Here is a 56,859-nt window from a genome sequence, read left to right on the forward strand (position 1 = left end):
ATTGCTCGAGGCGGCGATGAATTGCGTTACCTGGGCGAACTGCGCGTCACTGAAGGCGCGCTGGAAGGTCGCGAAGCCGTACAGTTGCGTGCGTTTGGACAGCGCGTAGTTGACGATGGCGTTGTACTGCAGGTAGCGCGGATCGGCATTGTTGGCATCGACCTGGCCGTCCGTGTAGGTCAAGCCCAGACCGGCGGACAAGGCCGGCGTGAAGTTGTAAAGCGCATTGACCTCGTAATTCATGAAGTGGACGTTCTGGCCTTCGAAACCCTGCTTGTAGCTCGCGCTAGTGATGTCGGCGCTGATCTTTGCCGGGCCGATCGTGTACGAGCCGCCGCCGCCGACCGTCAGGAATGAATGAGCGGCCAGCGCATACGAGCCGACCGCCGAGTTGGTCGATTTCCAGAATGTGCCCGGCGACAGATCACCTGGCTGCCTTGCATAGGTCATGCCGAAGCCGAGATACACGGGGCCGTTCGCATAGCTGCCGCCAAGGCTCCACATGCTGTCTTCGCCGAAACTGCCGGGCTGGCCGCCGAAGCTGTACATCACACTGCCGGTGAAGCCGCCGAAGCTGTTGCCGTAGCGCACCGAGTTGTTGACGCGCACGCCGCGGTTGGTCAGGTCCATGTCGCCGGGGTGTTCCATGTACACGGACCAGTCGGCGGCGGTCAGCTGCGCGACGTAATCGACCATCGACTCATACTGCCGGCCGAGCGTCAGCCGCCCATAGCGGTCGTTCTCGATGCCGACGTAGGCCTGTCGCCCGAACATCAGCCCGCCCTGGCCCAAGGAGCCGTCCGTAATGTCGAAGCCGTTCTCCAGGCGGAAGATCGCCCGCGTGCCGCCGCCGAGATCTTCCGAGCCGACGAAGCCGACCCGGCTTCCGCGCGTGGCGCCGCTGCCCATGGCCCACGTTTTTCCGCCGCCCTGGTTGGTCGTATAGGCGACCGATCCGTCGATAAGACCATATAGCGTGACGCTGCCTTGAGCGTGAGCGGTGACCGAGAGGGAGGCAAGCGCGGCGGCAGTGCAGATACTCTTTTTCATCAAAGTCGTTCCTGTTATGGGCTCTCGCCGTTCCCGGGCGAGGGCGAAGCGTTGCACGAGGGGTGTGAATCCAACAGCAGTATGCTGTATACAAAAATACGAAATACTTTTTTGCGGTGGAATTTTGTCGTCTTTTTAATCGGGGTGGTTCAGAGGACGCGAATGGCTGCTGTGGCGTGCCGGCGCCCTGCTACAACAGCGCAGACCGGACCGGTCCGCGGTACTGAATGCCGGCTTGGCGCCGGCAATTAAATCCAGGGGTGAGCGGCGCCCATAGGGCGCCTAATCGATGGCGTGCTCAGCCCGGGCGTTTCTGCGCCGCGCGCGCGGCTTCGGGTTCACTAGCGAGCTCGCGTTCGATGTCCGCGCCCACATCGTCCAATGCGACGCCGTTCGTTTCGGGCAGTAACCACGCCGTTGCGATCACGCAGCAATAGCCGACGCCCGCGACGGCCGGAATCGCCAGTCCTAGCGACAGGCGCCCGGTGCTCAGCCAGCCGGCCGCGAACGGAAAAAGCGAGCCGATCACCCGGCCGACGTTGTAGGCCACGCCATAACCTGTCGCGCGGATCGCATTCGGGTAGGTCTCCGAGATGGTCGCGGCGACACCCGAGAACATGCCTTGCATCAGCACCCCGAGCAGAAAGCCGAGCAGTAGCATGACGGTGTTCGAGGCCGGAATCACCATATAGGCGAGGCTCATCGTAAAGGCGCCGGCCGCGAAGATGATGTACGTCATGCGACGGCCGATGCGGTCCGACGAAAAAGCGCCGAGCACATAGCCGACGAAGGAGCCGAGGATCATCACCGTCAGGTAGGCGCCGGTGCCGAAGATCGAGAGGCCGCGCTCCGCTTTTAGCCACGTCGGCATCCAGGTGGCGATCGCGTAGTAGCCGCCCAGCATGCCGCCGGACAGCAGACTGCACAGGATGGTTTTACCCAGCAGTGGCCGGCTGCATACCTGGCGCAGCGCGCTGGTGGCGTGCGCCGCGCCGCGGCTTTCAAGCGAGCGCGAGAACAGTTCGGGTTCCTGCAGATTTCGGCGCAGATAAATGACGAGCAACGCCGGCAGAACACCGATGAAAAAGCAGATGCGCCACGCCCATTGCGCGGGCACCAGCGTGAAAAGCGTGCTGTAGACGATCGCCGCGGCGGCCCAGCCGAATGAATAGCTGCTCGCGGTAAATCCTGAATATTTGCCGCGATGCGCCGGATTTTTGATCATCTCGGTGACAAGCACCATGCATAGCGACGATTCGCCACCGAAGCCGAGTCCCTGCACCATCCGCAGTATCGTGAGCTGCGTCGGCGAATTGGCCAGCCCGCACGCGAAACATGAGAAGGCAAACAGGACGATGGTCCAACGCAGGATGCGTACGCGTCCATAGCGGTCCGCCAACAGTCCCGCGCCGATCGCGCCGACCAGCGAAGCGATCAGCGTCCACGTGACGATGCTGCCCGCTGTCGCCTTGCTCATGTGCCAGGTCTGGACCAGTACCGGAATCAGAAACGAATAGATCATGAAGTCGTACACGTCGACGGCGTGACCGGTGAATGCCCCGGCAAACGCCTTCTTTTCGTTTCTTGACAGTGACTCGAACCAGACCATGATGCATGTTCCCCCGTGGCGAAAAATCGCGTTGATTGCGTGAGCCGTGTTGCAGCGTGACTGATGGCTAGGCTGGCAGATGAGTGGGCAGATCAGCCGACTGAGCAGCCGGCAGATGAGCGGCCGGCGGCACGAAGCGATAGCCGGCCTCTTCGAGCAGCCGGGCGACCCGCAACGAGCGCAAATCGTGGTAAAGCGGTGCGACGATCTGCACGCCGACCGGCAGGCCGGCCGCCGTGGTGCCGGCTGGCGCCACCGTCGACGGCAAACCGCAGAGTCCCGAATGGCCCGCCCAGAAGAGCTGGGTGGTCAGCGGCTGTTGCCTGCCGTTTACGGTCAGCGTGCGTTGCCACGGCGCGCCGGTTTCGTCGAGCGGGAACGCCGCGGTTGCCGCGACGGGGCAGAGCAGCACATCGATATCCTCGAACAGTCGGCGCCATGCCGCGCAAAACATCTCGCGCAGAGTTTGCAGATTCAGCCAGTCGCGATGACGCAATGCGGTCCCGACGTATTGAAGGCCGGCGTAGCTGTGGTCTCCGGGAGTCACCGATTCGCTCGCGGCAAGCGCGGCCGCGAAGGCGTTGTCGTCCAGGTAGTGCGAGGTCGAAGCACGCAGAAGCAACGTGTAAGTACGCAGCAATTGCGCCGCGTCGAGCGCGGGGCGCGCGTTCCATACCACGTGTGCGCCTTCGCGTTCCAGCCATTTCGCCATCTCGACGATGCAGTGTTCGACTTCGCCGTCCACCTCCGCGAGTGGGTGATTGGGCAGCACGCCGAAGCGGAACGCACGCAGGTCCTTTTGTTCACACGGCGGCAGAACGAGACGCATCGGAGCGTATGGGTCGGGGGGGCCCGCGATCACATTCAGCACCGCTTCGAGGTCACGCGCTGATCGCGCAAGCGGACCGGCCACGTTGATATCGGGCACCGCAACCCCGCCCGGCAGCCCATGTCCCTTGAGCGAGACGATGCCGTGCGTGCTCTTGTGCGAAAAGATGCCGCAATAATGCGCGGGATTGCGTATCGACGAGCCGACGTCCGAACCGACGTCGAAGAACGACATGCCGGCGCACACCGCGGCCGCGCTGCCGCCTGATGAACCGCCCGGGGTCCTCGCAAGGTCGCGTGGATTGCGAGTGGTGCCGTAAATGTCGTTGTAGCTTTGCCAGTCGCGCAGATAGATTGGCACGTTGGTTTTGCCGAGCAGCACGGCGCCGGCGTTGATCAATCGCTGCACCACGTCGGCGTGCGCGGTTGCGTAGTTGTTGCGATGAAGCGGATCGCCGAGCGTGGTCGGCCAGCCGCTGACGTCGAACGATTCCTTGATGGTAAAAGGAATGCCATGCAGCGGTCCGCGTGTTTTGCCGGCGTGCCGTTCATCGTCGAGCGTTCGCGCGGCGGCGTGCGCGGCGTCGAAGTCCGTTACAACGAGTGCGTTTAAACGAGGGTTGCTGGCAAGAAACGCCGTTTCGCATTCGGACACGAGCATCGCGGCGTCCACGTTGCCGGTCCGCATGGCGTCGGCCGCCTGGCCAATCGTTGCGTAGCGGTAGCCGGATGAAGTGAGCGCCTGAGCGGTCGGATCGGCAGGGGGGACCTGCGTCGACAGGGGGTCGGTCATAGAGGCGGTGACTTACGGTTGGGAAGTATTCTGTATACCGTCATCCGCCAAATTTCCTTTGTCAAGCGATAAGAGGCGATCAAGGCCGCGAGTTTCGGTTCGCGGAGTCCGCATTTCGAATGTTTCCTCGACTCATTCGGTTAAAGATCGCACGAAACCGACCGTTATAAAGGTCAGCGCGAGATGAGCGCGTGGGTGCATGCCAGCAGCGTATTCCTGCCGACCCCGGCGAGGCCCGACAAAAAACGCCCTGCGTAGCGCTATCATCGATACGCTGCGTGCAAGCCGCGCAGGGCAAGCGATATCTGTCTGAACAAAGTCATCGAGTACCGCGCTCGCGGGTAAGCGCCGCGCGCCTGTCTGCGCTCGTCGTAGCAGCCTTCTGCTAAGTGGTGTTATATGCACGTGATTTTTACAGCAGATGAAATGCGCGGTTTCAATTCGCCGTTCCGGTGCCGCGTCGCAACCGCTGCGGTTCGCGGAAATTCGCCACGCCGTGGCGGCTTTTTGACGTTACTGATAAGCGCCGTTTTCTGCTGTAGCCTTTTATCGTCCGTGCCGGTTGCGGCCGCCGAAAGAATCCTGCGTGTACTGGCGTGGCCTGGTTATGCGGACGCCGACGTCGTGAAGACTTTCGAAGCACGCTATAACGCGAAGGTCGAAGTCACGCTGGTCGATTCCGACGAGGCCCTGTGGGCGCAGATGCATACCCAGGGTACGCCGCCGTTCGATGTGCTCGCCGCCAATACCGCTGAAATCCAGCGCTATACCCGCGCGAATCTGCTGGCGCCGCTCGATCCCGCCAGTCTGCCGAATACCAAAAGGCAGATGCCGCGTTTTCGGGCAGTGTCGTCGATCGAAGGGTTGACCTCGGCGGGCAAGGTGTACGCCATTCCGTTCACGTATTCGTCGATGGGGCTGATCTATGACCGTAAGCAGATCGCCGTTGCGCCGCGCTCGATGCGCGAGTTGTGGAACCCGCGCTACCGCGGCAAAGTGCTCGACTTCAACAGCGCCCAACATAATTTCTCGTTCGCCGCACTGGCGCTGGGCTACCCGCATCCGTTCCAGCTGGACGCCGCGCAGATGCGCGTGATCGCTCAAAAGCTCGTCGATTTGCGCCGCAACCTGCTGACCTATTACACGTTGCCGGAAGAAGCGACCGCGTTTTTCATCCAGCATAAAGTGGCCTTGATGTTCGGTAACTATGGCACCCAGCAGGTCGAATCGCTGCGCCGCGCCGGTGCGGATGTGGGCTACGTGATTCCCGATGAAGGTGCGCTCGCGTGGCTGGACTGCTGGTCGATGACGCGCTCGGCAACAGATCGCCCGCTCGCGCTTGCGTGGATCAACTACATGCTTGAACCGGACGTCAGTGCGTTGTTGACGCAACGTCAGGGGCTTGCCAATACGTTGACGGCGCCTGCCGAAAGCCGCGACAACGCGCACATCGTCTGGATCGGACCGGTGGAAGACATTCAGCGGCGCGAGGACCTGTGGCGCAGAATCGTATCCGGCGACCGCTCGGAGCGTTTCTGAAGATGCGCCCCGGCCTGACAATCAAGTTATCGATCCTGCTTGCGTGCATCGGCGTGCTCGCGTCCGGCGCGACCGGTTATTACGCGTACCGTGCGAACCGCACGATGCTCGTGAGCGAAGCCGAACGCAGCCTGCTGACGTCAACTGAATTGCTGGGCCAGCGTTTTTCCGTCGCGATCGACGACGTCGCCGCGGACGCGCTGGTGCTCGCGAGCTTGCCTTCTTCGGCGCGCGTCGCGCAGACCGACGACGGCTCTGGCGCGAATGCGTCGCGCGAACGGCTGGCGCAGGTGTATGCCAGCTTCATGGTTCACCACCCCGAGTACCTGCAAATCCGTTTGATTACCCGTCAGCACCACGGCCTCGAGCTGATTCGTTTCGACCGCGACGCGGACGGCCTTGTGCGGGTCGAAGGAAAGAATTTGCAGGAAAAAGGCCAGTTCGCGTATGTGTTCGACACGCTGGCGTTCTCGCCCGGCCGAATTTATTCGTCGCCGATTCTGGTCAATCACGAGTACGGTGCGCATGCGGCCGAGGGCAAACCGACGCTGCGGCTCGGCACGCCGGTGGCGAGCGCGAGTGGCGCGGTGGTGGGCGTGATCGTTATCGACGTCGATCTGGCCGGTTTGTTCAAACGTTTGCAGAGCGATTTGCCAAGCGACTATCAGGTCTATCTGGCCAACGAATGGGGTGACTTTCTGGTCCATCCGGATGCCTCGAAAACATTCGGCTTCGACAGGGGTCGACGCTTCCTGATGCAGGACAGCTTCTCTGTCACCAAGCCGCTCTTTGAGCAATCGCAAAGCGAAGAGCTGGTGAACGGTCTTGCATACCCGCGGCAGGCGGCCGGTCAGGTGCTCGCTTTCGTACGCAGACCGTTCGGCGCGTCCGAGGGCAACCGCTTTGTCGTGCTCGGCCTCGCCAAGCCGCTCGCTCATGTATTGTCCGGCGCCCACCTGCTGGGTGACAGCATTATTCGCATGGTGATGGTTTTCAGCGTGTTGGCGCTGTTCCTGGCGGTTCTGTTCGCCCGTGCGCTGACAAAGCCTTTGCACAGCCTCGCGCACGCGGCCACGCATCTGTTCGCCGAGCACGCGATGGAAACGCTGCCGCTCAAACGTACCGACGAGATCGGCGTGCTGGCGCGCTGTTTCGATCGTCTGCGCCGGGAAATCAAATCGCAAATGGACGTGCTGCACAACAAGCAGCGCGAGCTCGTGCATCTTGCCACGCACGACGGGCTGACCGGCCTGCCGAACCGCATGTTGTTCATGCAGAAACTCGAGGCGGCGATCGAGGAAGCGACGCGGCGTAAGGAGCGGCTCGCCGTCCTGTTCGTCGACCTCGACCGCTTCAAGCAGATCAACGACCAGTTCGGTCATTCGATTGGCGACAAGGTGCTGGCCATCGTGGCGCAACGGCTCAAGCGCGTGCTTTGCACGGCGGATCTCGCGGCGCGCCTCGGCGGTGACGAGTTCATCGTGTTGATCGAAGGACCGCGTTCCGCGGAAGCCGCACCGGGGATTGCCGCGCGGATCATGGGCACGTTGAATGAAGAACTGCGGATCGACGGACAAAGCATGACGGTGGGCGCGAGCATTGGCATCAGTCAGTTTCCGGACGACAGCGCCACGGCGGAGGAACTGCTGTTCCACGCCGACGCTGCGATGTATGCGGCCAAATCCGGCGGGCGGTGTGCGTATCTGCGCTACCGGGATGTGATCGAGGCGCGGGAGCTGAAACAGTCGCAGGCGGGCGAAGGGGCAACGCACGGCCGCGAGGCGGAGCCGACTGCGTGACTTCCCCAACGCGCGGATTCATTGCGACGCGTCTATGGCTCCCCGCGCACGCTCTGCCTGAAGGGTGCGCGAAGGGCGCTTCATTCGCGAAGCGATCGAGACGGCGGTAGTGCGCAAGGCCGCCGTGTCGATCACCGACGAGCAATTGCAGGCCCTCGCCGACAATCTTCGCGACCAGAAGCTTGCGGCGAAATCGAACGACACCGCGGCTTTCCTCGCGCTCGACGAGGCATTTCATTACGCGATTGCCCAGGCGATCGACTGCACGGCGGCATGGGAAACGATTCAGGACATCAAGGCGCAGATGGATCGGGTGCGCTATTTGAGTTTGCCTGACGTATCGCCGCTCGATCTGCTGATCAAGCAGCACGCGAAAATTCTCGCGGGTCTTCGCGCGCACGACCCGAGCGGCGCCGAAGAGGCGATGCGCAGCCACTTACGCGAGATTCTGATGTCGCTCGGTCCGATTGCCGAGCGCAATCCAGCGTGGTTTGAAGCGGATGAACCGGAGCGCGTGCCGCTATCCACCTGACGTGGTGCGCTTTTGAATTGCAATCGATATGCTGCGGTGCAGCACGTTACGTGCTTTTCGGCTATAGTCGGGTTACGGCATATGTCCAGAGAGGTACAGAATGTACGACGCCGAAATCGCCGCCACCCTCCTGAATCGTTGGGCCACCCGTTCCTCTACGACTGACTTCGCCGCCTATCTCGAGTTACTGCGCGAAGGCAACCTCAGTTTCACCTTTCAATCCGGACACGTGCGCGAGGTCGGCATTGAAGCGGGCCTCGAAGCGGGCATTGAAGCCGGCGTCGAAGCGGGTACTGAAGCGGGGAGCGCATTCAATATCGAATCGCTGGTCTTTGGCGACGGCTCGCGCACGCTGCGCGTCGAAGCGCCCGACCAGACGCCTCGCTGGACGCGCTGGGCCGCGGTGGAACCGCTGCTGCCCGCACCCAGCGAGACATGAACACCTAAACGTCAGACGATCCGCACGCCGCCGCGATACGTCGCGCGCGGCACCGGCAGTGTGTCGAGCATCGTGACGCGCACGAAGTCCGCCCGCAAACCCGTTTCGATCGCCCCGCGGTCATGCAGGCCCGCCGTGCGAGCCGGCTCGGCCGAGACGGTTGCCATAGCGCGCGGCAGGGTCCAGCCGGCTTTACCGACCAGCTCGAACACGGCCGTCATCAAACTGGACGGCACGTAATCCGACGACAAAATATCGAGCAAATCGGCCTTCGCCAGTTCGAGCGCCGAGACGTTGCCCGAATGCGAGCCGCCGCGCACGATATTCGGCGCGCCCATGATGGTCGAAATACCGTGCTCGCGGGCTGCTTCGGCGGCGATGCGCGTGGTCGGGAATTCGGCCAGCACGATGCCTTCGGCCTTGGCCTGTTCGATGTGCTCGATCAACGTGTCGTCATGGCTCGCCACCGGAATGCCAAGCCGCTTGCAGCGCGCCACGATCTCGCGGCGGTGCGCATCGGCATAGCGTTCCTGCTCGACCGACAGCTCCACCAGCGCGGTCGCGACGTGTTCGTCAGTCAATTTGCCGTTGCGTTCCTGAAAGCGCCGCCATTGTTCGCGATCGTGCCATTGACGCTGGCCGGGCGTGTGATCCATCACCGACGCAAGCCGCAGCAACGGATGCGCGCACAACGAATCGAACACCTCGACCACGTCGGCGGTAGCGATTTCACAACGCAGATGCAGAAAGTGTTCGGCACGCAGCAGCTTGCGCTCGGAGAAGCGCGCGAGGGATTCGGCGCATTGCGTTTGCTGATCGCGCCCACGCAGCCCTACTTTCGAGCGTGAACCAATCGCGAGGGCGTCGAACACCGTGGTGATGCCGGCCGCCGCCACTTGCGCGTCGTGGATCACAAAAGCGGCATCGGTATTCCATTGGACGCCCGGACGCGGCGCCAGATGCTTCTCGAGGTTGTCCGTGTGCAATTCGATCAGACCCGGCAACAGATAGTCGCCGTCCCAATCTTCCGCTTCGAGCGCCGAGGTCGTGCCACGCTCGACGTCGCGAATCACGCCGTCTTCAATGCGTACCACGCCGGTAAATACTTCATCTCGCGTCACGATGCGAGCGTTCCTGATCAACATCGACTTGCTCCGTAGTCTGTCCCGGGCGTTACAGCGCAGTGCTTCGACCCGGTGTTTCAGCTCAGTGGTTCAGCTCACTGGTTCAGTTTAGTGCCGTTCCGTGCCGGTTAGTGACGCAGCGGCGGCTGAAGTTCGAGGCGGCGCGTGGCCACCTTGTTGCGAGTATCTTCGTCGTGAAAGATGCCGACGATCGCCGCGCCACGTTCGCGTGCCTCGACGATCAGATCGGCGACCACGTCGCGGTTCTCCGCGTCGAGCGAGGCCGTGGGCTCGTCGAGCAGCAGCAGCGGATGCCCGGCGATCAAGCCACGGGCGATGTTCACGCGCTGCTGTTCGCCGCCGGAGAAGGTGGCGGGCGCGAGCGACCACAGCCGCTCGGGCACGTTTAACCGCGCGAGCAGCGCAGCGGCGCGGGCACGGGCTTCGTCTTCCGCCACGCCGCGCGACAGCAGCGGTTCGGCGACGAGCGTCAGCGTCGGCACGCGCGGAATCACGCGCAGAAACTGGCTGACGTAGCCGACCACGCCGCGGCGCAGACGCAGCACGTCGTGCGGCTCGGCGCCGGTGAGCGACACCGGCTGTCCGTCATCCGCCGCCGCGTCGCGAATCGCAATGGAGCCTGTACTGGCCAGATAGTTGCCGTACAAACAGCGCAGCAGCGTACTCTTGCCGGCGCCTGACGGCCCGACCAGCACGACACACTCGCCACGTTCGACATTGAGCGACACACCCGCGAGTGCTTCGATCTGGACGCCGCCCTGGCCGTGCAACGTGAAGGTCTTGCCGATGCCGACCGCGCGCAGCATCAGTGCATTGTTTTCGATGAACGCGCGTTCAGCGGCGTGTGATTCCTTGCTTGTTTCAATGGATCGCATTGTGAGCCTCATACCGGCAGAACCGAGGAAACCAGCGTTTGCGTGTACGGATGTTGCGGATCGTCGAGTACCTGGTCGGTCAGACCGGCCTCGACCACTTCACCGCCTTGCATGACCATCAGGCGATGGGCCAGCAGGCGCGCCACGCCGATATCGTGCGTCACGATCAGCACCGACAGATGCAGTGTGGACGTCAACGTGCGCAGCAGATCGAGCAGGCGTGCCTGCACCGAGACGTCGAGACCGGCGGTCGGTTCGTCCATGAAGACGAGGCGCGGACCGGTGACGAGATTGCGCGCGATCTGCAAACGCTGCTGCATGCCGCCGGAAAACGCGGCCGGAAATTCGTCGATGCGAGTGGCGTCGAGTTCGACGCGCTCCATCCACTGGGTCGCCGTGTGGCGGATATCGCCATAGTGGCGGGCACCGACGGCCATCAAGGGCTCGCCGATATTCGCGCCGGCGGACACGCCGCTGCGCAGGCCGTCGCGCGGATTCTGCTGCACGAAACCCCACTCGGTGCGCATCAACAGACGCCGGCGCGGTTCGGACAAGGCGAGCAGGTCGAGCTTTTCGCCATGCGTGGCCGTGTAGTGGAGCGCACCGCTATCGGCTGCGGTTTTCAGGGCAAGCGTATTCAGCAGCGTGGTCTTGCCCGAGCCGGATTCGCCGACGATGCACAGCACTTCGCCCGGATACAGATCGAAGCTGACGTTCCTGCAGCCGTTGCGGCCGCCAAATTGTTTGGTGAGCGAGCGGGCGCTCAGCAGCGGTGTCATGCGGTTTCTCCTTTGCGCGCTTCGTATGACGGCAGCTCGAGGTCCTGATCGCCGCGGCGTTCATGACAGTAGTCGCTATCCGAGCACACGAACATGCGCTTGCCGGCGTCGTCGACGATCATCTCGTCGAGGAAGCTTTCCGTCGATCCGCACAGGGCGCACGCGTGCTGCCACTTCTGTACTTCGAACGGATGATCGTCGAAGTCGAGACTGCGCACCGGCGTGTACGGCGGAATGGCGTGAATGCGTCGTTCGCGGCCGGCGCCGAACAGTTGCAGCGCGGGGTTCATGTGCATCTTCGGATTGTCGAATTTCGGAATCGGCGACGGCGAAGTCAGATAGCGGTGGTTGACGATCACCGGGTAGTCGTACGTGGTGGCGATGCTGCCGTGATGCACGATATCCTCGTACAGCTTCACACTGATCAGCCCGTAGTCGGCCAGTGCGTGCAACTTCTTGCATTCGGCGACGCGCGGTTCCAGCCGGAACAAGGGTTCGGGCATCGGCACCTGGTAGACCAGAATCTGCTTGTCGGTGAGCGGCGCTTCGGGAATCCGGTGGCGAGTCTGGATGATCGTTGCTTCGGTCGTGCGGCGCGTGGTCGCCACGCCCGTGGTGCGCGCGAAGAAGCGGCGGATGTTGACCGCGTTGGTGGTTTCGTCGGAGCCCTGATCGATGACCTTCAGCGTATCGCTCTTGCCGATGATCGCCGCCGTCACCTGAATGCCGCCCGTGCCCCAGCCGTACGGCAAGGGCATTTCGCGCGAGGCGAACGGCACCTGATAGCCCGGCACGGCGACCGCTTTGAGCACCGCGCGGCGCAGCATGCGCTTGGTCTGCTCGTCGAGGTAGGCGAAGTTGTAGCCGTCCGCGGCGCTGTCGTACGAAGCGGTGGCGAGAGAGGTGTCCGGTGCGTTCATGCGGCTTGCTCCTGCTGATCCTGATCCTTGCCTTGATGTTTACCCGCTGCGCCGTGTTGTGTCCGCAAGCGCCGCACGAGTTCGAGTTCGGACTGGAAGTCGACGTAGTGGGGCAATTTCAGATGCTGAACAAAGCCGGACGCTTCGACGTTATCGCTATGCGAGAGCATGAATTCGATGTCCTGAGTCGGCGAGGCGAGCGTTTCGCCCAGCTCCTCGGCGCGCAACGCGCGATCCACCAGCGCCATTGCCATCGCTTTGCGTTCCGAGTGGCCGAACGCGAGGCCATAGCCTTGCGTGAAAGCAGGGGGCACCTCGCCGTTGCCGGCGAACTGGTTGATCATCTGGCATTCAGTGATGTCGATGTCGCCGATTTCGACCGCCTCGCCCAATTCGTCGAGTTCCATTTCGACGGCGATCGTGCCAAAGCGGATCTCGCCGGCGAACGGATGCGTATGCGCGTAGCCACGTTGGGTGGCGTAGCCCATGGCGAGCAGGAAGCCTTCGTCGCCGCGAGCCAGATTCTGCAAGCGCGTGGCGCGGCTCGCGGGAAAGGCGAGCGGCTCGCGCGAGAGGTCGCCGGGTTCCGGCGCGTTCGGCGTGGGGCGTTCCTGTTCGATCAGGCCTTCCTTGTCGAGCAGCGTGACCACGCGCGGCATGGCTTCTGCCGCAGCCTCACCGTTCTGAATGGAAGAGGTCGTTGCGGCCACATCGGTTCCGGCATCGCCATCGCCTTCGGCGAGCAACGCGAAATCCAGCAGACGTTGCGTGTAATCGTAAGTCGCACCGAGCAATTGGCCGCCGGGCACGTCCTTGAACGTCGCCGAAATGCGGCGCTCCACTTGCATGTCTTCCGTGTCGATCGCCTGCGTGTAACCGAAGCGCGGCAATGTGGTGCGATACGCACGCAGCAGAAAGATCGCCTCGACCAGATCGCCCGCGGCCTGTTTGATCGCGAGCGCGGCGAGTTCTTCGTCGTAGACCGAACCTTCGGTCATCACTCGCGCGACGGCGAGGCGCAATTGCTCGCGAATCTGCGCGACGCTGAGTTCGGCCAGCCGCGTGTCGCCGCGGCGCGCCTTGTCGAGCAAACGCCACGACGCTTCGATCGCCCGTTCTCCACCTTTGACGGCAACGTACATCAGTTCACCTTCGCTTGAGTTGTGCGCGGCAGGCCGATCAACGTATTGCCGCAGACGAGATAACAATCGACGCCGCACGGAAAGAGCGGCGCGAGGGCGGCGCGCTCACGCCAGAAATGCTCGGGCAGGCCGACCGGCGCGATCGTCTCCGTGTGCTGGATGCCGGGGCCGCTCAGTACGACCGGCGCGCCACCCGTCAGCGCTTCGACACGGATCAGCAGGGTCACCGATTGCTCAGGCGATTCCGCGGCGCCGAGCGCAAAGCTTTCCAACGCCGGCATCGCGCTTGCATCGTGGATGTAGGCGAAAGCGGCTTGCTCGGGTTCGCTGACGAGCGGCGCACCGGTATGAAAGCGCAGCGCCGTACTCAATGCCGTATCGGGTTGCGCGAGCCAGACGGGCGTGGCGTAGTCGCACAGCGTCAGCAGCGCGGCGAAGGCGGCGAGCTCGGCCCGCGTGGCCCGAACCTCCGGCAAACCATGTTCGACCACGCCCACCGTGCCTGGACGTGACAGCGCGTCGAGCAGGATCCGGAACACTGCCTGGGTGTCGTGCACCGGGTCTGCGAAACCCGGTGTCAGCGTGGACAATGAAGAAGCCAATGCAATCTGCGAGTTTTCCATCAGTCGCCCCTGACCATCGTGAAGAATTCAACGCGTGTCGCCGCGACGTCCTGCCTGCGTTCGACGCGTTGCGCGGCTTGCTGTGCGGCAAACGGCTCGATCAATTGCCGGTGTAAGCCGGCGTGATGCTCGGGCATTTGCAGCAGCGCGTCTGCCAGAGCGGCCAGTTCGGCGCGACGACGGTCGCGGCCCAGATGGCACGCAACGCCGACGGCGGCGGCAGTGCCTGCGCTTGTGTTACCCGTGACGCGCAAACGCAACGTGGCGCGCGTGACGGTGGCTTCGCCGAGATTGAACGGGTCGCCGCTGCCGCCGACCCGGCCGCGCACCATCGCGAGGCCGATTTCGGGTGGCCGCAGCCAGTCGTAGGCGGGCGCCGGGACGCCTTGCAGCGCGTGTTCCAGCGCGGCTTCGAGATCGGCGCGCGGCATGCGGGCCAGCACGGCCATCCATGCGCGCCGCATGGCGGAGGAAGGCGAGGCGGAAGTGACACTCATCGAATTTCCTGTTGATCCAGCGAGTGGAGATTTGACCATCTATTCATCTAAACGTCTAGACGTTTAAAGGTATGCTTGCGGGGCGTTGTCGCGCATGGCCGGCGTTTCACATTTCCATCACGGCTCGCGCACTACAATGCATGGCACAGCGGATATTTGAACCCAGGGGAATGACAGCACCATGACATCGAACGACAACGCGAACCCGGGCACCTTGCTCGAACGCGGCGCGGGCGTTGCGGTCTGGCGGCAGATCGAACAGATTCTGGCGACGGAAATCGCCGCAAGCGGCTTCGGCGAAGAAGGCCGTTTGCCGAGCGAGGGCGAACTGGCCAAACGCTTTGACGTGAACCGGCATACCGTGCGCCGGGCCATGCTCGGTCTTGCCGCATTGGGCCTCGTCAGCGTCGAACAGGGACGTGGCACGTTCGTGCAACCCGGCGCGATCGACTATACGATCGGCCGCCGCACGCGGTTTACAGAAAACTTGCGGCAACAGAATCACGCGGCGGCGGGCACGATGTTGTCGGCGGCGCGCGTGAAGGCCGAGCCGAATGTTGCGAAGGCGCTCGGCCTGCGGGCGAGCGCCTCGGTCTACCGGATCGAGACGCTGCACGAGTCGGACGGCGTGCCGCTCACGTTCGCGCGCAACTGGTATCCGGCCGCGCGCTTTGCGGACTTGCCGGACGTGCTGGAACGCACCGGCAGCATCACCAGGTCGCTGGCTGAACTCGGCGTGAGCGACTATCTGCGCAAGTGGAGCCGTATCGGCAGCGTGTTGCCTGAACCGGAAGTGGCGCGGCGTTTGAATATCAACCGGCAGCAGCCGGTGTTGTGGGTCGAAAACGTCGACGTCGATCTGCAGGGCACGCCGATCAAATACGGTTTTACGCATTTTGCGGCCGACCGCGTGCAATTGCTGGTGGAGCATGATGTATGAGCGGCGCGGCATGGAGCACCGCGGCGCGTTTTGCGCTGTATTACGCACCGTCGCGCGAGTCGGCATGGTGGCAGGCGGGGTCGGCGTGGTTGGGGCGTGACGCGGAAAGCGGTGAACGATGCGTGTCGCCGCAACCGCAAGCCTTGGGGCGTCCTCTGGCCGATCTGACCGAGGCGCCGCGCCGCTATGGTTGGCACGGCACATTGGTCGCGCCGTTTCGTCTTGCAGAAGGCGTCACGCAGCAACAGGTTCTCGACGCGGCGCGTGACTGGGCTGGCACGCAAAGTCCATTCGCATTGCCTGTCGAAGCCGCGACGCTCGGCGATTTCGTGGCGCTCCGTCCTGCCGATCCAGATGGCGAAGCGAATCTTCGTCACGTCGCAGCCAGTGCGCTGCGAACGCTTCACCCATTGCGCGCGCGGCCTTCCCCAGCCGACCTCGCGCGCCGTCTCGCCGCGCCGTTGAGCGAACGGCAACGCGCATTGCTGATCGAATGGGGATATCCGTATGTCTTCGACGAGTTCCGTTTTCATATGACGCTCTCCAGTTCGCTCGCGGATGCGGATGAGCGCGCGCTGCTCGTCTCGTGGTGGCAGGCGCAAACGCCCGCGCTCGGGCCACTCGCCATCGATCACGCGGCGCTCTTTGTTGAACCCGCGCCCGGCGAGCCGTTCGTTTTGTGGCAACGTGTGCCCTTTCAGACCCGTGAGGTGAAGTAACAATGTCAGGCCGTTTGATCTACGTAATGGGGCCGTCCGGCGCGGGCAAGGATTCCTTGCTGAGTTTTGCGCGAAGCCGCCTGGCGGGCGAGCCGATTCTGTTTGCGCATCGCTACATCACGCGGCCGAGCGGCCACGGTGAAGAGCATGTTGCGTTGAGCGTCGAAGAATTCGCGGCGCGTTCGGTGCTCGGTCTGTTCGCGCTCGAATGGTCGAGTCACTCGCTGCGCTATGGCATTGGTATCGAACTGGACGCGTGGCTTAAACGCGGTTGCACGGTTGTGGTCAACGGATCGCGTCAACATTTGCAGCATACGTTGGCGCGTTATCCGCACACGGAGGTCGTTCATGTAGACGCCGCGCCGCATATTCTCGAAGCACGGCTTGGCGCGCGGGCGCGGGAGTCGGCGGAGCAGGTCGCGGCCAGGCTCGCACGGCGGGCACCGTTTTCGTTGCCGGAAGGGCTGCGCTGTACGACGATCGATAATTCCGGGGTGCTGGAAGACGCGGGGCACGCGCTGATGGCTTTTTTGCAGGCGGAAGCCGACGTTCGATAAAGTGGCCGCCGCAGGCATTGGCGCGCATCGAACGGGTTGCGCAGCACGACGACCAGCGCCCGTGCGCTCCCTGATTTCACGGCGCATGGATTAAATTTTTCATTCAACCCTCAAGTCTTTCAAATTCATTCCGATAAGAAAAGCGGAGGCGGAATTTGCGCGCATGCGGGTAAAAGCCCTACGGCTATAGCTACGGCCTCGACGGTCGCGGCTGGCAGACTGATTGGGCCAGCCAGTCGGCCAATGCAATTAGCCGGGCCACGCGGAAAGCGCAAATTCAATATCTACATTCTTATCTCGAGTGAGTTCAATGATTAAGCGATTTATGTTTTGCGCCTTGATTGGCGCGACTTTCCAGGCGCACGCATGCAACGTTGCGTACAGCACGGCATCCGACAGTGTCGATAAAGCCATCATGGAACAGGGATGGGATTTCAAGAACTACGACACCATCTGCGAAAAATTGAAAGCGGCCAATGCCTCGTTACTGGTTGACGGGCAAGCTACCGTTTTGAGCGGCAAGTCGATTGCATGGGCGTCGGTCAAGCTGAGGGAAAAGAATCTGACGATTTTCACCTCTGACTACGGCGGAAAATCAACGCAATCGAATGACTACGCAAGCATCGATAAGGCGGAGTCGATGATGATAACGGCGATCAATAGAGCCGTTGAAAGTGTTGACGTCGATAAGGCTCTCAAATCCCTGGCCGAACAACGTAGCATGATAAAAGCCGCTTACTCAAAGTAAGCCTGTCAATCCGGTAAGCGTTCCGCTTGTCGCCTGGTTGAGCGATCGTGGGCAGGGCGCCCGTCTTGCCCCATGATCGCGAGCGCCCCAACCAGGCGAATCGAGCAATCTATCCGTGCGTTCCGTAGCGCAGGCCGAGTGTGTCGGTCATGCGTGAGTAGAACGGCACGTCGAGTCCAGCCGTGGCGCCCGACTTCTGGATGGCCTTCGTGTACGTGAGGTTCGCGTACGCGTCGAGGCCGCTCAGCACACTGTCTTCCGCGAACGCGTAGTCGATCGCGCGCACTTCCGCGTGAATCCGCCTGCTCGTCCAGCGCGCTCCGACCTCAACATCTTCGCCAGTTGCGACTGCAGCGGATTGGTTGCCGATTGCGGTTATAGCTGATGTCGTTGTCGCGTTCACCGATGTAGCGATAGCCGACGGTCACGTCGTTCTGTAGCGGGCCGAGCGAAAAACGCTGCGTGAAGCGTCACCGCGCCCGCGCCAGGAAGCGCTCGGACTTGCAAAGTTACGATTGATCCGCCGGTATCGCAGTCCTGCGCCTACCGCCGCCGATGCGGCAAGAGGCACGGCGATTCGGCGCAACGTCAAAGCTTGCGTTCCGGCATCGCGGGATTTGCGGTGATACGTGATATCGCCGAGTGCATCCTTCGACGGCGAAGAGTCGCGGAACAATTCAGTCTTTGTCACAATGGGATCTTTGCCGGCCGGTGCTAACCCGGCCGGCATCGAACAACACGGCGTAGCGAGGGTGCTTGCCTGTTTGCCGCGTGATGCGGCGTGAATTCCCATGGAGCGATAGATGAGCGAAGCCGCACGTTTTACCGAAGTGTCCGACCTGGCGCCTGCAACCGAGAGCCTGCGTGAGATCCGCCATCACATCCATCATCATCCGGAGCTCGCCTACGAGGAAGTGCAAACCGGCGCATTGGTCGCGCAGAAGCTCGAACAATGGGGCTGGCTGGTCACACGCGGCGTCGGTCAAACCGGTGTGGTGGGGACCTTGAAGGTGGGCGACGGCACGCGCAGCATTGGCATTCGCGCCGACATGGACGCGCTGCCGATCATCGAGCAAACCGGTCTGCCGTACGCGAGCGGTACGCACGGCAAGATGCACGCATGCGGCCACGACGGCCACACGACGATGCTGCTCGGCGCCGCGCAACACCTCGCCGCCACGCGCAATTTTTCGGGCACCGTGCATCTGTACTTCCAGCCGGCCGAGGAAAGCGGCATCGACAGCGGCGCGATGAAAATGATCAACGACGGCCTGTTCGAGCGCTTTCCGTGCGACGCGGTATTCGGTCTGCACAACCATCCGGGCGAAGAGCCGGGCGTGATGCTGTTCCGTAAGGGACCGTTCATGTCGGCGGGCGACAAGGCGATCATCACAATCGAAGGGGTCGGCGGACATGCGGCCCGTCCGCACCTCACGGTCGATCCGGTGGTCGTGGCGGCGAGCATCGTGATGGCGTTGCAGACGATCGTCGCGCGAAATGTCGATCCGTCGCAGCCGGCGGTGGTGACTGTCGGCTCGATGCATGCGGGCACCGCGAACAATGTGATCTCCAGCAGCGCGAGGCTGGAATTGAGCGTGCGTTCGTTCAGCCCCGAAGTGCGCGCGTTGCTGAAAAAGCGCATTACCGAGCTTGCCGAGAGCCAGGCCGCGAGCTATGGCGGCAAGGCGGTGGTGGAGTACATCGAAGGTTATCCGGTGGTCGTCAATTCGGATGCCGAAACGGATTTCGCGGTACAAGTGGCGCGCGAACTGGTCGGCGACGACAAGGTAGTCGCGCAGACCGATATTCTGATGGGCAGCGAAGATTTCGCCTTCATGCTGCAGAAACGGCCCGGTACGTTCCTGCGCATCGGCAACGGTGCGGGCGAGGACGGCTGCATGGTGCACAACCCGCATTACGACTTCAACGACCGCAATCTGCCGGTCGGCGCGGCTTTCTGGACGCGGCTGGTGGAGCGGTATCTGGGGCAATGAGGAGCGCATGAGGTGTAAATCAGGCGCCTCAGCTGCGCATGACGAGCCGATGAACGGGCAGTAAGTTCGCCCGCTCGCCCCCTTCAGCCAAACAACCATGACGACGGGGAAGACCCACGATGCGCGCTGCAACGGATGCGGGCCGCGGTCGGCGCCATCCGGACAGGTAGCGGGCGCGCGTGAGAGGCGCGTGAAAAGCACGTGAAAAGCGCGTGCCTCTATCGCGACCCCTGCATCTGATCACCCCCTCCGCGCCACCATCTCCGAGACCGTCTGCGCGGCCTGCTGCAATGGCTCCAGAAACGCCTTCACCATCTGCCTCGCGGAATTGCGCTGCGCGTTGCCGCTAATATTCATCGCCGCGATCACGCGCCCCTGGCGGTTGCGAATCGGCGCGGACAGCGAGATCAGACCGCCTTCCAGCTCCTGGTCGACGATCGCCCATCCCTGGCGGCGCACTTGTTCGATCAGTTTTTTCAGCTCTTCCTTGTCGGTGACCGTGCGCGGCGTGTGCGCGTAGAGCGGCGTCGAGTTCAGCGTTGCTTCGAGCGCTTCGTCGTCGAGAGCGGCTAGCAGCACGCGGCCCATCGACGTGCAATACGCCGGCAAGCGGCTGCCGATCGACAGATTGATGGTCATGATCTTGTGCGTCGGCACGCGCAGCACGTAGACGATTTCGGTGCGGTCGAGCACGGCCGCCGAGCAACTCTCGTGGACCTGCGCCGACAGGCTTTCCATCACCGGTTCGGCCAGATTCCAGAACGGCATCGAGGTCAGATACGCGAAACCGAGGTCGAGAATCTTCGGCGTGAGGCGGAACAGGCGGCCTTCGGCCTCCACATAGCCGAGCGTCTGCAAGGTCAGCAGGATGCGGCGTGCGCCGGCGCGGGTCAGGCCAGTTGCGGCGGCGACGTCGGTGAGCGTCTGCTCGGGACGGGCGGCACTGAATGCGCGAATCACCGAGAGGCCTCGCGCGAACGACTGCACATACGAGTCGCCCGGTTTGTCCGCGGCCGGTTCGGCGCTGACAGGATCGGCGGAAGACGGCGGCAGGGCTTTGCTCATGGACCTTGAAAGATGCGTTCGAAGAAGGGGCGCACGGCGCTCGCGCGATTCCGCGGGCACGATGCGGCACAAAGGCGTGACGATAGCTTAAGCGTTCTGTTTCGCCAACTTTGCCCGCTTTTGCTAAAAAACTCAGGGTTTGCATGGATGCGGCCAAATTCTCAAATTTGTATGATGACCCGACAACATGACACATTGGCGCATCCATGTTCGAGAAGATTCCTGCCCGCGCGCTGAGCGACACCGTCGCGCAGCAGTTGCTCAAGCAGATCGACAAAGGCACCTTCGCGAGCGGCGGCAAGCTGCCGACCGAGGCGGTGCTGGCGCAGCAGTTCGGCGTGAGCCGCACGGTGATCCGTGAGGCGATTTCGCGGCTGAAGAACGAGGGCGTGGTCGAGCCGCGCCAGGGGAGCGGCGTATTCATCGCCGCGCACGGCGCGATCCGGCCGCTGCGCATCGACTACGCGGAGGCGGTCGAAGCGGGCTCGGTACTGCAAATCCTCGCGCTGCGGCGGGCGATCGAGGCGGAAGTCGCCTCGGAAGCCGCGCTGCACCGCAGCGACGCGGACCTGATGTCGATCGACGCCGCGCTCGCGAAAATCGACGAAGCGGTGGCCGAAGGCGAGAACGGCGTCGCCGAAGATGTCGCTTTCCACCGCGTTATTGCCGCGGCCACCGGCAATCCGTATTTCCTCAAGACGCTCACCTTCCTGAATCAGTACCTCAAAGCCGGCACCGTGGTGACGCGGCGAAACGAGGCCCTGCGCGACGACTTTTCACGTCAGGTGCGAGACGAGCATGCGGCGATCGTCGCGGCGATCCGGGCGGGCGATCCGCTGGCGGCGCGCAATGCGGCGAGCACTCATATGTACAACGCGGCACGGCGGCTCGCGGAGGCGGGTCTCGGCTGAACTGAACTGAACTGAACTGAACTGAACTGAACCGAGGCCGCCCGGGTTCCCCCGGAGCCGGTTCCAGCGGGGCGCTTGCGGCTAACCAACTGGAGTCAAGCATGTCCAGAAATGTCGGTGTTATCGGGCTCGGAGCGATGGGCATGGGCGTCGCCCGCTCACTGCTGCGCGCGGGTTTTCAGGTCCACGCGTGCGATCTGCGCAGCGAGATCCTGCAAGCGTTCGTGGCGGCTGGCGGCGTCGGCTGTGCGTCGCCGGCCGAGCTTGGCGCGCAATGCGACGTGGTCGTCACGCTGGTCGTGAATGCGGCGCAAACCGAAACGGTATTATTCGGCGCGGAAGGCGCGCTCGCTGCGATGAAACCCGGCAGCGTGGTGATTGCTAGCGCAACCGTCGCGCCGGACTTCGCGATCGACCTCGGCCGGCGCATCGAAGCGGCCGGCTTGCAGATGCTCGACGCGCCGGTGTCCGGTGGCGCGGCGCGTGCCGCGTCCGGCGAAATGACGATGATGACGTCCGGCCCGGACACCGCCTACGCCGCGTGCGAGGACGTGCTGGCCGCGATGGCCGGCAAGGTCTATCGGCTGGGCGCGGCGCACGGCGCGGGGTCGAAGGTGAAGATCATCAATCAGTTGCTGGCGGGCGTACATATCGCCGTGGCCGCCGAGGCGATGGCGCTCGGTTTGCGCGAAGGCGTCGATCCTGACGCGCTGTACGAGGTCATCACGCATAGCGCGGGCAATTCGTGGATGTTCGAGAACCGCGTGCCGCATATTCTGAGCGGCGACTACACGCCGCTCTCCGCGGTCGATATCTTCGTGAAGGATCTGGGCCTCGTGCTCGATACCGCGCGCCGTTCGAAATTCCCGTTGCCCTTGTCGGCGGCGGCGCATCAGATGTTCATGATGGCGTCGAGCGCGGGGTACGGCGGCGAGGACGATGCCGCGGTGATCAGGATTTTCCCCGGCATCGATTTGCCGGCGGCCAGGTAAGCGCGGGAGCCCGCCATGACCACTTCCTCCGGATGCGCATTGCTCGGCTGCATCGCCGACGATTTCACCGGCGCCACCGATCTCGCCAACATGCTGGTGCGCGGCGGCATGCGCACGGTGCAGACGATCGGTGTGCCCGCCTCGAACCACGCCGTTCAAGCCGATGCGTTGGTCGTCGCGCTGAAATCGCGCACGATTGCCGCCGCCGACGCGGTCGCGCAATCGCTCGCCGCGCTCGAGTGGTTGCGCGCGCAAGGATGCCGCCAGTTCTTTTTCAAATACTGCTCGACCTTCGATTCGACCGATGCCGGCAATCTTGGTCCTGTCACGGATGCCTTGCTCGACGCATTGTCCGCTGAGGGCAGCGCGACGGCGTTCACGATTGCCTGTCCGGCATTTCCCGAGAACGGCCGCACGATCTATCGCGGCTATCTGTTCGTCGGCGATGTGTTGCTGAACGAATCGGGCATGGAAAATCATCCGCTCACGCCGATGCGCGATGCGAATCTCGTCCGCGTGCTGCAACGGCAGACCGGCTCGAAAGTCGGCCTTGTGCGCTACGACACGGTGGCAAAAGGCGTCTCGGCCGTACGCGAATCCTTCGACGCACTACGCGGCGACGGCGTGCGAATGGCGATCGCCGACGCGGTATCGGACGCGGATCTTTACGTGCTGGGGGAGGCATGTGCCGATCTCACGCTGATCACGGGCGGTTCCGGCGTTGCGCTGGGCCTGCCTGGCAATTTCCGTCGCGCCGGCATGCTCGCGGAGGGCAATGACGCCGCGCAATTGCCGCGCATTGAAGGATTGTCGGCGGTGCTGGCCGGCAGCGCTTCGAAAGCGACCAATGCGCAGGTGGCGGCCTGGCGCGAAGGCCGGCCCGCGTTCCGCATCGATCCGCTTGCCGCGGCGCGCGGCGAGGCGGTGGTCGAGCAGGCGCTGGCTTTTGCGCAGCCGTATCTGGATAAAGGCGAGCCCTTGCTGATCTATGCCACCGCCACGCCCGACGAAGTCAAAGCGGTGCAACGCGAACTCGGCGTCAACGAAGCGGGACACCTGGTCGAATCCACGCTGGCATCGATCGCACGCGGTTTGCGCGAGCGCGGCGTGCGCAAGTTCGTGGTGGCGGGTGGCGAGACCTCGGGCGCCGTGGTGCAGGCGCTCGACGTGCGCACGCTGCGGATCGGCGCGCAGATCGATCCCGGCGTACCTGCCACGGCAACGACGGACGCCGAACCGCTCGCGCTCGCGTTGAAGTCCGGCAACTTCGGCGCGATCGACTTCTTCGAAAAGGCGCTGCGTCACCTCGATGGAGCCGCGTCATGACCGGCACAGTTGCACTCCACACGACGAAGGAAACACGCGTGCGCGAAGAAATCTGCGTGACGGGTGCGAGTCTTTATCAACGCGGCTATACGGTGGGCAGTGCCGGCAACATCAGCGCGCGCCTTGAAGACGGCTGGCTGATCACGCCGACCGATGCGTGCCTCGGCCGGCTCGACCCCGCTGATATTGCCAAGGTCGATTTCAACGGCAATGCGCTGTCCGGCGGCAAGCCGTCGAAAACGCTGGCGCTGCATCGGGGCATCTATGCGCGCAACGGCGAGGCGCGTGGCATCGTCCACACGCATTCGACCCATCTGGTTGCGTTGACACTCGCCGGCGTCTGGCGCGACGACGACGTTTTACCGCCGATCACGCCGTACTACGTGATGAAAGTAGGTCACGTCCCCCTGATTCGCTACAAACGTCCCGGCGATCCGCAGGTGGCCGAGCAGATCGCCGCACTTGCGGACACCGTTCGCGCGGTTTTACTTGAGCGCCTGGGTCCCGTTGTGTGGGAGCGCTCAGTGGCGCAGGCGTCTTACGCGCTCGAGGAACTCGAAGAGACGGCGCGCCTGTGGCTGATGACGAATCCGCGGCCCGCGCCACTCGACGCTGCGGCGCTCGAAGAACTGCGAACGCTGTTCGGCGCGCGCTGGTAGATCGACCCACCCGTCGCGAGATAGAAATCTTGTCTGCGGAGCGTGCATTCATTGCCGCTTCCGCATACTGAACCCAATCACTTTTAAGGAGTTGTCGCCATGCCTCGCTTCGCCGCCAACCTGACCATGATGTACAACGAACACGCATTCCTCGACCGTTTCGCCGCCGCGGCAAAAGACGGCTTCACGGCAGTGGAGTTTCTGTTTCCCTACGATTTCCGTGCCGGAGAAATCAAGGCCCGGCTCGACGCGAACGGACTCACGCAGGCGCTCTTCAATGCGCCGCCCGGCGACTGGGCCGCGGGCGAACGCGGCATCGCCACGCTGCCGGGCCGCGAAGACGAATTTCGCCGCAGCGTTGAAACCGCGCTCGATTACACGCGCGTGCTCGGCAATCGCAAACTGCATGTGATGGCCGGGTTGATTGGTGCGGATCAGTCGCGGGCCAGGCATCGCGAGGTGTACCTGAAAAATCTCGCCTATGCCGCGCAGGCCGCGCAAGCGGAAAACGTCACCGTCGTGATCGAGCCGATCAATACACGCGATATGCCGGGCTTCTTTCTGAATCGTCAGGACGATGCCCAGGCGATTTGCGCGGAAGTGGGCGCGCCGAATCTCAAGGTGCAATTCGACTGCTATCACTGCCAGATCGTCGAGGGCGACCTTGCGGTGAAGCTCAAACGCGATATGGCAGGCATCGGCCACATTCAGGTCGCCGGTGTGCCCGAGCGCCATGAACCCGATATCGGCGAAGTGAATTATCCCTATCTTTTCGAGCTGATCGACACGCTTGGCTATGACGGCTACATCGGTTGCGAGTACCGGCCGCGGGCCGCCACCTCGGCCGGGCTCGATTGGCTCAGGCCATACATGAACGCCGCTCGCTGATAAGAACAGGCACAACACCAAACTGGGGCAACGTCAAACCGGGGCAACGCCAGGATAAGGGCAAGGACAAAGCACATCATGAAAGTACTGATCACCGGCGGTGCGGGTTTTCTCGGCCAGCGTCTCGCACGCGAACTGTTGACCCGTGGTTCCTTGAAGGACACGGACGGCAAGCAACAGGCAATTACCGAACTGGTATTGCTCGACGTTGTGCAAGGCAGCGATTTTGGCGACAGCCGCGTGCGCACGGAAGTGGGCGACATCGCCGAGCGCAGCGTGCTCGACCGTGTGATCGACGACCAGACCGCCGCCATCTTCCATCTCGCCGCGATCGTGAGCGGACAGGCCGAGGCGGATTTCGATCTCGGCATGCGCATCAATCTTGACGCGTCGCGCCTGCTGCTGGAAATCTGCCGGCAGCGCGGGCACACACCGCGGGTGCTGTTCACGAGTTCGGTGGCCGTGTATGGCGGCGATCTGCCCAAGGTCGTGCAGAACGACACCGCGTTGAATCCGCAATCGTCGTACGGCGCACAGAAGGCGATCGCGGAACTGTTGCTCAACGATTACACGCGGCGCGGTTTCGTCGACGGACGGGTAGTGCGGCTGCCCACCATTAGCGTGCGGCCGGGCAAGCCGAATGCGGCGGCGTCGTCGTTTGCGAGTGGCATCATTCGCGAGCCGTTGAACGGCGAAACCTCGGTGTGTCCGGTGGCGGGCACGACGCGTTTGTGGCTGCTGTCGCCACGCAAGGCCATCGAAAGCCTGGTCGCCGGACTCGAGCTCGATTCCGCCGCGCTCGGCAACCAGCGCGTGTTGAATCTGCCGGGGATTTCGGTGAGTGTCGACGAGATGGTGGCGGCGCTGCGCGAGGTGGCGGGCGACGAGGTCGTCAAGCGCATTGTGTGGCAGCCGGATGCGCGGGTGGAGAAGATCGTCGGCAGCTGGCCGGGGCAGTGGGACCACGCGCGTGCCGAACGGCTCGGCTTGACCGGCGATCGCAGCTTCGCCGATGTGATTCGCGCCTATATCGCGGATGAGGGGATTCAGATCCGCTGAGAGCTTGATGATCGATGTATCGGCTCGGTGTTGCCGGCATGCTGAACAGCGGAACGGTCCAAAGCGCTTTGCCGGCGGGCGTAATGCACTTTGCGCCCCTGCCGGCAGGAGCGCGTCAATCTTCAGACTTTTTTATCGGGCCATTGTCCAATGGCCGGCGGTCGACACGTATTCCCTGATCTGGGGGCGGCCTTCGCTTGACAGGGTTTCGGGCACGCGCCTATTATCGAGCCTGGTTGTTCGATATATGACCTTGTGTTCATGTAACGAACAAATTGCCTCAATCCCGAGCCCATCGTTCATCATCCTGCGCTAAGCTGATCTATCGCGACGGCTGTCATGCAGCCGTTTCCGTCGCGCCCGCCGGTTCGATGCCGCACGGCATCCAGCCGCGTAACGCGCAAGCGGCCGGCGCCGCGAAGCGATCGCTACTGGCGGCGTAGCGCACGCAGCACATCAACTGGAGACATCACATGACCGAAGCATTCCTTTGCGACGCGATTCGCACCCCCATCGGCCGCTATGCGGGTTCACTGTCGTCGGTGCGCGCCGACGATCTGGGCGCGGTGCCGCTCAAAGCGCTGATGGAGCGCAATAAAGACCTCGACTGGAACGCGATCGACGACGTGATCTACGGCTGCGCGAACCAGGCGGGCGAAGACAATCGCAACGTCGCGCGCATGTCGCTCCTGCTGGCCGGTTTGCCGCAAGGCGTGCCGGGCTCGACGGTGAACCGTCTGTGCGGTTCAGGCATGGACGCTGTCGGCATTGCCGCGCGCGCGATCAAGTCGGGCGAGGCCGCGTTGATGCTGGCCGGCGGTGTCGAAAGCATGAGCCGTGCGCCGTTTGTGATGGGCAAGGCCACCAGCGCGTTTTCGCGCCAGGCCGATATCTTCGACACGACGATCGGCTGGCGTTTCGTGAACCCGTTGATGAAGCAGATGTACGGCGTGGATTCGATGCCGGAGACCGGCGAAAACGTCGCAACCGACTACAAGATCAGCCGCGCCGATCAGGACGCGTTTGCGCTGCGCAGTCAGCAGAAGGCTGCACGCGCGCAACGCGACGGCACGCTCGCGCAGGAAATCGTCGGCGTGACGATCGCGCAGAAGAAGGGCGATCCGATCACCGTCTCGCAAGACGAGCACCCGCGCGAAACCAGCCTTGAAGCGCTCGCCAAATTGAAGGGCGTGGTGCGCGCGGACGGCACGGTCACGGCAGGTAACGCGTCAGGCGTGAACGACGGCGCCGCGGCGCTGCTGCTCGCCAACGAAGAAACCGCGAAGCGCTTCGGCCTGACGCCGCGTGCTCGCGTGCTGGGTATGGCAACGGCAGGCGTTGCGCCGCGCGTGATGGGCATCGGCCCGGCGCCCGCCACGCAGAAATTGCTGGCTCGCCTGAACATGACCATCGACCAGTTCGACGTGATCGAACTGAACGAGGCATTCGCTTCGCAAGGCATTGCGGTGCTGCGCACGCTCGGCGTGGCGGACGACGACGCGCGCGTGAATCCGAACGGCGGCGCGATTGCGCTCGGCCACCCGCTCGGCATGAGCGGTGCGCGCCTCGTGACCACCGCGATGTATCAATTGCATCGCACGCAAGGCCGTTTTGCGCTGTGCACGATGTGCATCGGCGTCGGTCAAGGCATCGCAATCGCGATTGAACGTGTGTAACGGTCTGGCGCTCGCGCAGCGAGCGCCCCGGCGTGTTTGGCGTTGAGGCTTCGCGGATAGCGCGGCCGTGGTCCCTTGATGAACAGCCCCTTCGCTCAGGCGACGGGGCTGTTTTATTTGGTGCGCGTTGCATGAATTCACCGGCTATTGAATTTGTGTTTAATCGGTGTTAATGACGGATTCGATTGCATTGCGCTGAATACCAGCGATAAGAATTAAAGCGCTATCGGACTATCATGCAGTATGTATTTAATGCTTTTCGCATATCACGCATGTTGCCGTATATCTGGATTCCAGAGAGACTTAAAGCAGTATTGTCAACCGGCAAGATGGCGCTGCGACGCCATGTTGCGGTATTTCGTATCAAGCCGCCGGGTAATTTAAAAATCACGATATAAACAATCGTAGCTTCTTGTAAGGCATGTACAATCGTTGCGCCATACTCGTTTCAGTAATGGATATCCTGAAGATGTATGCATTCGGGGCGTTAATCGGCATCCTGCGGTTTCAGATCGCCATCACGCCAGATCGAACAATTTCTCGAGGAGCGCGTAAATGAAGGCAGCGACGATTGGAGCAGCGTTGATGGTAGCGGCTTTCGCCGCGGCACAACCGGTGTGGGCGCAAGATGCGTTGGCCAGTGCCGCGCAAGGTGTCGTCGGCGCAGTGCAGCCGGTGCATGTGAAGGCGGAGATCGTCGGTATCGATCCGGGCACCCGCACGCTTACGCTCAAAGGGCCGGGTGGTAATGCGGTGATCGTGCTGGTGAGCCAGCAAGTTGCCGGCTTCGAGCAACTGAAGATCGGCGATCGCGTGGATGTGCTGTACAAGAATGCGCTGCTGGTGAAGGCCGACAAGGTCACCGGCAAGGACAAGGGCATTCGCGCGCGCGTCGATACGCAGGTGTATGCGCCGGCCTCGGGTGGCTTTGAATCCGCACGCCAGATCGAGGTGCTCGCCACCGTGCAGAAGATCGATCACAAGAAACGCCTCGTCACGCTGCGCGGCGCGTATCAGACGCAAACGCTCGAAGTCGGACCGGACGTCGATCTGAAGGGCGTCAAGGTCGGCGATACGATTCATGCGGTATTCGTTTCGGCAGCGGCCGTACAGGTCACGCCGCAATAGCTGCAATAGCTGCCATTTCCGCAAGCGCGGCAAGCGCCGCGATGGTGGTGAAGTCAACGCCACGCCAGTAAGCGGCACGCGTTCAAGTAGCACGACGCAGCCGCTTAACGCAGCTGCTCAACGCGGCATGCCTTCGCTCTTCGGAGCGAGGCATGACCGATCAGCAAACACCCCTCGCTGCAGGGGTGTTTGCTTTTGCGCGGTACGAAAGCCCAATCATGCGTCGTATTCCTACGGGACATCACTACCGGGTCGCCGGGGCGCCCAGACCGAACCATGCGAGCCGCCCGAGCCAACGCCTGACGAGCCCCTGTCTGGCAGGCAGCGCGCAACTCAACGACACGCGCGCGGTGCGCTCATCATCCGTGCTGAGCCACACGCGTTCGCCGCGCTGCAGGCGGAACACGTGGCCCGGGTCGAGCCAGTGATCGTAAGGCGCTGAGTCTGTGCGTGTTGCTTGCCGCGACATTCCAGCGAATCCGCGCGGCGATGGGCTTCGCAATGCGTAACGTTGCGGTGCGTAGGCATGGCTGAAAACAGGGCAAGCATGTGGAGTGAACCAGGCGGACACGGCGTATCGGAATCGCATTCAAAGGCTCAAGGACGAATACGCGACGCTTGCCAGCCGCGGGGCATTCTGACGAGGAGCCTGCGGCGTGCGACTCGTAACAAGTTGTGTCGAGCTATGTCACGGCGCGTTCAAATCGCCCTAAAGCCCTTGTCCAGCAAGCCACAGTCACGGTGACACAGGACGACATATCTTCGCTGCTGATTAAATTCAGGCGTCCTTCTATAGTCCGTTTGTCGCCACGCCGCAGTGCTCGCAAGTGGCCCGAAACCAGGAAGGACATACCGTGAAAAACCGTTCGTTCGACGCTCCCGCCACCGCCGCTTGCTCTGTCTGCGTGACCCCCTCCACATCCTTGCGCGGCATGCTGCGCAAGTTCGTGTGCTCCGCCACCGTCGCCGTGCTCGCGTTTGGCAGCGCTTCGGCTTTCGCCTGGTCGCAACATGGCACCGCCTACACCTCGCACGGCACCTACAACGGCGCGCGTTACGGCTCGTGTGGCGGCGGCAGTTGTTCGCACGCCGGCGGCGTGGCCGGCCCTTACGGCGGCGTGGCGACCAACACCGGCACGGTGACCCGCAACGCGCCGGGCCAGTTCTCGAATTCGGGCACCGCGACAGGACGCTACGGCAATCAGGTCCAGCACGCCGGCGATACCAATTGCGCGGGCGGCACCTGCTCCCACACCGGCACGCTCACCGGACCGGACGGCAAAACCGCAACCACCTCCGGCGATGTGACCAGGACCGCGCCGGGCCAGTATTCGTCGTCCGGGTCGATCACCGGATCAAACGGCAACACGATCGACCATTCGGCATCGACTAATTGCGCCGGCGCTTCGTGCTCACGTTCGGGCACAGTGACCGGCTCCAACGGCGGTACTGTCGATCATGCCGGTACGGCCACGCGGGTTGCGCCGGGCGTTGTGACGACGTCGACGAGCATGACGGGTACCCACGGCAACACGGTGACGACGAGCGGAACGGTTGTGACCACCGGCGTCGTCACGACGGGCGGCACGGCAGTCGTGGTTGCGCCGAAGCCGGTCGTCGTCGTAGCGCCGCCGGTGGTGTATGCGCCGCCGGTTGTGTATGCGCCGCCGAAGCCGGTGGTTGTCGTAGCGCCGCCGGTTGTGTACGCACCGCCGAAGCCGGTCGTTGTCGTAGCGCCGCCGGTTGTGTACGCGCCGCCGAAGCCAGTCGTTGTCTATGCACCGCCGCCGCCCCCGCGTGCTGTGTATGTCGCGCCGCGCATGGTCTATATGGCGCCGGCGCCGCGCCCTGTCGTGTGGGTGCCGGCGCATTGGGTGGGGAACGTCTGGGTGCCGGCGCACTGGTCATGAGTGAAGCGCGCGAGTGATAACTGGCGACGAGGCCGGGCAAATCGGTCCGTCGTCGACGAGTGAGCAGGGAAGTGCGCAGGCGGTCCGGTCACGTCAAACCGGTCACGTTAAACGACGCCGGCAGGTTGTTCCGGCCGGCGTTCTACGTTGATGGCGAATGGTCCGCTGATGCCGCAAGTTAAACCGCTTCGTGCCCGGCAATTTTTTTCGTTCGAGCGCGCGGGAGTAAGGGCAACGGCTCGACCTTGCCGACAATGAACAGATACGACAGGGCGCCGACGATGCATAACGAGCCCGCCACCATGAGCGGAATCACAAACGAGCCTTTTGTGATCGCCAGCATGACGCCGGTAAACGTGGTGATGAAAATGCCGGCGAGATTCCCCGCAAAGTTCTGAATGCCGCCGAGCGATGCCACGTGAGCCGGTGTCGGCGCCACTTCGCCCACCAGGGTCCACACATTCGCGCCGGCGAACGACAAGCTCGCATAGGCGAGAGCGAACAAGGCAAGACATGCCCACGTGCTTTCAACGAACACCGACAGCGCTATCGACGACGACAGCAGCATGCCGAGCACAAGGCAGGTCTTGCGCGCGGCGGTCGCGCTCCAGCCACGTTTGAACAGATTGTCCGACACCAGGCCGCCAAGCCAGCCGCCAGGAATGGCCAGCAGCGCCGGCAGCATGCCCCAGGTCCCGAGTGACGCGAGCGAGAATCCACGCGACTGCAGCAGATAACTCGGGAACCACGTGATAAAAAAGTAAATCGCGAAGTTAAGGCAGAAGAGCCCGATCATCATGCCCCACACCGTGCGATAGCGAAACAGATCGAGCCACGAGACGGTGCCGGTTTGCCCGGAGGCAGTGGCCGTGGTGGCCGTGGCAGAGGTCGCGGCGCGTTGTGCGAGCAGGGCGTCGACGGCCGCGGGCGCGATCGCCCGATACCGCTCCGGGTCACGATAGATGAACCACCACGCGAGTGCCCACACGACGCCGAGACCCCCCGTGATCACGAACGAACCGCGCCAGCCGACGATGGATATCAACCACGCAACGAGCGGCAGCGAGAGCGCCGAACCGACCCGCGAGCCGCTGTCGAAGATACTGCTTGCGAGGCCGCGCTCGCTGCGCGGAAACCAGTTGAACGCGACCTTGGCGAACGACGGAATCGCCGCCGCTTCACCGACGCCGAGCATCAGCCGCACGCCCACGAGTTGCGCAAGACCGCGGGCCGCGCCGGTGGCGATCGTGAAGGCCGACCACCAGCCGACCGCCAGCGCCAGACTCACGCGCACGCCGACCTTGTCGATGAACCAGCCGGCCGGCAGTTGCAGGAACGCGTAGGTCCAGAAGAACGCGCTGAGCACGAGCCCCATGCCGACCGCGTCCAGACCCAACTCCGCGCGAATGCTCGGCGCGGCGATCGCCAGGTTGGCGCGATCGACGAAGTTGATGACGTTGGCGAGGAAACACATGAAGATCATGGTCCATCGGATGCGTGGCATGGAAGTCTCCGTCCGGATTTTATGGTTATGACGACGCCGGCCAGGGAGTCCGCCGGCGCCTTGTTTGCAAAGTTTTATGCGGGCTTCAGGAACGGCTTCAGGAGAGCTTGTCCATCGCTTCCCACAAGCCGTTGATATACACGGCACCGAGCGCCCGGTCGTACAAACCGTAGCCGGGCTTGCCGGTTTCGCCCCAGATCATGCGGCCATGATCCGGCCGGAAATAGCCGGTAAAGCCAGTGTCGTGATAGGCCTTCACGATGGCGGCGATATCCAGCGAACCGCAGCTCGACAGGTGGGCCGTTTCTTCGAAATCACCGTCGGCGGTGATCTTCACATTGCGGATATGCGCGAAGTGGATGCGCCCCATCCCGCCGAATTCACGCACGAGTGCTTCCACGTTGTTTTGCGGTCCGGCGCCGAGAGAACCCGAGCACAAGGTGAGGCCGTTCGCGGGTGAGTCCACGATCTTCACAATGCGCGCGAGGTCATCGCGGTTCTTCACGATACGCGGCAAGCCGAAGATAGGGCGCGGCGGATCGTCCGGATGAATCGCCATCTTCACGCCGCATGCTTCGGCCACGGGAATGATCGCTTTCAGGAAATATTCCAGATGCTGCCAGAGCCTGGATTCGTCGACCTCGCGGTACTCGGCGAGCAGGGCCTTCAATTGTTCGGGCTGGTAGCTCGAATCCCAGCCGGGCAGCGCAATGCCCTGGTTCGGGTCGATCTCTTCGATTTCTTTCGTGCTGAACGCGAGGCACGTCGAACCGTCTTCGAGCGTCTTCGACAATTCCGTGCGGGTCCAGTCGAATACCGGCATGAAGTTGTAGCAGATCACCTTGATGCCGGCTGCCGCGAGGTTGCGGATGGTTTGCTGATAGTTGGCGATGAGACGATCACGGTTCGGCTTGCCGAGCTTGATGTCTTCATGCACGGGCACCGATTCGACGACTTCGAACCGAAGGCCGGCCTGCTCGATCGTCGACTTCAGGGCGGCGATTTTGTGCTCCGGCCACACTTCGCCCACCGGCTCGTCGTAAATGGCGGACACGATGTCCGTCATGCCGGGAATCTGGCGAATGTATTGCAGCGTGACGGGATCGGACTCGCCGTACCAGCGGAAAGACATCTTCACGACTTCACTCCTTTGATTGACTGCACAGCCTTTGGCTCGGGACGGGGGCGTGTTGGTCAGCCTCCCGATTCCGGCGGGATTATGATTGGTTGACCAATTTGAGGCGATAGTGGTTTACCAGTCTATCACCGCGGCAAGCCTTGTCCCGGCGCGGTCTTCGGGTGATTGACGGAAGTTTGAAGGGCATGAAAGGGGTTCGCGCAAGAAATTGGTGTACCATTTTTTGCGCGAGGGCCGAAGGCGGCGCCTCGTCATGTCTATCCGCGAGCACTTTGATGACCGACTTCTCAACCCAGCCATTCGCCCACCGACAAGACGCAGAAGCCGCGGACCGTTCCTACATCGGCCTTGCGAAACAGATTCATGTGTTGATCGCGGCGTCCGGAGATTTCGAGGCGGGCTCGAGGCTGCCGTCGGAGCGCACCCTGGCCGACAAATTCGGCGTGAGCCGCACGCAGGTTCGCGAGGCGATCATCGCGCTCGAGGTGCAGGGTGTGGTTGAAGTGCGCGGCGGTTCCGGCATCTATGTGTCGGCGGGTATCGGCGCCAAGCCGGTGACCTTCGACTTGCCGCGCGGCCCGGGTCCGATCGAAACCTTGCGCGCGCGCGCGCTGATCGAATCGGAAGTGGCGGCGCTCGCGGCAACCGAGCGCAAGGACAGCGACCTCGACCGCATCTTCTCCGCGCTCACCACGATGCGCGAGCAGATGCATGACAAGCAGGCTAACGACGCGGCCGATCGTCAGTTTCATATGCGCATTGCCGAAGCCACCGGCAATACGGTGCTATTGCATATGGTCACCGCGATGTGGGACTGCGCGCGCAGCGACCCACTCTGGGCCAAGATCGAAGAGCACTTTCATACGCCGGCGATGCGTGCGGCGTCACAGGAAGATCATCAGCGTATTTTTGCCGCCATCATGAGCCGCGATCCGGTTGCGGCGCGAGATGCGATGCAAGCGCATCTGTCGCGCGTGGTGGGCGAGTTCACGCAGGCGTGGCGCTGAGAACTGGCTAATGTAAATCACGGGTGTTCTTTTGACGCAACGTCACTTTATTTTTGACGTGTTATTTATTTGCTAAGTCATATCATCGCGCTGCTCGTTTTCGGCATTGCTCGCAAGACGCGCCTGTGTAACCCAATTGAAAACCTTACTGTAGTCAGCATGCGCCATTCGCAAATCATTGCAACGCGCTACACGCAATAATCAACTAACTCTATTGCACGTTTTAGCAATTCGCGGGGTAGGCCACGCGAATGCGTTGCCTGTCCGTTTCCGCGTCTTGCTGGCGGTCAACGCGCTTGCTAATGGGTATTGAATGCACACAACTGATTACGCCATCACCGCCCCTTCACGGAGCCAAACAATATGAAAAAGTCTTTATTCGTGGTCGCGCTTTCCGGCGCCTTTGCTATTTCGGCGCATGCGCAAAGCAGCGTGACGCTCTATGGTCTTATCGATACGGGATTGATCTACACGAACAATCAGTCCGGACATAGCAATTGGCAGGAAGTGAGCAGCTCGACGCAAAACACGGTGTTCGGCCTCAAGGGTTCGGAGGATCTCGGTGGTGGCTTGCACGCGGTCTTCAAGCTGGAGCAGGGATTCCTTCTGAATAATGGCGCCCAGGCTTTCTCCGGCGATGGTTTCGGCTCACAGGCATGGGTCGGTTTGCAAAGCGATACCTACGGCACCGTGACGTTCGGCCGCCAGTTTGACGTGATGAACGACCTGGTCGGTCCGCTCACGGCGGAGTTCAACACGTGGGGCGGCAACATGGCTGCGCACCCGTTCGAAAACGACAACCTTGCTGCCAATTCGGTCGTTGTCAACAACACGGTCAAGTACGCGAGCCCGACGTACCGCGGCGTCACGTTCGAAACGATGTATGGGTTCAGCAACCAGGCGGGCAGCTTCGCGAACAACCGTTCATATGGTTTCGCCGTCTCCTATGCGCAAGGGCCGGTCAATCTTGCCGCCGGCTACCTGCAATTCAACAACGCAGGCGGCGCCGCGGGCGGTGCCGTTACCCAGGGCGACGCGAGCGCGAACTTCCTTGCACAACGCCAGCGTATCTGGTCGCTTGGCGGTAACTACACGTTCGGACCGGCTACGTTCGGCCTGGTCTGGAGCCATACGCAGATGGACAACGCGTCGGGTGTCTTCTCGTTCGGCACCGGCACGTATCTCGGTGCGAACGACGCTTCCGCCGGCAGCCTGAGTGGCTCGCTGCGTATGGACAACTTCGAAGCGAACGCGAAGTATGCAATCACGCCTGCATTGACCGTATCGGGCGCGTATACCTATACGCGTGGCGCCTACAACGGTTCGTCGCCGGGCTGGAACACGGCGATGCTGCAGACCGATTATTCGATCAGCAAACGCACCGACTTCTATCTTGAAGGCGTCTATCAGAACGTGCACGGTGCACCTGCGGACTCCGTGCTCTCGCATGCGATGATCAATACGCTCTCGCCGTCGTCGTCGAACACGCAAGTGGCGGTTACGGTGGGCATGCGCCACGCATTCTGATCGGCCTCGCGTGATGTGAGCCGCAATTGACGTATGCCTGCTCAGCCGGGCATACGTCGATACCGGCGATCTCGCGTGTTCACCTGGCCACCGAGTCCACAATGCATTCCCGCAGCCATTGATGCGCCGGATCGCGATGCGAACGCTCATGCCAGAGCATCGCCATTTCATAACCCGGCACGTCAACCGGCGCCTCGACGATCTTGAGCGCACTATTGTCGCGCACCAGACGCGCCGGCAGCATCGCCACAAGGTCCGTGCTCGCGAGGACCGACCTCATGAACAGGAAGTGCGGGACTGAAAGCACCACTCTGCGCGTGAGGCCGCTCTCAGCCAGCGCGTCATCCGTGACGCCGCTAAACCCACCGCCATCCGGCGAGACGATCACGTGCTCCAGCTTGCAGAACTGCGCCAGCGTGGGCCGCCGCTTCAATCGCGGATGATCGGCGCGGCCTACCAGTACGTAGCGCTCCTTGAACAGCAATCGCTGGCGCAGTCCCGGCGGCGCGCCTTCGCGGGTGTGGAAAGCCAGATCGATGTCGCCCTGTTCCGCTTGCCTCGCGATGCGTGGCGGAGCGGCTTCCACGATCGCAAGGCGGGTGCCGGGCGCCGCCGCGCGCAGACCGGCCAGAACGGGCAGCAGGATCGTCGATTCGGCGTAGTCGGTCGCGGCCACGCGCCACGTATGAGTCGCTTCGGCTGGATTGAATGGGCTGGCCGGCGACACCGCGTGTTCAAGCGCCTCGAGTGCCAGGCGCAACGGTTCGCGCAATTCTTCAGCCCTTGCGGTGGGGCGCATGCCGCGTGGCCCCGGCAACAACAACGGGTCGCCGAAGACATCTCGCAGTTTGGCAAGATGCACGCTCACCGACGGCTGGGAGAAGTTCAGGCGCTCCGCGGCACGGGTTACGTTGTGCTCCGACAGCAGGACATCGAGTGTCACCAGCAGGTTGAGGTCCAGTCTTCTGAGATTATTCATGGCTATACCTGACATATTGGGAATTCATTTCCAATATACCTGACCAGGACCTATCGTATTTCTTTCTGGCAAAGGAGCTCAGGTCATGAATGTTCTTCTCATCTATGCGCACCCGGAACCCCGGTCATTGAACGGGTCACTGAAGGATTTCTCGATCAAACGACTGGAGGATGCCGGACACGTCGTCCAGGTATCGGATCTGTATGCGATGAAGTGGAAAGCCTCACTGGATGCGGACGACAGTCTGAACCGGCAAGGCGACGCGCGTTTCGATCCTGCGCTCGACTCGAAGCATGCTTTCGAGGCAGGCATGCAGAGCCCGGACATCGCACGCGAGCAGGAGAAACTGAAGTGGGCGGATGCCGTCATTCTGCAGTTTCCGCTGTGGTGGTTTTCGATGCCCGCGATCCTGAAGGGCTGGGTGGAGCGTGTTTATGCGTACGGCTTCGCGTATGGCGTCGGCGAGCACTCCGACGCGCGCTGGGGCGACCGCTATGGCGAAGGCTCCATGGCAGGCAAGCGGGCAATGCTGATCGTTACAACCGGTGGCTGGGAATCTCATTACAGCCCGCGCGGCATCAACGGGCCGATCGACGACGTGTTGTTCCCGATCCAGCATGGGGTCCTGTATTACCCCGGTTTCGCCGTTCTGCCGCCGTTCGTGATTCATCGGACAAGCCGGATCGACGAAGCACGCTTCTCAACGATCCGTGACGCGCTCGGCCAACGCCTCGATCATCTGTGGACAACCGCGCCGATCCCGTTTCGCCCCCAGAACGCCGGCGCGTACGATGTGCCCGCGCTCACCTTGCGCCCCGATGTCTCGCCGGATCAGATCGGCTTTTCGGCGCACATTGAATAGACGATTAGCTGCGCCGTCCCCCCTTCGGCGCGGGCCAAGCTGACGAGACCGTATGCTTCGCTGAAATTTGGTTGTAAGTCGCCATTGCTAGAGTCATCGTCAGAATTTTGCCGCCAGATGCCGGACAGTGTTCTTTGGACACATAGAAAGGGAGAGCGACAAATCATGAAGATGAATCGTGTGTTCTGGCTCATTCTGACGCTGCTTTTCGCGAACCCGGTCTGGGCGTTTCAGTCCAGAGTCGTCACCATTCCCAGCGCCGCCATGCATAAGTCGTTCGATGCAACGGTGGTGGTGCCCGACCAATACACGCACGGCAAAGCGGCCGATCGCTTCCCCGTCGTGTATCTGCTGCACGGTTCCGGTGGCGACTATACGGACTGGACCGCGAATTCTCACATCGGCAAACTGGCCGATCGTTATCACGTGATCCTCGTCATGCCGGACGGCGGTCACGAGAGCTGGTATATCGACAGTCCTGTCGATCCGCGCAGCCGTTACGAAACCTATGTGGGTTCCGAGGTCGTCAGCTACGTCGATACGCATTTCCGCACGATCGCGACGCGGCAAGCCCGTGCGATTACCGGGTTGAGCATGGGTGGATTCGGGGCGTTGCATATTGCGCTGGACCGGCCGGATGAATTCGGCGCCGCGGGCAGTATTAGCGGAGCGGTCGATCCGCGCGGCTGCGAGGATGAACCCGGGATCGACCAGGTGTTTGGCGATCCGGCGCGTCACGCCGACTTCTGGAACAACGAGGCGATCATCGAGAACGCGGGTGGTTTTGGAAACGCGCATATTGCGCTGACGATCGATTGCGGCGTGAGCGACTCGCTGGTTCAATCGAACCGGACGCTGCATGCGCGGCTGGTTGAGCTTGGCGTGCCGCATGATTACGCGGAGCGGCCGGGCGGCCACACGTGGAAGTACTGGGCCAACGCGGTGCAGTATCAGGTGCTTTTTTTTGCCAGTTCGTTCAAGCGGAGTGGCGGCGCGGCGCAGACGTGAGGCGCGCCTGGAAACCCGCAGACCTTCTCGAAGCGCACCGCGTTTAGCGGGATGGACCACCCAGGCCGGGACGTGCGCTGGGTGGCTTCGCGGGCAAGCCGATCACGCGTCCCGCAAACCTGGCCGACGGCAATGCCGCATGCGCTTGCGCCAACGCGCGCACGCGCGCCTCGATATCCGCGTCGAAGGCAACCGCGCGCGGTCCGGCCGTATCCACATGCAGCAACATCTGCTCTCCCGCGGCGACCGGCTCCACGCCATCATCGGCGAACATCTCGAGGTACAGATGAAGCCGCTTCGCATCATGTCCAAGCACGCGCATATCGACGCGAACCTGCGTGCCTTCCTTGATTTCATGCAGATAGTTGAGATGCGCTTCGAGCGTATAGATCGAGCGGCCACGTTGCTTGCGCACCGAATCGGGCAGGCCGATCGCATCGATCAACTCATCGGTCGCGAAGCTAAAGATCAGCATGTAGAACGCGTCGCGCAAATGACCGTTGTAGTCGACCCACTCAGCGCGCACGACGTCGCGATAGCAGGGCAGCGAAGCAAAGTGCGGCGCAGGCATAGGTGATCGCCTCCTTTTTTCTATGAACAATGCTAGCCGCGGCGGCCGTACGCCGACCTGCTGCTAGAGCTTATTCCCTACTTTCGGATATGTCCGATTGAGATTGTGCCGATTATCGCAACAGTGAATTTGTTTATTAGGGGTTTACCCTAGGGTCGCCAACTCTTAGACTACGTTCACTGGCTGCAAACAAACAGGTTTGCAGCACGGCAAAAAACAATCTCTGGAGGTAGTCGTCATGAAATCGCTGATCGAAGCTGTTGTTATCGCTGCTCTCATCACTGCGCCGCTCGCTGCGTTTGCCCAATCCAACCAGCCGGTGACCCGCGCTCAGGTGCGCGCTGAGCTGGTGCAGCTGGAAAAAGCCGGCTACGATCCGGCGATGTCGAACGCCGACGATTACCCGGCAAACATTCAGGCTGCCGAGGCGCGTGTCGCCGCGCAAAGGGCTGCCGCTCAAACCAGCGGTTATGGTTCAGCCACGAACGGCTCGTCGCAAGCAGGCAGCCACACCGCGAGCTCGTACTCGGCACCGGTTGTCAACGTGGGTCATTAATGGACCACGGCGCGAGCAGTCGTCTCGCGCCAACTTGATTCGTGTTGTTGGACAGGCGGCCTTGCTCTCACGTCGATGTGAAAGCAGGGCCGCTTTGCAATTGAGCGTGGTGAACGAGGCAATCTGCCTGAATACTTGCATGCAGGGACTTATGCCTGCACCGCAGTCAACTGCCTGAGTTGCTCCAGCAACTTCACTGCCGGACTCGGCAGAATGCCCTGACGGCGGCGAAACGCCGTCAATGTGCGGCGTGCGACCAGGCCCGGAATCGGTAATGTGTCGAACACGCCAGCCGCGCTTTCGGTGTCGTACATCGGCGTAGCCATCCAGCTCAGAAATCCCGCCCGCGTCACCAGGCTTTTCAGCACGGTGATTGAGCGCGTCTCGACCGCAATCGGCGGCATGCCGAGCCCATGCTCGGCAAACACGTGTTGCATGTGCTCGAACGGACCCGTGCCGCGCGGCGGCACGCACCACTGCTGATCGAGCGTGTCGCCGAGACACAAATCCACTCTGCCGCGCAGCGGATGATCGAGCGCGGCGACCACATAGCTCTCGTCTTCCCATCTGCAATCGGCAATCGCGGCAATCTCGTCCGTGTCCGGCACGGCCATGCTGAGCGCGAGATCGATCTCGTGTTTCATCAGACTGTCCGCCAGCCGGTCCCACACCCCCTCCATGATCTCCACGCGCAGATTCGGCCAGCGCGCGAGCACGCCGCTCACCGCGAGCGGCAGCACGAGCGTAGCGATGCTCGCCACCGCGCCGACGCGAATCGTCCCCTTCGCGAGGCCGCGCATCGCGTCGATTTCCTCGCGTGCGTAATCGGCTTCGCGTTGCAGCAGGGTGGCGTGCGGCAGCAGCGCGCTGCCGATCGCAGTAAGCTGCATACCCTTCGAGTGCCGTTCGAACAGCGGCGCGCCGACCTGGTCCTCGAGTCGCTTGATGGTGCGGCTCAGCGCAGGCTGCGTGACGTGCAGCACTTCCGCGGCACGGCCAAGGCTGCCACTCGCGACGATGGTTGCGAACGCATGCAATTGCTGAAGATTGAAAGTCATGCGTAAAAGTAATGCCTTTTCTCAAAAAAGGCAATTTTCAATCAACTTCGAGCTTCCGATAATGAGCCATCAGGAAACGGCGCTCATTGGCCGCAACTCATTTTGCATGGGAGACAGGCATGACCAGCACCGCGCCCCGTTCAGACGCATCGGGACTCTCTCAACACGCATCGTTCACGGTGCGCGACGCCGTGATCGATTTCATGCGCCGCGTCGGCATGACTTCGGTGTTTGCCAATCCGGGGTCGACGGAATTGCCGTTGTTCCGCGATTTTCCGCAGGATTTCCGCTATGTGCTGGGCTTGCAGGAAGCGGTCGTGCTCGGCATGGCCGACGGTTATGCGCAAGCCACCCGCAACGCTTCGTTCGTCAATCTGCATTCGGCCGCGGGCGTCGGCAATGCAATGGGCAATATCTTCACCGCGTTCCGCAATCGCACGCCAATCGTGATTACCGCCGGGCAGCAGGCCCGCTCGATTCTGCCGTTCGACCCGTTCCTGGCGTCGACACAAGCCACCGAATTGCCGAAGCCGTATGTCAAATGGAGTATCGAACCGGCGCGCGCCGAAGACGTGCCGCTGGCTATTGCGCGCGCTTATCACGTAGCGATGCAGGAGCCGCGCGGGCCGGTACTGGTATCGATTCCCGTCGACGATTGGGACCGGGCTGCCGAGCCGGTGCCGGCTCGCGTCGTCAGTACTGAAATACGGCCCGAGCCGTTCGTGCTGGAGCAGATCGGCGCGGCCCTCGACGCCTGCGAACGGCCGGCTTTCGTGGTGGGCGGCGCAGTCGACCGGGCCGGCGGCTGGGACGCCGTCGTCAGTCTCGCCGAACGCCACAACGCCCGCGTGTTCGTCGCACCGATGACAGGCCGTTGCGCGTTCCCCGAAGACCATCGCCTGTTCGCCGGCTTCTTGCCGGCCATGCGCGAGAAGCTCGTCGAGCTGCTCGGCGGACATGACCTGATCTTCGTGATCGGCGCGCCGGCCTTCACGTATCACGTGGAAGGTCACGGCCCGCATTTGCCTGCCGGTGCAACGCTATGTCAGTTGATCGACGATCCGGCTATCGCGGCATGGGCGCCGGCCGGCACCGCGGTGGTCGGCAATATTCGCCTCGGTGTGGCCGATCTGCTGGCCCGGCCCGCGCCGAAGGCACGTCCGTTGCCCGCGCCGCGCGTTGCCTGTCCGCGCGCGGAACCGTCCGCACTGATGTCGGTGGCATTCGCGTTGCAGACCCTTGCCGACGTGCGCCATGCGGACGATATCGTGGTCGAGGAGGCGCCGAGTTCCCGCCCGGTAATGCAGAACACGCTGCCGTTCACGCGCAGCGGCACCTTCTACACGATGGACAGCGGCGGTCTCGGCTATGGCATGCCGGCTGCCGTCGGCGTGGCGTTGGCGAAGCCCGGCACGCGCGTGATCGGCGTGATTGGCGACGGCTCCAGCATGTATTCGATTCAGGCCATCTACAGTGCCGTGCAGATGAAACTGCCGATCACATTCGTGATCCTGAACAATTCCCGCTATGCCGCGCTGCAGGACTTTGCGCCGGAGTTCGGTTTTGGTCCGGCAGACCCTGTGCAAGGCACCGATCTGCCGGGACTCGATTTTGTGGCGCTTGCCGCGGGCATGGGCTGTCCCGGCACGCGCGTGAGCGACGCCGAACGTTTGCATGACGTTCTACGCGACGCGTTGGCGTCGTCCGGGCCGATGCTGGTCGAAGTCATCGTGGCGTGAGCGCGAGCTCAGCTCTCGCCCGCATTCATCAAACTTTCCGCAGGAGACAAACACGATGCAAAGCATCTCGATGCTGATCAATGGCGCAGCGGTGCAAGCAAGCAACGGTGCCACCTTCGAGCGCCGCAATCCGCTCGATGGCGAGGTCGCGACGCGCGCGCCCGCAGCGACGGTCGCCGACGCGATCGCCGCCGCCGACGCCGCGGCGGCAGCATTCCCGGCATGGTCCGCGATGGGGCCGAGCGAGCGTCGCGCGCTGCTGATGAAGGCCGCGCATGCGCTGGAGGCACGCAGCGAAGCCTTCGCCGCGGTGATGGCGGCCGAGACGGGCGCATCGGCAATGTGGGCGGGCTTCAACGTGCACCTCGCCGCCGGCGGTTTGATTGAGGCGGCAGCGCTCACCACGCAGATCGGCGGCGAGCTGATTCCTTCCGACGTGCCCGGCAGTCTCGCGATGGGCGTGCGTCAGCCGGCCGGCGTCGTGCTCGGCATCGCGCCCTGGAATGCGCCGGTGATCCTCGCGGTGCGTGCCATTGCGTTGCCGCTCGCCTGCGGAAATACGGTCGTGCTGAAGGGTTCGGAAATCTGCCCCGGCACGCACGGCCTGATTATCGAAGTCTTGCAGGAAGCAGGCTTGCCGAAGGGCGTGGTGAACTTCATCACCAACGCACCGGCTGATGCAGGCGCGGTGGTCGAAGCGCTGATCGCGCATCCAAAAATCCGGCGCGTCAATTTCACCGGTTCCACGCATGTCGGCAAGATCATCGCGGCCACCTGTGCACGCTATCTGAAACCATCGGTGCTGGAGCTCGGCGGAAAAGCGCCGCTGATCGTGCTCGACGACGCGGATCTGGATGCCGCCGTCAATGCCGCCGCATTCGGCGCGTTCGCCAACTCGGGGCAGATTTGCATGTCGACGGAACGGATCATTGTCGATGAACGGATCGCGGATACGTTTGTTGCGAAGCTCGCGCAGAAAGCGCGCGGCCTGCCGCTCGGCGACCCGCGCAAGGGGCCGCTGGTGCTGGGATCGGTCGTCGATATGAGCACGGTGGAACGCTGCAACGCGTTGATCGACGACGCGTTGGCCAAAGGCGCCACGCTCGTTTGCGGCGGCAAAGCGGACAGCACCTTGATGCCTGCCACGCTGCTCGATCACGTCACGCCCGCCATGCGCATCTATGCCGATGAATCGTTCGGGCCCGTGAAGGGCATCGTGCGCGTCAACGGTGAAGATGAAGCCGTCGCGTGTGCGAACGACAACGAATATGGGCTTTCGTCAGCGGTGTTCAGCCGTGACGTGGCGCGCGCGATGAATGTCGCGAGGCGCATCGAATCGGGCATCTGCCACGTCAACGGGCCGACTGTTCACGACGAAGCGCAAATGCCGTTCGGCGGCGTGAAGGGCAGCGGTTTTGGACGTTTTGGCGGGCAGGCGGCCATCGCTGAATTTACGGATTTGCGCTGGATTACCGTGCAAACCACGCCACGTCATTATCCGTTCTGAAGCGCGGAGTGCCGCATTGGCCGACGTGTATTGCTGCAATACACCGCGCGCCAGATCACCGCAGCAAGACGAGCGTCGTTACAAGCCATACCTAAAATGTCATGGCTTTTGCGCGAAACGGCAATGCCAAAAGCCGGACGCTCGCTCACATACTGATTAAAAACCGTGACAACTAAAGCGCGGCGGGAAGAATCGCGCACACAACTCTGGAGACAGCTTCATGACCAGTTATGTACCGCCGGCCGGATCGGCCAGTGCGGCCGCCGGTGAGGCCGGCGCGCCGCTCGCCGGCTATCAGGCAGGTGTCGAGGAAGGGCGCCATGCCGTCGACATCGGCCGTACGCTCGACGAAGGTCCTTACACCACCATGCAGAAGATGGTGGTCTTTCTCGCGGCGTTGTCGATCGTGTTGGACGGCTTCGATAGTCAACTGATCGGCTTTGCGATACCCGTACTGATCAAGGAGTGGGGCGTCTCGCGGGCGGCGTTTGCGCCGGTCGTTGCAGCCGGATTGATCGGCATGGGCATCGGCAGCGCGTGTGCCGGACTGCTGGCCGATCGCTTCGGCCGTCGCTGGGCCGTGATCGGCAGCGTGCTGGTGTTCGGCGCCGCCACCTGCGGCATCGCCTTCGCACCCGATATTGTGACGATTGCGCTGCTGCGCTTTATCGCTGGCCTCGGCATCGGCGGCGCGTTGCCGAGTTCGACAACCATGACCGCGGAATTCACACCGGCTCGCCGCCGCACTTTGGCCGTCACCGCGACGATCGTCTGTGTGCCGCTCGGCGGCATGGTGGCCGGTCTGTTCGCGCATGAAATTCTGCCGACGTATGGATGGCGTGGCTTGTTTCTGATCGGCGGCGTGATGCCATTGGCACTTGCTGTGTTGCTGTTTTTTACGTTGCCCGAGTCACCGCGTTTTCTCGCCCGGCAGCCGCAGCGCTGGCCGGAACTCAAACGCCTGCTTGGCCGGATGTCGCGTGCGGTGCCAAGCGGCTGCGTGTTTACCGACATGCGCGAACAAGCCGTCGAAAAGCATACCGGCTTTACGGCGCTGTTCCGCAACGGGCTGGCGCTCGATACGGTGGCGATCTGGTGCGCGTTCTGCCTGTGTCTGCTGGCTGTCTACAGTGCTTTCAGCTGGCTGCCGACCATGCTGAGCACGCAGGGCTTGTCGATGTCGGTTGCCGGTGCGGGACTCACCGCGTACAACCTCGGCGGCGTGGTGGGCGCGTTGCTGTGCGCCGTGGCGATTGCTCGCACCGGCTCGCGTTGGCCGTTGATTCTCTGCAGCGCGGGTGGTGCGGCGAGCGCATTGCTGCTGCTAGGCGTGAACATCTCCGATCACACCGGCTTGCTGATCTTCGGTCTCGGCGTGCATGGCCTGTTCGTCAACGCTGTCCAGTCGACGATGTTTGCGCTGTGTGCTTACGTCTATCCGACCCGTGTGCGCGCAACCGGCACTGCATCGGCGCTGGCGTTCGGCCGGCTCGGCGCGATCGCCAGCGCGTTTGCCGGGGCCGTGGTGATTACGGCCGGTGGCGCGTCGTCGTACTTGTGGATGCTCGGCGTCGCGATGCTCATCGTGATGGTCGCGCTGATGGTGGTCAAGCGCCATATTCCGAAGTCGGGCGTTTAGCGCACGGGGTGTCCTGAAACGCGGCGACCGGGCGCGACGCGCGGATCGCCGCAGTCGGTGAAAGTCAGTCTTTAACGTATCGGACGGCTTGAATAGCGGTCGGTATCGTCACGTCTGTCATTAGTATCGCTACATAAAAAAGCGCTTCGTATGAGTCGCGTTCGGATGGTTGCGCGCTCACGCAAAACACCTACCACGGAGAGATGGAGAAAAATGAAATACAAGCTCGCTTTAGGCAGTCTGTTGCTGGGTATCAGCGCTTCATCGTTCGCACAGAGCAGCGTGACGTTGTACGGGATTATCGATACTGGCATTGAACTGGTGACGCATGCAAACGCGGCGGGCAATAGCGTCGTGCGCATGCCGGGCATCACCGGCGAATTTCCGTCGCGCTGGGGGATTCGCGGTAAGGAAGGATTGGGCGGGGGGTTGTCCGCGGTTTTCGTACTGGAGAGCGGCTTTAACACCAAAGGCGGCACGCTCAATCAGGGTGGGCGGCTGTTTGGGCGGCAAGCCTACGTTGGTCTCGAGAGTCCGTACGGCACGTTGACGTTCGGGCGCCAGTACACGATGACCTATTGGGCGATCCTCGATTCCGATCTGCTCGGGCCTGACATTTACGGCGGCACAGGGTCGTTCGATCAGTACATGCCGAGCGCGCGCAGCGACAACACGATTGCGTATAAAGGCACCTTCTCGGGGTTCACGTTTGGTGCGACTTATTCCTTCGGCCGCGATTCAGCGGGTACCGGCAATTCGCCGGGGCAGGGCACCTGTGTAGGGTCGATCCCGGGCAGTTCGCAGAGTTGCCGCGAATGGTCGACGATGTTGCGCTATGACATGAACGGTTACGGTGTGGCCGGCGCCTACGACGAACAACGCGGCGGCCCTGGCGCGGCCGCCAATCTGTATGATGGCACGGCACCTTTTGCGCTGACCGAATCGGGTGACAAGGACGTGCGGATGCAGTTGAACGGCTATGGACACATCGGGCCGGTCAAACTCGGGGCCGGCTGGCTTGGACGTCACGTCGAAACGGTCTCCCCCGCATTGCCGGACGTGCGCTCGAATCTCTACTACGTCACGGCGGCGTATAACGTCACGCCCGCATTTATTCTGGACGGCGGGGTGTATCGCATCATCAATCGCGCCGACGATACGCGCGGCACGATCGCCGCGTTACGCACCACGTACCTGCTGTCGAAGCGTTCCGCGGTTTACCTGCAAGGTGCCTATCTGTTCAACAGCGCGCATGCCGCTTATACGGTGAGCCAGGGCGGTGGAGGCACGACGCCCGCACCGGGCATCGGGCAACTTGGGATGATGGCCGGCATTCGGCATTCGTTCTGAGGAGAACGCCGCCTTCGGCAATGGCCGTACGGGTTCTTGCACGAGCGTAAAAAGGCCGCCTTAAAAGGCGGCTTCATTTGCCTGGCGGACTTCCTCGGACGTATTCCCCACGCTGGACGCAGCGCTGAGCCGAACCGCTACTCGTCTTCGCTCTTGCTCTCGCCAATGATCGGCGGTCCGACATAGTTCGCCCGAGGCCGCAGCAGACCGCGGTTGGCCGATTGCTCGATGGAATGCGCCATCCACCCGACACTTCGCCCGATCGCAAAAATTGAGAACGCTGCGCCCTCGGGTAACTGGCAGTGCTCGGCAAGCGCGGTGAGGGCAATGTCGATAGATGGCTTCAGGCCGCTCACCCGGTCGACATGATCTATCAGCTTGCGCGTATCTTCGGAAGGCTCGAATGCGCCGAGCAGGTTCTCCGCGCGCGGGTCGCCCTGCGGGTAGAGCTCGTGTCCGAAGCCGGGCAACGCTTTGCCAGCCGACCTCCAGCGCTTGACGGTTGCCTCGACACCGAACTGCCGCGCGTCGTCCGTCAGCGCCTGTACACGCACCATCGCATCGCCGTGCAAGGGGCCCGACAAGGTTGCCAGACCCGCCAACGCGCATGCTCCAAGCGATGCACCGGTAGATGCGGCGACGCGCGCAGCAAAGGTCGAACTCGTCAGTTCCTGATCTGCGAGCAACACCAATGCGCGACGAAGCAGGTCGGCATACCGCTCACAATGCCATGCGCGTGCGAGACGCAGATGCAGCGGGCCCTCGGCACTGGCGAGCGTGACAAAGCTGCTGGCAAGCCTTCCGACCAGCTTCTGCGCCTCCTGGCGCATGCGGTCGACATCCAGCGTGCGAGCTGAATCTCCTTCGGCTGCGGCCAGCCCCATTGCGGCGTACGCACGGGCCCGCAGCGGACCGGTGTTCAGCACCGGCTCGGAAACCGGGAAGCGCGGCGGCTCCGCCGAATCCCACAGGAGTTGCGCGACCTCCTCCAACGTCAGACAGGCGGCAAGCTCCATCGCATTCTTGCCCCGGTAGTAAAGCCGTCCTCGAACAATGGTCGAAATGCGCGTGTTGATGATCGGCTCGCCCCATGCCATCGTGCTGGCGGCAATGTTTTTGCGGGCGCGTCCCAAAGAGCGCTTCTTGAGGAGCGCGGCAACATCGGATTCGCGGTAGAGCTTGCGGCTTGCATGGTCGGGATCCCAGCGCACCTCGATCTGTCCGCGGCTGACATACGCATAAAGCGTTTGCTTGCGCACGCCCAGGACTTCGCATGCCTCTTCTTGGGTAATCCAGCTATTCACGTTGATTGTCTCAATCAAGGTTGACGCTCGCTGATTGCATGCGTCTAATGCAAAACTTACAACGACTCTAAAGCAGATCACGCACGCGCAACCCTACGCGGGCGTGTCGATGCAGGCAATCATAGCGTGCGCGTTTCGTACGCACCATGCAGCCGGCACGTGAGACATAAAGGAGGAGATCTCGATGTTCTCAGACAGGACAGCCCAGTATGCGGCGACGGATTCCGTTCGCCTGACCCATACGCGCTACACGCTTCTCGCGACGATATTGCTGGTGGCGACCGTGGCCTATGCCGACCGGGCAATCCTGTCGATCGCCGGACCAGGCATCGCGAAAGAATTCGGCCTGAATCACATTCAGCTGGGCTATATCCTGTCGGCCTTCAGTTGGGCGTACGTGATCGGACAGATTCCCGGTGGCCTGCTGCTGGACCGGCTCGGTACCAAGGCCGTGTATGGCGCAACGCTTGTTTTGTGGTCCATCGCGACAATTCTGGTTGGCTTTATCGGCAAGATCACGTCCGACCTTTCGGTTGCGCTCGGTCTGCTGTTTGCGCTGCGCTTCGCGCTCGGCTTCATCGAAGCGCCTAGTTTCCCGGCCAACAGCCGCGTGACCGTCATGTGGTTTCCGAAAGAGGAGCGCGGGCTCGCCACCTCACTGTTTGCCTCGGCCTCGTACTTCGCGGTGGCGATCTTCTCGCCGCTCGCGGGGTGGCTGGTGGCGAAGTTCGGCTGGCCCGCGCCGTTCTTTGCCCTCGGCCTGGTCGGCATTGCCTCGGCCGGGCTCTGGGCGGTGGTCATGCACGAGCCGCGCAAACATCCCCGCGCGTCGCAAGCCGAACTGGACCACATCGTGGCGGGCGGCGCGATGGTCGATATCGATTCGTCGCAGGAGCGGCTGTCCCGTCCCGTGGTGTCGTGGAAAGTGTTGGGCGTGCTGCTGAGTAACCGGATGCTGTGGTGCTCCTACATCGGCCAGTATTGCGCCATTGCGCTGAGCTACTTTTTTATCACATGGTTTCCGATCTATCTGGTTCAGGCTCGCGGCATGAACATCATGCAGGCCGGTCTGGCCACCATGCTGCCAGCCATCTCGGGATTTCTGGGCGGCATCGCGGGCGGCGTGATTTCGGATCTGCTGATTCGTCGCGGCTGGAGTGTGTCGTGGGCTCGCAAGACACCGTATATCGTCGGCATGGCGGTGGGTTGCTGCCTGGTTTTCTCCGCCTTCACGGAAAGCAACACCGTGATCGTCCTGCTGATGACGATAGCGTTCTTTGGCAAAGGCACCGCCGCTGGCGCGGGCACGTGGGCCATCGTCAGCGATACCGCGCCTCGGGAAGCCGTGGGCCTTGCCGGTGCGATATTCAATTGCGTGGGCAATATCGGCGGTATCGTTACACCGATCGTCTTCGGCTACATCGTTCAGGCGACGGGCGACTACACGGCCGGCCTTTATTTTGTAGCGGCACATTGCCTCGTGGCCGCGGTCGTCTATCTGCTCTTCATGGGCAAAATCGAGCGCGTGAAGATGAGCTGAATGGAATGCATCGACGGGGCGGCGTGTTAGCGTGCTGCCGCGGATGAATCGTTAAACTGGATGAACAACTAAACGCACTATGGAAAAGCCGATCATTCTGAAAGCGGCCGAGTTGCCGGATTGGACCACGGCCGAGCTCAACGCACTCTTCACCGTTCTCGAACTGCCTGAGGAGCCCGCGGCGGCTTCGACATTCCTGAAGGAGCACGGTGCTGCTATTCGGGGAATAGCGTTGCGCAAGACGAAGATCGACGCTCCGTTTCTCGACGCTGTTCCTGCGCTGGAAATTATTTCGAGTTACAGCGCAGGCCTCGACAACGTCGATGTGCAAGCCGTGAAGGCGCGAGGTATCGTCATCGAAAACTCGTCGCATGTGCTCGCCGAGGACGTGGCGAACACCGCGCTCGGACTGGCGCTTGCGGTCACGCGCGATTTCGTCAAGGCGGATGCGTATGTTCGGGCAGGGAAATGGCCGGAGCACGGACAGTTTCCGCTTGGCCGTTCGATCTCGCGGATGAACGTCGGAATTGTCGGCCTTGGCATGATCGGCTCGGCCATCGCACGGCGCCTGCAGGCGTTCGGCTCGCGCGTGGCGTACTTCGGGCCTAAGCGCAAGCCAACGGACCTCCCGTACTACGATAGCGTGGTCGGCCTCGCGGCAGCGTGCGATATGTTGATTCTGAGCTGTCCTTTGTCTCCGTCCACCTATCATCTGGTGGACGCAACGGTGTTCGATGCGCTCGGTCCCGGCGGCTTTCTGGTGAACATCTCACGCGGCCCCGTGGTCGACGAAGCGGCGCTTATTGCCGCGCTTGCCGCCGATCGGATCGCCGGTGCGGCGCTTGACGTATTCGAGCGGGAACCCGAAGTGCCGGCCGCGCTCATCGAGGACGACAGATTGGTTCTGACGCCGCATATCGGCTCGGCGACGGAAGAAACGCGGCGCGGCATGGCCGAAAACGTCGTCGATACACTCGCTAGACATTTCGGCATTGCTGGCCCGCGCAATGCTATGGAGGCTTCCAGGTTGACCGTCGAGCAGGTGAGTACGTCGAGCGAGATCACACTCTGACAGATCAGGTGTTTTGTGTCGCATCACAGAGGGTCCTAACGCAAACGTGCCGCTGAGAGCAGCCGCACGTTGCCAAGCCGGGCGATGCCTGGACCAGATCGCACAAATTGTCGAACCGCGCAACGTCGTCGGGATCGGCCAAGAAAAAACCGCCCGGGCCTCACAGCGCGAGCGGTCTCGTCTTCAAACGTTGGCCCGGCAACGCGGCCCGCTTCCTCAGAAGATGTTGCGGAGACCGACGGCGACACCCGTCTGGTTGTTACGGCCAGGATAGTCCGCAAGGAACGAGCCGGTGCCACGCGTGAAGTCGACCGTGCCGTAGACCTCGGTGCGCTTCGACAGCGAGTACTCGGCCAGGATCGTCGCGGAATAGTTGATGCCGACGCCGAGCGTGCCATCGAGATTCGCCGCGTTACGCGCGTGATCGTAGTACCCGGCAAACGTCAGCGCCAGCGGCGAGGTGACCTGCCATGTCGAGCCGACATAGGCACTGTCGTCGATGCGGTTCGGACTCACGTGCGCCAGCGTGGGAGCGCCGGACTGCTGCATATCGATGTCGGCGAGACCGGTGTTGTCCTGCGAATGCAACCAGCCTGCCAGCAGCTTCAGCGTGGGCGTGACGGCATATGAAGCGCTCACATTCACGATGTTGAACTTCTTGCCGGACACGTCATTCTGCTGGAAGCCGACGTCAGCCATCAGGTTGCCGAGTGCGTACTCCGCGGTAAAGCCGTACATGCTGTTCGCACCGACGCTGCCTGCCACTCCGCCGAAGCCATACATGCCTTCCACATGCAGGCCACCAAACTGGCCGGAGTACTTCGCGGAATTGTTGGTAAACAGGAACGGCCCGACCGGGTTATAGATCCAGCTATCCTGCCAGAAGTCACCCACCGTCATCGGATCATAGGTATTACCCATCACGTCGAAGAACGGCGTCTGTTGGCGTCCGAAAGTCAGCGTACCGTACTGGTTGTTCGAAAGACCTACATAGGCGTTGCGCTGGAACAGCGTGTTGTTGCTGTTGTCGAGCTTTCCTGACCAGAGCTGAAACTGGTTCTCGAGCCTGAAGACCGCCGATGTGCCGCCACCCAGATCTTCGCTTCCTTTCAAGCCGAAGCGGCTGGGCGTCTCAACGCCTTCACCCATGGCAACTTGACTGTCGTTATTTGAATTGGCGTTGGTCAGGTAGCGCACGCTCGTGTCAACCAGCCCGTAGAGGGTGACCGAGCTTTGCGCGAAAGCGGATTGAGCCGAAAGCGCGAGTAGAGCAACGCCGAGTGCCGCAGTGGTCTTCTTCATGAGGTTTGCGATCGTTATTTGAGCCGGTGATGCAAGAAAGCTCACTGGCCGAGTTATGGAATTTCGACACGCCGATTGGGGTCGGCTCTAATGGTCTGAATGATATTTCCCGAACAGGAAGCGCAGTAATAAACAGGGGGCAGTGTCGTCCGCTCGCAACAGTTCTTGATTACGCGAGTACCAGGCATTAGACGATCGCGTAGTTCACTATGCACAAGCGATCTGAAAGCTTCGCGCGCATTGGCGCATTTTTTTGAGCACGCGATGAAAGCTAATTCGAAGACACCGCAGGTCCGCCACGCTACGCCGATTTCATTTCAAGCGATCTGCAGTGCCTCCAGTATCGGTAGATGAACTCGTGCAAAGCGGTTTGCTTTCGCTATCAGATCAGCGAGAGAAGCTTCTGCGCCCGATGGCAGCCCTGTGGTTGCTCGCGTAGACTGGGGAGTCGCGCGCAGCACGGACTCAGCGAACTCGGCCCACTGCGTCGGCTGATTCATGAGATGCAGTCGTGCTAATAAAAAGAGCTGCGCCACACGCGGCATCAGAACCCCCGAACCTGAAACCGGACTCACCAGAAACTGAACTTCGTCATGATGGCGCGCCTGTTCGCAGATCGCCGCGTTCAGTCTCTTCGCCAATGGCTGGGCGGCACTGATTTGCGCATCATCCTGGGCATTTAGCAACACGCCCATACCAACCAGTAGCGTCACCGCCTTGACGATCTGCGTCAGTACGATGCCCCGTCCACGAACGCAGTTTTCGATATCGGACAGGGTCATCGGACGATAGCTGTCCAGCGCGTCGAGAATAGGGCCGTAGAGCGTTTCCGGTAACTGCGTCTCCCCTAGCGCACCGCGCACTTTCAGCACCACGGAATCCCTCGGCAAGGCCAGGATCACCCGATGGGCGCGCAGTTTGGCGTCCCGCTCTTCGTCATTGAGCGTCTGTGGGGCCTTGATCCAGTAATCGCGCCGCAGCGACCGGTTCACGCAGAAATCGCGCACCGTTTCTCGCAAACTCGTATCCGCGATGTCCGCTAATAAAGCGCGCTGCGCCGGGTTGAGGTTGATCTCATCGACGTGATCGCGATAGTCCGCAGAGCCACCATAAGTCAAACCCGCCGCGACAAGCGACGAGGCGACCTGCGAGAAAGACATGGGGTGCCAGTCACGGTTGAAATACTCATGCGCGAGATAATTAGGGTTCTCCAAGGACAACGCCTCGACGCGCTCGGCAAGCAGTGGGCTCACCAGTGCATAGCCCGGCTGCGTCGCAAATACGGCCCGCGTAAAATCGACGGCGGCTTTAATGCGCACCTGCGTGCGCTCTTCGGTGCCCGTCTCGTCGTGCGGCCCGGATCCTGAACCGATCTGAAAATGCCGCTGCATCAATTCGCGCACGGGCAGCATCGCGGCCCATCCGGGCTGGGTGTTGTAGCTCAGATACAGCACGCCGCCGGCCTTGAGCTTGCGGCGTATGAATTCAACAATCAGCGCACGATTTTCGTCGGAAATCCAGCTCCAGATGCCGTGCATGCCGATGAAATCGAAATCCGGCAAATCGTCGCGCCGGCAGAACGCCGAAAAAGACTCGCCGAACAATTGCGCCTGCGATTCGGCACTGTCCGCAAGTCGTCGGGCGAAGTTCGCGTGAGGCGGGTGGAAGTCGGTGCCGTACCATTGCGTAGGAGAGCCGGCCGCGTGAATATTTACGCTCACGCCGTGGCCAAAGCCGAGCTCGCAAGCGGTACGTACAGTTGGCAACGCAAGTTGCGCTTGCAGCAACGGAAGTCTCAGCCGTAACGGATTCAGCTCGTCGCAATAGCCGAATGTGTATGCAATCTCATCAACGTAACCTGTGTCCGACTCACTCACGTTTTAGCTCTCGTTCTTTGCGCGGGTAGCCGCATGGGCCCCGCAGATTGCCGAACCGGCTGTCCGGCGATGGCGCACACGATACCGGTGGGTGGCATGTAATGCAAAGCATCTTTGATGCGGGCTTGAGCCTCGAATCTGAGGCGATCTTCAGCGTGCTGAGCCGGGAGCGCAGTCGCGCATTCACTCCCGCGCGAACACGGCTGGCATTGGCAAAAAATAAGCGAGTTGCCTGTCAGATCGGCCGCTTTCAAGCGACTAACCCCGATTCCTCGAGCCTGGCGGTAGTCACATGGGAGGGCGGACGCTCGCGTGTGTGCCTGCCAGGCATGAAACTGGACAACTCGGAACGCGTCGCGTGACGCAAGGGCTATCAGGCATGGATATCGATTTTGAGTGCACGATGTGTGGCAAGTGTTGTCACGATCTGCGTTTGCCGTTGACCGTGGCGGAGGCGGTTGCATGGCTGGAGCGTGGCAACGACGTGCAGATTCTCTGCGACGCGTCGCCGTGGCTCGAAGAGCCACCTGGGGACAAGCTTCAGGCAGCGCATCGACGTCGTCGTTCGTTTGCCGCGATGAGTGGGTCGCTGCCAACGAGGGTCGTGGTCATTCTGGCGGGTGCGTATACGGGCCCATGCCCGAATCTTCAACCCGATATGCGCTGCGGTATCTATGAGCAAAGGCCACTGGTGTGCCGAATCTATCCGGCGGAAATCAGTCCATTCGTCGAACTGACGCCCATGCACAAGGCATGTCCGCCTGACGCGTGGACGCCTGGATTGCCGCCGCTGCTGCGTGCTGGCAAGCTGGTCGACGCGGGCATCCTGTCGCTGATCCAGCAGTCGCGCGATACCGACGCTAACGATGTCCCCATCAAGCAGCAGGTGTGTGCGTTGCTGGATATCGATCGCGCTGCGATGTGGAATGAAGGCTTTGTCGTCTATTCGCCTGATCGCGCCGATCTGCTCGCAGCGCTACATCAGGCTGGCAGCGAACCCGCCGTGCCCACGCTGTCACCAACGTGGCGTTTCATATCCAACCGCCGAACGATGGTCGATACACTTGTGTCGGCTGGCGCGCTCGGTTCTCTCGTTGACGCGAACAGTACGGCGGACTTCGAATACCTGGGTTTTTACGCGGCATCTGAGTAAACGCCGCCTCCGGCAATTGATACGCATTGAGCAATTGCGCTCGCGATTCGCCGGGTGAGGCTCGGGTTGACGCAGATGCCATACCGTCTCGTCGTCGATTCGGTCGCGTATCCTCGGCCACGATCCGCAATGGCCGATGACTTGCGTCCGATTTTGATCAGGGTTGGGCCGGGTGCCGTTCGGCCGATGTCGTCACTTCTCCAGGGCGGCGCAGCATCTTGTCGACTTCGCCTGCGCGCATCTCTTCGACATGGATCATCTGACGGGCGAACTCCTCGAGTGCGACGGAACGGTCCTCGACCAGCGCGAGCAGTTCGCGCTAGAGCCCCAGCGCGAGGTGCTCTGCATGCAGCGACTCGCGGAGGATCGAAGCGATATCGAATGTGTGCGAATCGAGGACGGGGCCGATCGCAAGCGACGGATAGGCGCCCAGCGTGGTGATCCATTCTCCGACCTGCTGTGCGTGCAACAGCGACTGATTGAATAGGCTACCGCCAGACGGCTCGGCGGCAGCGCTAGATAGAGAGGTGGAGTTTGCGCACGAACTGATCTGCGTGCCAGGGGCACTTCACTTAGGCTACACGCGACAGAATTTCTGTCGGCGTAGCTTCCGGCGTAAGTCCGATATTCTGATCTTTACAGTAAAGGATCAGATCCCGCCCACGCACATGTACTTGATGACGACGTAATCGTCGATGCCGTAATGCGAGCCTTCGCGGCCGAGGCCGGATTGCTTGACGCCGCCGAACGGTGCGACTTCGTTGGAGATCAGTCCGGTATTGATGCCGACCATGCCGTATTCGAGCGCTTCGGCGACACGCCAGACGCGGCCGATATCGCGGCTATAGAAGTACGACGCGAGGCCGAATTCCGTGTCGTTGGCGAGGCGGATCACTTCTTCATCCGACGAGAAGCGGAACAGCGGCGCGAGTGGCCCGAAGGTTTCGTCGCGCGCGACCTTCATGGCCGGCGTGACATCCGCGAGCACGGTTGGCTCGAAGAAGCCGTGACCGAGCGCGTGACG

The 56,859-nt window shown here is 62.2% G+C and carries 50 protein-coding genes and 3 pseudogenes (2 of these 53 running past the window's edge); 30 read left to right on the forward strand and 23 right to left on the reverse strand.

Features of this window, described 5'->3' with window-relative positions:
• From PQR53_RS03900 to PQR53_RS03910, 3 genes are all read right to left on the reverse strand, one after another.
• Positions 1–1,050, reverse strand: partial view of a porin gene (locus PQR53_RS03900; protein ID WP_408451273.1) — the 5' portion only. It extends 45 nt beyond the left edge of the window; 1,050 of the gene's 1,095 nt are visible here — the first part of the coding sequence; its start codon is at positions 1,048–1,050; the stop codon falls past the left edge of the window.
• Positions 1,051–1,348: 298 nt separating this feature from the next.
• On the reverse strand, positions 1,349–2,662 hold the full coding sequence (locus PQR53_RS03905; protein WP_408451690.1) for an MFS transporter: 1,314 nt from the start codon (positions 2,660–2,662) through the stop codon (positions 1,349–1,351).
• A 64-nt stretch (positions 2,663–2,726) separates the two neighbouring features.
• Positions 2,727–4,280, reverse strand: coding sequence for an amidase (locus PQR53_RS03910; RefSeq protein ID WP_408451274.1), 1,554 nt, complete (start codon positions 4,278–4,280; stop codon positions 2,727–2,729).
• Between the two features lie 399 nt (positions 4,281–4,679).
• Here PQR53_RS03910 and PQR53_RS03915 point away from each other — a divergent pair, with 399 nt between their 5' ends.
• The 4 genes and pseudogenes from PQR53_RS03915 (at position 4,680) to PQR53_RS03930 (ending at position 8,589) form a co-directional block, all read left to right on the forward strand.
• Positions 4,680–5,819, forward strand: a complete 1,140-nt coding sequence (locus PQR53_RS03915) for an ABC transporter substrate-binding protein (protein ID WP_408451275.1) — start codon at positions 4,680–4,682, stop codon at positions 5,817–5,819.
• Between the two features lie 2 nt (positions 5,820–5,821).
• Complete coding sequence (locus PQR53_RS03920; protein WP_408451276.1) at positions 5,822–7,618, forward strand: diguanylate cyclase domain-containing protein; 1,797 nt, start codon at positions 5,822–5,824, stop codon at positions 7,616–7,618.
• Between the two features lie 61 nt (positions 7,619–7,679).
• Positions 7,680–8,150 (forward strand): annotated as a pseudogene (locus tag PQR53_RS03925) (GntR family transcriptional regulator); the annotation flags it as partial.
• A gap of 100 nt (positions 8,151–8,250) precedes the next feature.
• Positions 8,251–8,589, forward strand: coding sequence for a hypothetical protein (locus PQR53_RS03930; protein ID WP_408451277.1), 339 nt, complete (start codon positions 8,251–8,253; stop codon positions 8,587–8,589).
• Positions 8,590–8,600: 11 nt separating this feature from the next.
• On the opposite strand, the gene PQR53_RS03935 is transcribed toward PQR53_RS03930, so the two are convergent.
• From PQR53_RS03935 to phnG, 7 genes are all read right to left on the reverse strand, one after another.
• Complete coding sequence (locus tag PQR53_RS03935; protein ID WP_408451278.1) at positions 8,601–9,734, reverse strand: alpha-D-ribose 1-methylphosphonate 5-triphosphate diphosphatase; 1,134 nt, start codon at positions 9,732–9,734, stop codon at positions 8,601–8,603.
• A 107-nt stretch (positions 9,735–9,841) separates the two neighbouring features.
• Complete coding sequence (gene phnL / locus PQR53_RS03940) at positions 9,842–10,609, reverse strand: phosphonate C-P lyase system protein PhnL (protein ID WP_408451279.1); 768 nt, start codon at positions 10,607–10,609, stop codon at positions 9,842–9,844.
• A gap of 8 nt (positions 10,610–10,617) precedes the next feature.
• Positions 10,618–11,388, reverse strand: coding sequence for a phosphonate C-P lyase system protein PhnK (phnK, locus tag PQR53_RS03945; RefSeq protein ID WP_408451280.1), 771 nt, complete (start codon positions 11,386–11,388; stop codon positions 10,618–10,620).
• A complete protein-coding gene (locus PQR53_RS03950; protein ID WP_408451281.1) occupies positions 11,385–12,308 on the reverse strand; it encodes an alpha-D-ribose 1-methylphosphonate 5-phosphate C-P-lyase PhnJ in 924 nt (307 codons plus the stop codon). The genes phnK and PQR53_RS03950 overlap by 4 nt, the downstream gene beginning before the upstream one ends.
• A complete protein-coding gene (locus PQR53_RS03955; RefSeq protein WP_408451282.1) occupies positions 12,305–13,450 on the reverse strand; it encodes a carbon-phosphorus lyase complex subunit in 1,146 nt (381 codons plus the stop codon). Before PQR53_RS03955 ends, PQR53_RS03950 begins: the two co-directional genes overlap by 4 nt.
• Positions 13,450–14,073, reverse strand: a complete 624-nt coding sequence (gene phnH, locus PQR53_RS03960; RefSeq protein ID WP_408451283.1) for a phosphonate C-P lyase system protein PhnH — start codon at positions 14,071–14,073, stop codon at positions 13,450–13,452. The genes PQR53_RS03955 and phnH overlap by 1 nt, the downstream gene beginning before the upstream one ends.
• Positions 14,073–14,570 carry a phosphonate C-P lyase system protein PhnG gene (phnG, locus tag PQR53_RS03965; RefSeq protein ID WP_408451284.1) on the reverse strand — a complete coding sequence of 166 codons (498 nt, stop codon included), beginning with the start codon at positions 14,568–14,570 and terminating at the stop codon, positions 14,073–14,075. Before phnG ends, phnH begins: the two co-directional genes overlap by 1 nt.
• 181 nt (positions 14,571–14,751) lie before the next feature.
• Here phnG and phnF point away from each other — a divergent pair, with 181 nt between their 5' ends.
• The 4 genes from phnF to PQR53_RS03985 all read left to right on the forward strand — a co-directional run bounded on the left by phnF (position 14,752) and on the right by PQR53_RS03985 (position 17,534).
• Positions 14,752–15,510: a phosphonate metabolism transcriptional regulator PhnF gene (gene phnF / locus PQR53_RS03970; RefSeq protein ID WP_408451285.1), complete on the forward strand. Its 759-nt coding sequence runs from the start codon at positions 14,752–14,754 to the stop codon at positions 15,508–15,510.
• On the forward strand, positions 15,507–16,229 hold the full coding sequence (locus PQR53_RS03975) for a DUF1045 domain-containing protein (protein ID WP_408451286.1): 723 nt from the start codon (positions 15,507–15,509) through the stop codon (positions 16,227–16,229). The genes phnF and PQR53_RS03975 overlap by 4 nt, the downstream gene beginning before the upstream one ends.
• 2 nt (positions 16,230–16,231) lie before the next feature.
• A complete protein-coding gene (gene phnN, locus PQR53_RS03980) occupies positions 16,232–16,786 on the forward strand; it encodes a phosphonate metabolism protein/1,5-bisphosphokinase (PRPP-forming) PhnN (protein WP_408451287.1) in 555 nt (184 codons plus the stop codon).
• A 310-nt stretch (positions 16,787–17,096) separates the two neighbouring features.
• Positions 17,097–17,534, forward strand: a complete 438-nt coding sequence (locus PQR53_RS03985; RefSeq protein ID WP_408451288.1) for a hypothetical protein — start codon at positions 17,097–17,099, stop codon at positions 17,532–17,534.
• Positions 17,535–17,658: 124 nt separating this feature from the next.
• Here PQR53_RS03985 and PQR53_RS03990 read toward each other — a convergent pair.
• Positions 17,659–17,906: pseudogene (locus tag PQR53_RS03990) on the reverse strand (TonB-dependent siderophore receptor); the annotation flags it as partial.
• 431 nt (positions 17,907–18,337) lie between these two features.
• On the opposite strand from PQR53_RS03990, the gene PQR53_RS03995 reads away from it, so the two are divergent.
• Positions 18,338–19,528, forward strand: a complete 1,191-nt coding sequence (locus tag PQR53_RS03995) for a M20 aminoacylase family protein (protein ID WP_408451289.1) — start codon at positions 18,338–18,340, stop codon at positions 19,526–19,528.
• 240 nt (positions 19,529–19,768) lie between these two features.
• Here the strand turns inward: PQR53_RS03995 and PQR53_RS04000 are convergent, their stop codons facing one another.
• Complete coding sequence (locus PQR53_RS04000; RefSeq protein ID WP_408451290.1) at positions 19,769–20,593, reverse strand: IclR family transcriptional regulator; 825 nt, start codon at positions 20,591–20,593, stop codon at positions 19,769–19,771.
• A gap of 206 nt (positions 20,594–20,799) precedes the next feature.
• Here PQR53_RS04000 and PQR53_RS04005 point away from each other — a divergent pair, with 206 nt between their 5' ends.
• The 8 genes from PQR53_RS04005 (at position 20,800) to PQR53_RS04040 (ending at position 29,232) form a co-directional block, all read left to right on the forward strand.
• Positions 20,800–21,504, forward strand: coding sequence for a FadR/GntR family transcriptional regulator (locus PQR53_RS04005; protein WP_408451291.1), 705 nt, complete (start codon positions 20,800–20,802; stop codon positions 21,502–21,504).
• A gap of 101 nt (positions 21,505–21,605) precedes the next feature.
• Complete coding sequence (gene ltnD, locus PQR53_RS04010) at positions 21,606–22,496, forward strand: L-threonate dehydrogenase (protein WP_408451292.1); 891 nt, start codon at positions 21,606–21,608, stop codon at positions 22,494–22,496.
• Between the two features lie 15 nt (positions 22,497–22,511).
• A complete protein-coding gene (otnK, locus tag PQR53_RS04015; protein WP_408451293.1) occupies positions 22,512–23,822 on the forward strand; it encodes a 3-oxo-tetronate kinase in 1,311 nt (436 codons plus the stop codon).
• Positions 23,819–24,481 (forward strand): 3-oxo-tetronate 4-phosphate decarboxylase, encoded by a 663-nt coding sequence (otnC, locus tag PQR53_RS04020; protein ID WP_408451294.1) that lies wholly within the window; start codon positions 23,819–23,821, stop codon positions 24,479–24,481. Before otnK ends, otnC begins: the two co-directional genes overlap by 4 nt.
• A 99-nt stretch (positions 24,482–24,580) precedes the next feature.
• On the forward strand, positions 24,581–25,369 hold the full coding sequence (gene otnI / locus PQR53_RS04025; protein WP_408451295.1) for a 2-oxo-tetronate isomerase: 789 nt from the start codon (positions 24,581–24,583) through the stop codon (positions 25,367–25,369).
• A 78-nt stretch (positions 25,370–25,447) separates the two neighbouring features.
• A complete protein-coding gene (gene denD, locus PQR53_RS04030) occupies positions 25,448–26,428 on the forward strand; it encodes a D-erythronate dehydrogenase (protein WP_408451296.1) in 981 nt (326 codons plus the stop codon).
• A 473-nt stretch (positions 26,429–26,901) separates the two neighbouring features.
• Positions 26,902–28,104, forward strand: a complete 1,203-nt coding sequence (gene pcaF, locus PQR53_RS04035) for a 3-oxoadipyl-CoA thiolase (protein WP_408451297.1) — start codon at positions 26,902–26,904, stop codon at positions 28,102–28,104.
• Positions 28,105–28,659: 555 nt separating this feature from the next.
• Complete coding sequence (locus PQR53_RS04040; protein WP_408451298.1) at positions 28,660–29,232, forward strand: hypothetical protein; 573 nt, start codon at positions 28,660–28,662, stop codon at positions 29,230–29,232.
• Positions 29,233–29,476: 244 nt separating this feature from the next.
• Here the strand turns inward: PQR53_RS04040 and PQR53_RS04045 are convergent, their stop codons facing one another.
• Positions 29,477–29,701, reverse strand: coding sequence for a DUF2917 domain-containing protein (locus tag PQR53_RS04045; protein WP_408451299.1), 225 nt, complete (start codon positions 29,699–29,701; stop codon positions 29,477–29,479).
• A 385-nt stretch (positions 29,702–30,086) separates the two neighbouring features.
• On the opposite strand from PQR53_RS04045, the gene PQR53_RS04050 reads away from it, so the two are divergent.
• Complete coding sequence (locus PQR53_RS04050; RefSeq protein WP_408451300.1) at positions 30,087–31,142, forward strand: hypothetical protein; 1,056 nt, start codon at positions 30,087–30,089, stop codon at positions 31,140–31,142.
• A 178-nt stretch (positions 31,143–31,320) separates the two neighbouring features.
• Here PQR53_RS04050 and PQR53_RS04055 read toward each other — a convergent pair whose 3' ends face one another.
• Positions 31,321–32,646, reverse strand: a complete 1,326-nt coding sequence (locus PQR53_RS04055; RefSeq protein ID WP_408451301.1) for an MFS transporter — start codon at positions 32,644–32,646, stop codon at positions 31,321–31,323.
• A 97-nt stretch (positions 32,647–32,743) separates the two neighbouring features.
• Positions 32,744–33,784, reverse strand: coding sequence for a mannonate dehydratase (uxuA, locus tag PQR53_RS04060; protein WP_408451302.1), 1,041 nt, complete (start codon positions 33,782–33,784; stop codon positions 32,744–32,746).
• A 275-nt stretch (positions 33,785–34,059) separates the two neighbouring features.
• On the opposite strand from uxuA, the gene PQR53_RS04065 reads away from it, so the two are divergent.
• Positions 34,060–34,791: a FadR/GntR family transcriptional regulator gene (locus PQR53_RS04065; RefSeq protein ID WP_408451303.1), complete on the forward strand. Its 732-nt coding sequence runs from the start codon at positions 34,060–34,062 to the stop codon at positions 34,789–34,791.
• Between the two features lie 363 nt (positions 34,792–35,154).
• Complete coding sequence (locus PQR53_RS04070; protein ID WP_408451304.1) at positions 35,155–36,318, forward strand: porin; 1,164 nt, start codon at positions 35,155–35,157, stop codon at positions 36,316–36,318.
• 79 nt (positions 36,319–36,397) lie between these two features.
• Here PQR53_RS04070 and PQR53_RS04075 read toward each other — a convergent pair whose 3' ends face one another.
• Positions 36,398–37,312 carry a LysR family transcriptional regulator gene (locus PQR53_RS04075; protein WP_408451305.1) on the reverse strand — a complete coding sequence of 305 codons (915 nt, stop codon included), beginning with the start codon at positions 37,310–37,312 and terminating at the stop codon, positions 36,398–36,400.
• 70 nt (positions 37,313–37,382) lie between these two features.
• Here PQR53_RS04075 and PQR53_RS04080 point away from each other — a divergent pair, with 70 nt between their 5' ends.
• Both PQR53_RS04080 and PQR53_RS04085 read left to right on the forward strand, forming a co-directional pair.
• The gene (locus PQR53_RS04080) at positions 37,383–38,159 is read left to right on the forward strand and encodes an NAD(P)H-dependent oxidoreductase (protein WP_408451306.1); all 777 of its coding nucleotides are present in this window, start codon (positions 37,383–37,385) and stop codon (positions 38,157–38,159) included.
• Positions 38,160–38,324: 165 nt separating this feature from the next.
• Positions 38,325–39,167 carry an alpha/beta hydrolase gene (locus PQR53_RS04085; protein WP_408451307.1) on the forward strand — a complete coding sequence of 281 codons (843 nt, stop codon included), beginning with the start codon at positions 38,325–38,327 and terminating at the stop codon, positions 39,165–39,167.
• Positions 39,168–39,210: 43 nt separating this feature from the next.
• Here the strand turns inward: PQR53_RS04085 and PQR53_RS04090 are convergent, their stop codons facing one another.
• Positions 39,211–39,738 carry a thioesterase family protein gene (locus PQR53_RS04090; protein WP_408451308.1) on the reverse strand — a complete coding sequence of 176 codons (528 nt, stop codon included), beginning with the start codon at positions 39,736–39,738 and terminating at the stop codon, positions 39,211–39,213.
• A gap of 238 nt (positions 39,739–39,976) precedes the next feature.
• Here PQR53_RS04090 and PQR53_RS04095 point away from each other — a divergent pair, with 238 nt between their 5' ends.
• A complete protein-coding gene (locus tag PQR53_RS04095; protein WP_408451691.1) occupies positions 39,977–40,294 on the forward strand; it encodes a DUF4148 domain-containing protein in 318 nt (105 codons plus the stop codon).
• A 149-nt stretch (positions 40,295–40,443) separates the two neighbouring features.
• Here PQR53_RS04095 and PQR53_RS04100 read toward each other — a convergent pair whose 3' ends face one another.
• Entirely contained in the window at positions 40,444–41,352 is a 909-nt protein-coding gene (locus PQR53_RS04100; protein WP_408451309.1) for a LysR family transcriptional regulator, read from the reverse strand.
• A 119-nt stretch (positions 41,353–41,471) separates the two neighbouring features.
• On the opposite strand from PQR53_RS04100, the gene mdlC reads away from it, so the two are divergent.
• The 4 genes from mdlC to PQR53_RS04120 all read left to right on the forward strand — a co-directional run bounded on the left by mdlC (position 41,472) and on the right by PQR53_RS04120 (position 47,587).
• Positions 41,472–43,091 (forward strand): benzoylformate decarboxylase, encoded by a 1,620-nt coding sequence (gene mdlC / locus PQR53_RS04105; protein WP_408451310.1) that lies wholly within the window; start codon positions 41,472–41,474, stop codon positions 43,089–43,091.
• Between the two features lie 55 nt (positions 43,092–43,146).
• Positions 43,147–44,598 (forward strand): aldehyde dehydrogenase, encoded by a 1,452-nt coding sequence (locus PQR53_RS04110; RefSeq protein WP_408451311.1) that lies wholly within the window; start codon positions 43,147–43,149, stop codon positions 44,596–44,598.
• Between the two features lie 367 nt (positions 44,599–44,965).
• A complete protein-coding gene (locus tag PQR53_RS04115; protein WP_408451692.1) occupies positions 44,966–46,237 on the forward strand; it encodes an MFS transporter in 1,272 nt (423 codons plus the stop codon).
• A 213-nt stretch (positions 46,238–46,450) separates the two neighbouring features.
• Positions 46,451–47,587, forward strand: coding sequence for a porin (locus PQR53_RS04120; protein WP_408451312.1), 1,137 nt, complete (start codon positions 46,451–46,453; stop codon positions 47,585–47,587).
• 137 nt (positions 47,588–47,724) lie between these two features.
• Here PQR53_RS04120 and PQR53_RS04125 read toward each other — a convergent pair whose 3' ends face one another.
• Positions 47,725–48,909: a citrate synthase family protein gene (locus tag PQR53_RS04125; RefSeq protein ID WP_408451313.1), complete on the reverse strand. Its 1,185-nt coding sequence runs from the start codon at positions 48,907–48,909 to the stop codon at positions 47,725–47,727.
• Between the two features lie 166 nt (positions 48,910–49,075).
• Between PQR53_RS04125 and PQR53_RS04130 the strand changes: the two genes are divergently transcribed.
• Together PQR53_RS04130 and PQR53_RS04135 are read left to right on the forward strand one after the other, a co-directional pair.
• Positions 49,076–50,431, forward strand: a complete 1,356-nt coding sequence (locus tag PQR53_RS04130; protein WP_408451314.1) for an MFS transporter — start codon at positions 49,076–49,078, stop codon at positions 50,429–50,431.
• 79 nt (positions 50,432–50,510) lie between these two features.
• Positions 50,511–51,503: a 2-hydroxyacid dehydrogenase gene (locus PQR53_RS04135; protein WP_408451315.1), complete on the forward strand. Its 993-nt coding sequence runs from the start codon at positions 50,511–50,513 to the stop codon at positions 51,501–51,503.
• A gap of 216 nt (positions 51,504–51,719) precedes the next feature.
• Here the strand turns inward: PQR53_RS04135 and PQR53_RS04140 are convergent, their stop codons facing one another.
• A complete protein-coding gene (locus PQR53_RS04140; RefSeq protein ID WP_408451316.1) occupies positions 51,720–52,805 on the reverse strand; it encodes a porin in 1,086 nt (361 codons plus the stop codon).
• Positions 52,806–53,122: 317 nt separating this feature from the next.
• A complete protein-coding gene (locus tag PQR53_RS04145; protein WP_408451317.1) occupies positions 53,123–54,682 on the reverse strand; it encodes a class I SAM-dependent methyltransferase in 1,560 nt (519 codons plus the stop codon).
• 379 nt (positions 54,683–55,061) lie between these two features.
• Here PQR53_RS04145 and PQR53_RS04150 point away from each other — a divergent pair, with 379 nt between their 5' ends.
• Positions 55,062–55,835, forward strand: a complete 774-nt coding sequence (locus PQR53_RS04150) for a YkgJ family cysteine cluster protein (protein ID WP_408451318.1) — start codon at positions 55,062–55,064, stop codon at positions 55,833–55,835.
• Between the two features lie 157 nt (positions 55,836–55,992).
• Here the strand turns inward: PQR53_RS04150 and PQR53_RS04155 are convergent.
• Positions 55,993–56,316 (reverse strand): annotated as a pseudogene (locus PQR53_RS04155) (ferritin family protein); the annotation flags it as partial.
• Positions 56,317–56,484: 168 nt separating this feature from the next.
• On the reverse strand, positions 56,485–56,859 hold the final stretch of the coding sequence (gene gabD, locus PQR53_RS04160) for an NADP-dependent succinate-semialdehyde dehydrogenase (protein WP_408451319.1). It continues 1,086 nt past the right edge of the window; 375 of the gene's 1,461 nt are visible here — the last part of the coding sequence; its start codon lies beyond the right edge, outside the window; it ends in the stop codon at positions 56,485–56,487.

It is taken from the genome of Paraburkholderia fungorum, from assembly GCF_046027605.1.
GTDB classification, from domain to species: domain Bacteria; phylum Pseudomonadota; class Gammaproteobacteria; order Burkholderiales; family Burkholderiaceae; genus Paraburkholderia; species Paraburkholderia fungorum_F.

Excerpts from the sequence above, each read along its gene's own strand:
- PQR53_RS03910 (WP_408451274.1), bottom strand. The coding sequence starts at position 4,280 with ATGACCGACCCCCTGTCGACGCAGGTCCCCCCTGCCGATCCGACCGCT.
- PQR53_RS03915 (WP_408451275.1), top strand. The coding sequence starts at position 4,680 with ATGCACGTGATTTTTACAGCAGATGAAATGCGCGGTTTCAATTCGCCG.
- PQR53_RS03920 (WP_408451276.1), top strand. The coding sequence starts at position 5,822 with ATGCGCCCCGGCCTGACAATCAAGTTATCGATCCTGCTTGCGTGCATC.
- PQR53_RS03930 (WP_408451277.1), top strand. The coding sequence starts at position 8,251 with ATGTACGACGCCGAAATCGCCGCCACCCTCCTGAATCGTTGGGCCACC.
- PQR53_RS03935 (WP_408451278.1), bottom strand. The coding sequence starts at position 9,734 with ATGTTGATCAGGAACGCTCGCATCGTGACGCGAGATGAAGTATTTACC.
- phnL (WP_408451279.1), bottom strand. The coding sequence starts at position 10,609 with ATGCGATCCATTGAAACAAGCAAGGAATCACACGCCGCTGAACGCGCG.
- phnK (WP_408451280.1), bottom strand. The coding sequence starts at position 11,388 with ATGACACCGCTGCTGAGCGCCCGCTCGCTCACCAAACAATTTGGCGGC.
- PQR53_RS03950 (WP_408451281.1), bottom strand. The coding sequence starts at position 12,308 with ATGAACGCACCGGACACCTCTCTCGCCACCGCTTCGTACGACAGCGCC.
- PQR53_RS03955 (WP_408451282.1), bottom strand. The coding sequence starts at position 13,450 with ATGTACGTTGCCGTCAAAGGTGGAGAACGGGCGATCGAAGCGTCGTGG.
- phnH (WP_408451283.1), bottom strand. The coding sequence starts at position 14,073 with ATGGAAAACTCGCAGATTGCATTGGCTTCTTCATTGTCCACGCTGACA.
- phnG (WP_408451284.1), bottom strand. The coding sequence starts at position 14,570 with ATGAGTGTCACTTCCGCCTCGCCTTCCTCCGCCATGCGGCGCGCATGG.
- phnF (WP_408451285.1), top strand. The coding sequence starts at position 14,752 with ATGACATCGAACGACAACGCGAACCCGGGCACCTTGCTCGAACGCGGC.
- PQR53_RS03975 (WP_408451286.1), top strand. The coding sequence starts at position 15,507 with ATGAGCGGCGCGGCATGGAGCACCGCGGCGCGTTTTGCGCTGTATTAC.
- phnN (WP_408451287.1), top strand. The coding sequence starts at position 16,232 with ATGTCAGGCCGTTTGATCTACGTAATGGGGCCGTCCGGCGCGGGCAAG.
- PQR53_RS03985 (WP_408451288.1), top strand. The coding sequence starts at position 17,097 with ATGATTAAGCGATTTATGTTTTGCGCCTTGATTGGCGCGACTTTCCAG.
- PQR53_RS03995 (WP_408451289.1), top strand. The coding sequence starts at position 18,338 with ATGAGCGAAGCCGCACGTTTTACCGAAGTGTCCGACCTGGCGCCTGCA.
- PQR53_RS04000 (WP_408451290.1), bottom strand. The coding sequence starts at position 20,593 with ATGAGCAAAGCCCTGCCGCCGTCTTCCGCCGATCCTGTCAGCGCCGAA.
- PQR53_RS04005 (WP_408451291.1), top strand. The coding sequence starts at position 20,800 with ATGTTCGAGAAGATTCCTGCCCGCGCGCTGAGCGACACCGTCGCGCAG.
- ltnD (WP_408451292.1), top strand. The coding sequence starts at position 21,606 with ATGTCCAGAAATGTCGGTGTTATCGGGCTCGGAGCGATGGGCATGGGC.
- otnK (WP_408451293.1), top strand. The coding sequence starts at position 22,512 with ATGACCACTTCCTCCGGATGCGCATTGCTCGGCTGCATCGCCGACGAT.
- otnC (WP_408451294.1), top strand. The coding sequence starts at position 23,819 with ATGACCGGCACAGTTGCACTCCACACGACGAAGGAAACACGCGTGCGC.
- otnI (WP_408451295.1), top strand. The coding sequence starts at position 24,581 with ATGCCTCGCTTCGCCGCCAACCTGACCATGATGTACAACGAACACGCA.
- denD (WP_408451296.1), top strand. The coding sequence starts at position 25,448 with ATGAAAGTACTGATCACCGGCGGTGCGGGTTTTCTCGGCCAGCGTCTC.
- pcaF (WP_408451297.1), top strand. The coding sequence starts at position 26,902 with ATGACCGAAGCATTCCTTTGCGACGCGATTCGCACCCCCATCGGCCGC.
- PQR53_RS04040 (WP_408451298.1), top strand. The coding sequence starts at position 28,660 with ATGAAGGCAGCGACGATTGGAGCAGCGTTGATGGTAGCGGCTTTCGCC.
- PQR53_RS04045 (WP_408451299.1), bottom strand. The coding sequence starts at position 29,701 with ATGTCGCGGCAAGCAACACGCACAGACTCAGCGCCTTACGATCACTGG.
- PQR53_RS04055 (WP_408451301.1), bottom strand. The coding sequence starts at position 32,646 with ATGCCACGCATCCGATGGACCATGATCTTCATGTGTTTCCTCGCCAAC.
- PQR53_RS04065 (WP_408451303.1), top strand. The coding sequence starts at position 34,060 with ATGACCGACTTCTCAACCCAGCCATTCGCCCACCGACAAGACGCAGAA.
- PQR53_RS04070 (WP_408451304.1), top strand. The coding sequence starts at position 35,155 with ATGAAAAAGTCTTTATTCGTGGTCGCGCTTTCCGGCGCCTTTGCTATT.
- PQR53_RS04075 (WP_408451305.1), bottom strand. The coding sequence starts at position 37,312 with ATGTCAGGTATAGCCATGAATAATCTCAGAAGACTGGACCTCAACCTG.
- PQR53_RS04080 (WP_408451306.1), top strand. The coding sequence starts at position 37,383 with ATGAATGTTCTTCTCATCTATGCGCACCCGGAACCCCGGTCATTGAAC.
- PQR53_RS04085 (WP_408451307.1), top strand. The coding sequence starts at position 38,325 with ATGAAGATGAATCGTGTGTTCTGGCTCATTCTGACGCTGCTTTTCGCG.
- PQR53_RS04090 (WP_408451308.1), bottom strand. The coding sequence starts at position 39,738 with ATGCCTGCGCCGCACTTTGCTTCGCTGCCCTGCTATCGCGACGTCGTG.
- PQR53_RS04095 (WP_408451691.1), top strand. The coding sequence starts at position 39,977 with ATGAAATCGCTGATCGAAGCTGTTGTTATCGCTGCTCTCATCACTGCG.
- PQR53_RS04100 (WP_408451309.1), bottom strand. The coding sequence starts at position 41,352 with ATGACTTTCAATCTTCAGCAATTGCATGCGTTCGCAACCATCGTCGCG.
- mdlC (WP_408451310.1), top strand. The coding sequence starts at position 41,472 with ATGACCAGCACCGCGCCCCGTTCAGACGCATCGGGACTCTCTCAACAC.
- PQR53_RS04110 (WP_408451311.1), top strand. The coding sequence starts at position 43,147 with ATGCAAAGCATCTCGATGCTGATCAATGGCGCAGCGGTGCAAGCAAGC.
- PQR53_RS04115 (WP_408451692.1), top strand. The coding sequence starts at position 44,966 with ATGCAGAAGATGGTGGTCTTTCTCGCGGCGTTGTCGATCGTGTTGGAC.
- PQR53_RS04120 (WP_408451312.1), top strand. The coding sequence starts at position 46,451 with ATGAAATACAAGCTCGCTTTAGGCAGTCTGTTGCTGGGTATCAGCGCT.
- PQR53_RS04130 (WP_408451314.1), top strand. The coding sequence starts at position 49,076 with ATGTTCTCAGACAGGACAGCCCAGTATGCGGCGACGGATTCCGTTCGC.
- PQR53_RS04135 (WP_408451315.1), top strand. The coding sequence starts at position 50,511 with ATGGAAAAGCCGATCATTCTGAAAGCGGCCGAGTTGCCGGATTGGACC.
- PQR53_RS04140 (WP_408451316.1), bottom strand. The coding sequence starts at position 52,805 with ATGAAGAAGACCACTGCGGCACTCGGCGTTGCTCTACTCGCGCTTTCG.
- PQR53_RS04150 (WP_408451318.1), top strand. The coding sequence starts at position 55,062 with ATGGATATCGATTTTGAGTGCACGATGTGTGGCAAGTGTTGTCACGAT.